This window comes from Sphingopyxis sp. HIX (genome assembly GCF_001468285.1).
Taxonomy (GTDB): Bacteria; Pseudomonadota; Alphaproteobacteria; order Sphingomonadales; family Sphingomonadaceae; genus Sphingopyxis.
On sequence record NZ_LNSB01000006.1, the window covers coordinates 57,672 to 115,342 of the forward strand.

A 57,671-nucleotide genomic window follows, 5' to 3' on the forward strand; every position below is an offset into this window, starting at 1 on the left:
CCGCTGTCGAACCGGCGCGAGGATGCCTATGGCGGCAGCCTCGAAAACCGCATGCGTTTTCCGCTCGAAGTCTTCGACGCGGTGCGGAGCGCCTTTCCCGGCCCGGTCACCGTGCGCGTGTCGGGCACCGACTGGGTCGAGGGCGGCTGGACAATCGAGCAGACGGTCGAATTCGCGCGCGCGCTCGAAGCGCGCGGCTGCGCCGCGATCAACGTGTCGAGCGGCGGGCTGCACCCGGCGCAGGCGATTACGCTGGCGCCGGGCTATCAGGTGCCGCTGGCGCGCGCGGTCAAGACGGCGGTCACGATGCCCGTCATCGCGGTCGGCTTGATCACCGATCCCGAACAGGCCGAGGCGATTATCGAAAAGGGCGATGCCGATGCGATCGCGATCGCCCGCGCCGCGCTCTACGATCCGCGCTGGCCCTGGCACGCCGCGGCGGCGCTCGGCGCGACGATCAAGGCGCCGCCGCAATATGAGCGCAGCGAGCCGCGCGAGCATCGCGGGCTCTTCGCGCGACCCTAGACCCCCATCATGCCTGCGGTGGTCGCGCCATCGATCACATAGTCGGCGCCGGAGATAAAGCCAGCCTCGTCCGAGGCGAGAAAGGCGACGAGGGCGGCGACCTCATCGAGCTGCGCCATGCGCCGCATCGGCGCCATCCCCTCGAACGCCGCACGCGCCGCGGCGGGATCGGGCGCGCGTTCGATGACGCCGCGGATCATGTCGGTCTCGACCACGCCGGGCAGCACCGCATTGACGCGGATCTTATACCCCTTGCCCGCGCAGTGGATCGCCGCCGATTTGACCAGCGCGACCACCGCCGCCTTGGTCACCGAATAGGCCGCATAATTGCCCATCGCGCGATGCGCGTTCATCGACGAATTGACGATCACCGACCCCGCGGCCCCTCCCGGATTCTTCGCCATCGCGCGGATCGCGTGCTGGACGGTGAGCATCGCGCCGGTCTGGTTGACCCCGACGATATGGTTCCAGGCATCGATCCCGATATCCTCGACGCTCGCGTCGCCCGCTTCGGTCCCGGCATTGGCGAAGGCGATGTCGAGCCGGCCATATTCGGCCTCGATCTCCGCCATCAATGCGGGCCATGCCGCGGCATCCTCGACGCGGTGGGCGCGAAAGACCGCGCCGGTGTCACCCTCGACGGTCGCGGCGGCATCGGCGTTGGAACCGGTGAAGACCACTTTCGCGCCTTCGCGCGTCAATCGCGCGACCGCCGCAGCGCCGATCCCGCTGGTCCCGCCGGTGACCAGCGCAACCTTGCCGCCCAGCCTCTGCTGCATCGCGCCTCTCCTCTCGCCGCCCCTCTTGCCAGTTTCATGGTCTTCGGGAACCTATCAATACAGCAAGGTGACGCGCACTTACTCCGCCCGCATGATGCGCCCATAACAGGAGGAGAGGATTGGCGATGAGCGACAGCGAACATCCGCCCCGTATCGACTGCGTGCTGATCTGCGGCGGCGTCTGGCACGACATGGATTTCGCACGGCTCGAGCTGCTCAAGCTGCTCGCCGAGGATCAGCGCGTGCGGACGCGGGTGTTCGAGAATTACGACCATATCGACGCGATCGAGGCCGCCGATATCCTGATCACCTATACCTGCGACGTCACCCCGTCGCTGCCCGCGCAGGAGGCGCTCAAACGCTGGCTCGCGAAGGGCGGGCGCTGGTATGCGCTGCACGGCACCAATTCGATCCTCCGACTGCTCGACACCGGGCTGTGGGACGCGCCGCGCTGGGCGCCGCTGATGATGGACTTGCTGGGGTCGCAGTTCATCAGCCACCCCGCGATCGAGCCCTATACCGTCCGTGTCGTCGATCCCGATCACCAGCTTACCAAGGGCATCGAGCCGTTCGAGACGACCGACGAGCTCTATCACCTCGAAACGCACGGCGACCTGCACGTGCTGATGGACACCGAGTGCAGTGGTCCCGGCACCGGCTTCGTCGAGGCCGCGGATGCGCCCGGTACCTACCCCGTCTTCTATATCAAGCAGCATGGCGCCGGCGCGGTGCTGTACCTCACGCTCGGCCATTGCCGGGGGCATTACGACCTGCAGCCGATGATGGACTGGTGGCCGACGGTCGACCGCTGCGCCTGGGATCTGCCGGTCTTCTACGACCTGCTGCGCCGGGGAATCGGCTGGCTGAAGGAGCGCGAGGCCGCCTAGGCAACCGCGCGCAGCTTGCGCCGGTCCTCGCGGATCAGCCCCGCCGCACGCAGCGCCAGCGCCATCGCCGGCGCATTGGTGTTGCCGGTGACCGGCGCGGGCATGACCGAACAATCGACGACCCGCAGCCCGCCGACGCCGTTGACGCGGAGCCGCGCGTCGGTGACCGCGCGATTGTCGCTGCCCATCCGGCACGTCCCCACGCCGTGCAGCCCGCACGTCGCGAGGCGGCGGAAGGCGGCGAGGATTTCGGCGTCGCTCTGGACCGCCGCGCCGGGCAAAAGTTCGCGTTCGACCAGCCCGACCAGCGCCGGCTGCGCCATATAGCGGCGCATCGCGTGCACGGCGGCGATCGCGCTGCGCTCGTCCTCGCGCGTCGAGAGCCAGTTGGGCTTGATGTCGGCGGCTGCATCGCTGCCGGGGCCGGTGATCGCGATGCTTCCCTCGCTCGTCAGGCGCAGGAGCTGGCCGTAGATGGTCATCCCCGGCTTGCGGTCGATGCTGTTCAGCGGCACCGGATGCTTGTCGTCGCCGAGCGCGAAGGTGTAGCCGCCAAGGTAAAGCTGGAGGTCGGGCCGCAGGTCGCGGCTCGTCAGGTTGAGGAAGGCGCCGACCTCGAACGGCCCGGTCGCCATGATCCCGCCGCGCGTCAGCATATATTGCGCCATCGCGCGCATGAGGCCGATGCCGAAGAAGCTGCGATTGCTGCCAACATCGCGCGACAGGCGGTGCGGCATCGAAAAGCCCAGATGCTCGCGCAGCCGCCCGCCGACGTCGGGCGCGTCGATCAGCGGTGCGACTCCCGCGGCGCGCAGCCTATCGGCGGGGCCGATGCCCGATCGCTGGAGCAGCAGCGGGCTCTCCAGCGTCCCGCCCGACACGACCACCTCGCCGTGGCAGTCGAAGCGCCGCGGCTGGCCCGCGACCTTCGCCGCGACCCCGGTGACGCGGCCGTTCTCGACGACGAGCCGCTCGGCCATCGCATGCGTCACGACATGCAGGTTCGGGCGCCTTTTCGCCCGCGCGAGGAAGGTCGTCGCCGCGCTCTCGCGCCGGCCGCGGCGGACATTGTGCGCATAGAAGCCGACGCGGTCGAGCGTCGTGCCGTTGAGGTCGTCGACGGGCTTCAGCCCCATCTCGACCCCCGCCTGCACCATCGTCTCGGCCAGCGGATAGCTGTGAATCTTGGGCGCGACGCCGACCGGCCCGCCCGCGCCGCGCATCGCGCTGGCGCCGAGGCCATGGTCCTCGAGGCTGCGGAACGCCTCGGTCATGGCATCACCGTTCCAGCCGGTGCCGCCGCGCTTTTCCCATTCGTCGTAATCGGCGGGCTCGCCGCGGCTCCAGATCATGCCGTTGACCGCCGACGACCCGCCGAGCCCCTTGCCGCGGATCCACACCTCGCCCGGCGCGCCGCCGTCGCCGCGCGGCTGCGACACGCCATAGGCCCAGATATGGTCGGGATTGGTGACGAGCTTGGCGACCCCCTTGGGGATCGCGACCCAGCGGCTGGCGTTGTCGCCGCCCGCTTCGAGCAGCAGCACGCGGATCTGCGGGTCGGCGCTCAGCTGCTCGGCGACGACGCATCCCGCCGATCCCGCCCCGACGACGATATAGTCCCAGCTCCCGGCCATGGCGCTCTCCTGTCCCGGCCACGATGTGGAACCGACCGGCCGCCCGCCGCACCTAGCGCAATAAATAGTCCCCTCGCCCCGTTCGCAGCATGATAGTGCCGGGACAGAAGAGGGAGGACAGGATGGCAGGGCAAGGCCGCATCGCGGGCAAGATCGCGTTCGTGACCGGCGGCGCGTCGGGGCTCGGGCTCGACATCGTCCGCCGCTTCGTCGCCGAGGGGGCGAGTGTCGTCATCGCCGACATCGATGTCGCCGCGGGCGAGGCGCTCGCCGCCGAACTCGGCCAGCGTTTCGTCAAGCTCGACGTGTCGCAGGAAGCCGACTGGCTCGCGGCGCTCGGCAGCTGCGAGCGGATCGACGTCCTCGTCAACAATGCCGGGATCACCACCATGGGTTCGATCGAGGACCTGACGCTCGCGGCCTTTCGCCACGAATTCGCGATCGACGTCGACGGGGTGTTCCTCGGCTGCAAGCATATCATCCCGAAGATGAAGGAGCATGGCGGTTCGGTAATCAACATGTCGTCGATGTGCGGCGTGCGGGCGCAAGCCGATCTCGCCGGCTATAATGCGGCCAAGGCGGCGGTCACCCACCTCACCAAGTCGGTCGCGCTCCATTACGCTGCCAAAGGCTATGGCATCCGCTGCAATTCGGTGCATCCGGGTGCGATCCACACCGCGATGATCGACAAGGTGATGGCGCAGGTCGACGACCCCGAAGCGCTCTACGCCGGCTTCGTCGCCACGCACCCCGTTGGCAGGCTCGGTAAGCCCGAGGAGGTTTCGTCGATCGTCCTCTATCTCGCATCGGACGAGTCCTCATTCGCGACCGGCGCGGAGTTTCGCGTCGACGGCGGCAGCTCGCTCTGATGGCGGGGCGCCTCGACGGCCGCGCCGCGCTCGTCACCGGGGCGGGATCGGGGATCGGGCTTGCGACGGCGCGGCGGCTGGCCGCCGACGGCGCGCGCGTGCTGACCACCGACCGCGCGGGCGACGTCGATATCGTCGCCGACGTGACCGAAGCGGGCATCAACGCGACGCTGGTCGACGAGGCCGCGCGCCGGCTGGGCCGGCTCGACATCGTGGTGGCCTGCGCGGGCATCACCGGCATGCAGATGCTCGATGGGCATGACGACGAATTTTTCGACCGGATGATGGCGGTCAACGTCACCGCGGTCTTCCGGCTGATGCGCGACGCGCTGCCGTTGCTCAAAAGCTCGCCGCACGGCCGGATCATCCTGATCGGATCGGTGATGTCGAGCTTCGGCGAGGCCGGCATGGCGGCCTATGGCGCGTCGAAACATGCGGTGCTCGGCATGGCCAAATCGGTCGCGGCGGAGGTCGGCGCCTATGGCATCACGGTCAATTGCATCCAGCCCGGTGCGATCGACACGCCGATGACCGCCCCCGCCTTTTCGGCGATGCCCGAGTTCAAGCAGAGGTGGATCGACAAGGCCGCGCTCGGGCGTCTCGGCCGGCCCGAGGACATCGCCGACGTCGCCGCCTTCCTCGCCTCCGACGATGCGCGTTTCATGTCCGGCCACGGCCTGTTCGTCGACGGCGGCGCGACCCAGCGTCAATAGAATCCCGCGGATTCAGCCGCTTTTCCGCCGCTACGGCATGCCTGATATTTTTGATGATTGTTCAAAATCATCATTGAGCAGACCTTCCCCCCAACGTGACCGGCGAAGCTATGCGTCGGCGCGAGAGGGAGGAACGACGATGACCACGCATGCCCGAATGCTGCCTGCCGTCCATACCACTGTGTCGCTGATTGCGCTGGCCATCGCCACTCCGGCTTTCGCGCAGGCGGCGCCGGTCGAGGAAGAAAGCAGCGGCGCGATCCGCGAAATCGTCGTCACCGCGCAGAAGCGCGCGGAAAGCGCGCAGTCGGTTCCGGTGGCGATTACCGCGCTGGACGCCGAGGCGCTGGACACCGGCATGGTCCAGGACATTCGCGACGTCGCGGGGCGCGTTCCCAGCCTGGTCATCGACAGCGTTTCGGCGGGTCCGAGCGCCGCCGCGATCTCCATCCGCGGCATTTCGTTCGAAGACATCGAGAAAAGTTTCGACCCCACCGTCGGCGTCGTCGTCGACGGCGTCTTCATCGGCACCAACACCGGCCAGCTGCTCGACAGCTTCGACCTCGAAAGCCTGCAGGTTCTTCGCGGTCCGCAGGGGACGCTGTTCGGCCGCAACACGATCGGCGGCGTGATCGAGGTGAAGCGCAGCAAGCCGACCGACGACTTCGGCGCGAAAGGGCGGTTTTCCTACGCACGATTCGATACCAAAAGCGCGCGCCTCGTCGTGAACAGCGGCAAGCTCGCCGACTTCATCGCGATCAAGGCGTTCGGCTATTACGACAAGACCGACGGCTTTATCCGCAACATCAGCACCGGCGGTCGCGACGGCAAATATGAAACGTTGAGCGGCGGGGTGACCGCCCTGATCGAGCCGAGCAGCGCCTTTTCGGCCGAGATCACTTACGAACACAGCCGTGAACGCGGCGAGACGGTTTCGATCCCGACATCGACGAGCCTCGACCTGATCTGCCTGGCCGCAGGCGTTCCCGGATTTTCGCCTGTCGCCGAATGCAACCGGTTCAGCCTTCCCGATCGCGGCATGAATGCAACCTATCAATTGGCGCCGCATGACGTCTCCAACGACACCGACGCGCTGACCGGCAACATCACCTGGTCGCTGGGCGACAATCTGACGCTCTACTCGGTCACCGGCTATCGCACCAACGACGAGAATGTGGCGCAGGATTTCGATGGCAGTTCGGCGGACTTCTTCGCCACCCGGCGTATCCAGCAATTCGAACAGTTCAGCCAGGAACTGCGCGTCGTCGCCGAACTGAGCGATGCCGTCAACCTGCTGATCGGCGGATATTATTATAACAGCAATTACCAGCTCGACCAATTCACGCGGTTGGGACCCGTGCCCTCGCAGAGCCCCACGGGGGCGACGCTGCGCGCCTACACCGACAACAAGGCGACATCCTATGCCGGGTTTGCCGATGCGCAGTTCAAGCTGGGCGACAAGTTCAAATTCTCGGTCGGCGGCCGCTATACCCGCGACAAAAAGGAAGCCTTCAACAATTATGGACAGGTCGTCGGGCTCGTCGAATTGAGCCAGCCGGCATTCGACGGACGGTCGTGCGTTCGCGTGACGGGGGTTTTCGGGCCGGGGCCGCTGGCCGGGCTTCCGACCTTCGGCCCGGCGAACAATTGTTCGGGCGAGGCGTCGTTCGGAAAATTCACCTGGCGCGCCAACGCCACCTATGAAATCGGCGATAACAAGATCGTCTATGGATCCTATTCGACCGGTTTCCGGTCGGGCGGCTTCAACGGACGCGCGGCTTCGCCGACATCGCTTGGCCCCTATTTCCCGGAAACCGTCGATGCGTTCGAGGTCGGTTTGAAAGCCGACTGGCTGGATCGCACCTTGCGCACGAACATCGCCCTGTTCCACACCAAATATGACAACAAGCAGGAAGAGGTCGTCCAGCCTTCGCCGCCGGGTTCGGCCCAGCCGCAGGAAACGGTGGTCGGAAACGCGGCATCGGCCACGATCTCGGGCGCCGAACTGGAGCTGGTGATCCAGCCTTCGGACGCGCTGAACTTCACCGCGTCGGCGAGCTATATCGATGCCGAATATGGTACCTTCCTGAAAGATCTCAACGGCGACAATATCGGGGACGACGTGTCGACGCTCACGTTGCGCCGCGCGCCGAAGTATCAGATTTCGACCGGGGTCAATTATTCGAAGGAAATCGGCTCGGGCCGCTTCGACGCCAATGTGCTGCTCCGTTTCCAGAGCAAGACCGCCACCTGCATCACGGCCAACCGGCCGATCGTGCTCGGTGCCATCACCAATGATTTCCGCTGCTTCACCAAGGATCGCGAAAATCTGTCGGGGCAAGTGTCCTACACCTTCCTCACGGGTAGCGGCGAAGTCAGCGTGGCCGTTTTCGGCCGCAACCTGACCAATGTGCGGGACATCGGCAGCACCTTGCCGGTCGCCGGCCTCTTCACCTTCTCCGGCGCGATCGAGCCGCGAACCTATGGTGTCGAACTCGGCTTCCGTTTCTGAACGCCGGGAGGGTCCCGCCACGGGCACGGCGGGACCGAAAAGGGGGCCCGGAGAACAAGGGGCGGCGCCTGGCACCGCCCCTTGTTTGATAGATGATCGACGAGCGGAGCGACCAGAATGACGCAGGCCTTTTTCGACCACCCCTTTCTGTCGGGCCATCACCAGCCGGTGCGCTTCGAGGGCACCGCGCCCGACCTGATCGTCGAGGGCGAGATCCCCGCCGACCTCGTCGGGGTCTTCTATCGCAACGGCCCCGAACCGCTCTATCCGACGCGCGAGGGCGAGTATCACTGGTTCGACGGCGACGGCATGGTCTATGCCTTTCATATCGCGGGCGGCCGTGCGTCGATGCTCAACCGCTGGGTGCGGACCGAAAAGTTCGAGCTGGAGAAGGCGGCGGGCAAGCGCCTGTTCGGGCTGTTCGGCAACCCGATGACCGCCGACCCGTCGGTGCAGGGCAAGCGCTACAACACCGCGAACACCAATATCATCGTCCATGGCGGGAAATTGCTCGCGCTGATGGAGGGGGCGCCGGCGGTCACCCTCGACCCGCGCACGCTCGAGACTTTGGGCGAGGAACATTATGGCGGGACGATCACCACGACCTTCTCGGCGCACCCCAAGATCGACCATGTTACGGGCGAGCTCATCAACATCGGTATGGCGATCAACGGCCCGATGGGCGCGCCGCAATTGCGCTACGACGTGATCGCCGCCGACGGCAGCGTGCGCAAGGCCGAGATCGTCGACATGCCGCACAACGCGCTGATGCACACTTTCTTCGTCACCGAAAACTGGGTCGTCTTCCCGGTGATCCCGATCGATGCCGACCTCGGCCGCTTCATGAAGGGCGGCCCGATGACCGCCTGGGTCAACGGCCGTCCGACCAAATTCGGGGTGATGCCGCGCGAGGGATCGGCGAGCGATGTCCGCTGGTTCGATTATGAGCCGCGCCACATGTTCCACGAACTCAATGTGTGGGAGCAGGATGGCAAGATCGTCGCCGACGTCGCCGCCGCCAACGGCACCGCGCTCTTCCCCGACGAGACGGGGGTGAAAAAGACGCATGGCGACACGCAGCAGAGCCTGCGCCGCTGGACGATCGACCCCGGCGTGGGCGGCAACGGGACGTGGATCAGGGAAGAGACGCTCAACGATCGCGACATCCAGTTCCCGCGCCCCGACGACCGCTTCATGACGCGCGCCTCGCGCCACGGCTTCGCCAACATCAACTTGAGCAGCCGCGACGGCCGTGCAGAGGGCATGGACGGCGTGCTGCGCTTCGACACGATCAGCGGCAAGGAGGATGTTTACCACTTCGGCAACGGCGCCGCGTGCGGCGAACTGATCTTCGCGCCGAAGATGGGCGCCGCGGGCGAAGGCGACGGCTATGCCATGACGCTCGTCCACCGCGCGGGCGCCGCGACGAGCGAGCTCGCGATCTTCGACGCGCTCGACATCGCGGCGGGCCCGGTCGCGCGCGTGCATGTCCCGTTCCGCGTCCCGTCGGGTTTCCATTGCAATTTCTATGCGGCGGACTCCATGCTCTATCGGCAGGCGCTCGGCGCAGCATAGGGAGAGAAGGTCCGTGAAGGTCGCAGCATTTGAACGCGTGGCGGACGTTGCGCGCCGCAACGCGAAAGAGCGCCCCGACAAGATCCTCTTTCATTTCGAGGGCCGCACGACGCGCTACGCAGACTTCGACGCGAACAGCAATCGCGCCGCGAACGGGCTGATCGCACTCGGCCTCAAACCCGACGACCGCGTCGCCTATCTCGGCAAGAACAGCGACCTCTATTTCGAACTGGTGATGGCGACCGCCAAGGCCGGCGGCGTGATGACCCCGGTCAACTGGCGGCTCGCGGTGCCCGAAATCGCGTGGATCATCGACAATTGCGGCGCGCGCATTTTGTGCGTCGGCCCCGAATTCGTCGATCTCGTCGCAGCCAACCGCGCCGCCTTTCCGGGCGTCGAGCATGTGATCGCGAGCGAGGGCGATTATAGCGCCTGGCGCGACAGCTTCCCCGCCACCGATCCCGCCATCGCACGCGGCGAGGGTGACGCGGTGATCCAGATGTACACCTCGGGCACCACCGGCAAGCCCAAGGGCGCGGTGCTCACCAACGGCTCGGTGCTGCGCTCGAAGCTCGATCGCGACCCCGCGCTGCAGGCCGACTGGGAACGCTGGGACGAGGATGATGTCGGGCTGGTGGCCATGCCCTGCTTCCACATCGGCGGCACCGGATACGGCATCACCGTGATGACCAATGGCGCGACCGGCGTGATCACGCGCGAGTTCGACCCCGGCGGCGTGCTCGACCTGATCGAGGCCCATGGCATCTCGAAAATCTTCATGGTCCCGGCGGCGATGCAGATCATCGTGGGTCAGCCGCGGGCGCGCGAGGTCGATTTCTCGCGGCTGCGCCACATCGCCTATGGCGCCTCGCCGATCCCGCTCGACCTGCTGCGCCAGTGCATCGACATCTTCCAGTGCGGCTTCGTCCAGATGTACGGGATGACCGAGACCTCGGGCACCATCGCGGCGCTGCCGCCCGAAGATCACGACCCCGCCGGCAACGAGCGAATGCGTTCGGTCGGCAAGCCCTTGCGCGGGGTCGAGATGCGCGTGATCGACGGCAGCGGCAACGCCCTGCCCCCGCGCGCGATCGGCGAGATCGCGATCCGCGCGCAGGCGAATATGCGCGAATATTGGGGACGGCCCGAGGCGACCGCCGAGACGATCGACGCGGGCGGCTGGCTGCGCACCGGCGACGCCGGCTACACCGACGAGGACGGCTATTTCTACCTCCACGACCGGGTGAAGGATATGATCATCTCGGGCGGCGAGAATGTCTATCCGGCCGAGGTCGAGAATGCGATCTATGGCCACCCCGCCGTCGCCGATGTCGCGGTGGTCGGCGTGCCCGACGCGAAATGGGGCGAGGCCGTCAAGGCGTGCGTCGTGCTGCGCGAAGGCCAGAGCGCCGAGGCGAGCGAGATCATCGGCTGGGCGCGCGAACGCATCGCCGGCTATAAATGCCCGAAGTCGGTCGACTTCATCCCCGCGCTGCCGCGCAACCCGTCGGGCAAGATCCTGCGCCGCGAGCTCCGCGCGCCCTATTGGGAAGGACGCGAGCGGCAGATCGGCTGACGCGCGACCCTCTCTACCGTTCGTGCTGAGCTTGTCGAAGCACCGTTCTTCTCTTCGACGTTGAAAGGAAAGAACGGCCCTTCGACAAGCTCAGGGCGAACGAGGTTGGGTTACGAGGCGTTGCTCTGCAATTTCGCCATCGCCGCGCCCACCGCCGCAGCAATATCATGCTCCTGCGGATTCCCCCGCAGCGCCAGCCCGCCATTGGGCTGCAAATTCTCGCCGGTCACGAACGCCTCGTCGCTCGCCAGCCACAGGCACGCGTTGGCGACATCCAGCGCCGTGTTGAGCCGCCCGAGCGGATAGCGCGGCAGGAAGGCATCGACGAGCCCCGGCGTCGCGAACGCCCCCTCGGTCATCGGCGATTCGGTGAACGCCGGCGACACGATGTTCGCGCGGATGCCCGCCGCGCCGAAATCATTGGCGACGCAGCGGATCAGCGCCTCCGACCCGGTCTTGGTGCCGATATAGGCGGCGTGATTGCCGATCGGCGCGCGCGTCGTCGCCGACGAAATCTGGATGATCGACCCGCCGGTCGGATCGTTCGCCAGCATCGCACCGACGAACGCCTGGAGGAAATGATGCACCCCGGTGAATTGCAGCGCGACGATAGCCGCGAGTTCCTCCTCGGTCACCTCGAGCAAGGGCTTGAGCAGCCCCCAGCCGCTCGCGTTCAGCGCGACATCGACCCCGCCCATCTTCGCCTTCGCCGCGTCGGCGAGCGCGAAGACCGACGCCTTGTCGGTGATGTCGCAGAGCGCGGCGTGCCCACCGATCTCGGCCGCGATCGCATCGAGCGGTTCCTGCTTGCGCCCCGCGACCATCACCGTCGCGCCCTCGCCCGCGAAGCGCCGCGCGGTCACCTGCGCCATATTTCCCGTCGATGCCGCGCCGATGATGACGGCGCGCTTGCCGGCCAGCCTGCCCATGTCGACCTCCTTTTAGAGCTTCAAGAGTTGCTTGCCGCGGTTCTGGCCGCTGAACAGGCGCTTCAGCGTATCGGGCGCATTTTCGAACCCGTGCTGCACATCTTCGCGGTAGTTCAGCCGGCCATCGAGGACGAAGCCCTCCAGCCGCTTGCGGATTTCGGGAAACTCGCTCGCCCAGTCGAGGACGATGAACCCCGCCATCGAACCGCGGCGGAAGATCAGGTTGAAATAATTCTGCGGCCCCGCGGGCAGCGTGCCCATCTCGTAGCGGCTGATCCCGCCGCACACCGCGACCCGCGCGCCGGTCGCGATCTCGCCGAGCATGTCGTTCAGGATCGAACCGCCGACATTGTCGAAGATGACGTTGACGCCGCCGGGGCAATGCTCCTTGATCTGGCCCCGGACATTGCCGGACTTGTAGTCGATTGCGGCGTCATAGCCTGCCTCCTCGACGAGCCAGCGGCACTTGTCCTCACCCCCCGCGATGCCGACGGCGCGGCACCCGGCGATCTTCGCAAGCTGGCCGACGACCGATCCCGTCGCCCCCGCCGCGCCCGACACCAGCACCGTGTCGCCCGCGACCGGGCGCCCGACCTTGAACAGCCCGCAATAGGCGGTGATGCCCGTGGTGCCGAGCACCGACAGCATCGCCGTTGCCGGCAGTGCGGTGTCGATCTTCACCAACCCTTCGCCGCTCGACACATGCCATTCGGTCCAGCCGGTCGATCCCATGACGAGATCGCCCGCCGCGAACCCCGGATGGTTGCTCTCGATCACTTCGCTGATCCCGCTGCCGCGCATCACGTCGCCGATCGCCATCGGTGCGACATAGTCGGCGATATTTTCCATCCAGCCCTTCTGCGCCGGATCGAAGCCGAGATAGAGCGTCTTCAAGAGCAGTTCGCCCTCGCCGGGCGCGCCGATCCCGGTTTCGACGAGCCGGAAATCGCCCTCCTCGATCCCGCGCCCGCGCGGATGTCCGTTCAGCAGCCATTGGCGCGATGTCGGCATCGATACTCTCCCTGTTTATGCCGGGGAAACTGCGCCTGCGCCCCGCCGCCAGCCACCGCCAAAAGTGCCAGTCGATTGGAAAGCACCGAGGCGTAGGGTGTCATCAGGGAGAGAGACGATGCCCGAGGTCCGCCGCAGTTTCTGCCGCTTCTGCCATGCCAATTGCGCGATGCTCGTCACGATCGACGAGGGCCGCGTCACCAAGGTCCAGGGGGACGCCAGCGACCCGGTGTTCGGCGGCTATACCTGCATCAAGGGACGCCAGCTCGCCGAGGCGCACAACGGCCCGCAGCGGCTGACGGTGTCGCAAAAGCGCGTCGATGGCGCGTTCGCGGACATCGCGATGGACATAGCGCTCGACGAAATCGGCGCGAAGCTGTCGGCGATCATTGCCGAGCATGGCCCGCACGCGGTCGCCATCTATGGCGGTACCTACGCCTTCCAGAACAGCGCCGGGGTCGGCAGCGCGATGTCCTTCGCGCAGGGGCTCGGCACGCGCAACATCTACACCTCGGTGACGCTCGACCAGCCCGCGAAAGTCTATACGACGATGCGCTACGGCAGCTGGATGGGCGGCATGCACAGCTTCGCCGAAGCCGACGTTGCCTTCTTCATCGGCAACAACCCGATCGTCTCGCACTATGGCCCGCCGGGCGGTCTGCCGCCCTTCTCGCCCTCGCGGCGCCTGCGCGACGCGCTCGAAGGCGGGCTGAAGCTGATCGTCGCCGACCCGCGCCAGAGCGACGTCGCGGCGCTCGCGCATATCCATCTGCCCGTCCGGCCGGGCGAAGACCCCGCGCTGCTTGCCGGGATCATCCACGTCATCCTGAACGAAGGGCTCACCGACAAGGCCTTCGTCCAGCGCTATGTCGACGGCCTCGACGAGCTGCAGCGCGCGGTCGCACCCTTCACCCCCGACGTCGCCGCGGCGCGCGCCGGGGTCGAGGAAAGCCAGCTCGTCGCAGCGGCGCGGATGTTCGCGAACGGCACCAAGGGCGTCGTCTCGACCGGTACCGGTCCCGAGATGGCGGGCAACGGCACGCTCACCCAATATCTCGTCTCGTCGCTCAACATCATCTGCGGGCGCTTCTGCCGCGAGGGCGAGAAAAGCTCGATCCCGCGTGTCTTCACCCCCGTCACCCCGCGCCGCGCGCAGGTCGCGCCGCCAATGGCGCTCTATGGCGAGGGCTTCCCCGCCTCGCGCATCCGCGGCCTCACCCACCTCGGCATGGAAATGCCGTGCAACGTCCTTGCCGACGAGATGCTGACACCCGGCGAAGGCCAGGTGCGCGCGCTGATCGTGATCGGCGGCAACCCCGTGGTCGCCTTCCCCGATCAGGACAAGATGACGCGCGCGATCGACGGGCTCGACCTGCTCGTCTCGATCGACATCAATGCCGACTCAGCCACCGCGAAGCGCGCCGACTATATCCTCGCGCCCAAGATGTGCCTCGAGCGCGAGGACATCAGCAACCTCTCCGAATGGTGGTACGAAATCCCCTACGCCCGCTATACCGAGGCGATGATCGAAGCGCCCGAAGGGCTGCTCGAGGAGTGGGAGATGCTCTGGGAACTCGCGCACCGTATCGGCACCGGCCTGCCGCTCGCGGGCGGCGCCTGCCCGATGGACGAACGGCCCACGAAAGAGACCTTCCTCGACCTGATGGTCGCGGGCTGCTCGGTCGCGCCGAGCAAGGTACGCAGCGACACGGTCGACGGCAAGGCGGTGATCTACGCCGACCTCCATCCGGTCGTAGAGGCGGGCGATCCCGACGCGCCGGGACGCTTCGACCTGACCGCGGGCGCGATGCCCGACCAGCTCATCGCCTATGCCGACGCCGCCCAGCCCACGCCCGACTTTCCATGGCGCATGGTCTCGCGCCGCAGCCGCCACCGCTTCAACTCGACCGGACAGAATCTGCCCGCGCTGCGTGCGAAGCGCACGACCAACCCCGCCTTCCTGCACCCCGACGATCTTGCGCTGATCCCCTGCGCCGACGGCGACACGGTGCGGATCCGCTCGGCGGTCGGCGAAGTCGTCGCGGTCGCGCGCGCGGCGGAGAATATGCGCCCCGGCGTCGTGTCGATGGCGCACGCCTTCGGCGGCCCCGACATCGGCCCCGACGGCGTCCATGAGCATGGCGCCTCGACCAACCGCCTCGTCAGCGAGAGCGTCGCCTACGACCCCATCACCGGCCAGTCGCTGCAGAGCGCAATCCCGGTCTCCATCGTCCCCGCGTAAGGAAACCCCATGCCCGACAACCGCCGCTTCCTGCTCGTCCGCCGCCCCGATGGCGAGCCCGTGCGGGCGGACTTTTCGCTCGTGACCGAAGCGACCCCCGAGCTCGCCGACGGCGAGTTTCTGATCCGCAATCATTATGCGTCGCTCGACCCCGCGATCCGCGGCTGGATGGACGATGCGCCGAGCTATATGCCGCCGATCCCGCTCGGCGATCCGGTGCGCGCGTCGACCGTCGGCATCGTCGAGGCGAGCAAGGCAGAGGGCTTCGCGCCCGGCCAGTGGGTGATGGGACTCAACGCGATCGAGGATTATTCGGTCGGCACCGTCGGCGGCTTCACCCAGCCGATCGACGCATCGCTCGTGCCGTCGGTCACCAACTATCTCTCGGTGCTCGGCGCGGTCGGGATGACCGCTTACTTCGGCTATCTCGACGTCTGCGAGCCCAAGCCCGGCGACGTCGTGCTGGTCACCGGCGCGGCGGGCGCGGTCGGCTCGCTGGTTGGGCAGATCGCGAAGATCAAGGGCGCCAGCAAGGTCATCGGCATCGCGGGCGGACCCGAGAAATGCGCGAAGCTGACGGGTCGCTACGGCTTCGACGCGGCGATCGATTATCGCGGCAAGGACCTCGCCGCGCTGACCGATGCGATCCGCGCCGAAGCGCCCGACGGCGTCGACATCATCTTCGAGAATGTCGGCGGCGACATCCTCGACGCCGGCCTCAACAATCTGCGGCACGGCGCGCGCATCGGGCTTTGCGGGCTGATCAGCGAATATAATTCGGTCGAAAAGATCGGCGCGCGCAACATCTGGCAGCTCATCGTCCACCGCGCCTCGATCCGCGGGCTGCTCGTCGCCGACTATATCGCGCGCTTCGCCGAGGGCGGTGCCGCGATGGCGGGCTGGCTGCAACAGGGCAGACTGATCGCCGACGAGCATGTCGACGAAGGGATCGAAAACAGCTTCGATGCCTTCATGCGCCTCTTCGCGGGGAGCAATCAGGGCAAGATGATCCTCAAGATCGCATGACGGCGACGCGCCGCCTCCTCGTCCTGTCGGGCGGTCATCCCTATGATGCCGAACCCTTCGCGGCGCTGCTCAGCAGCTTCACCGGCTGGACGGTCACCCATCTGATCCATCCCGAAGCCGAAACCGCCGTCGCCGAGGGGGCGGCGACGGAGGCCGATGCGATTCTGTTCTACGATATGCCCGGCTATCGTTTCGCGGACGGCAAGGCCGCGACCCGGCCGCCCTCCTTCACCTACCGCCGCGCGATCACCGACTATTTCGCGCGCGGCGGCGGCGCGGTCGCGATGCATCATGCGATCGCCGGCTGGGCCGAATGGCCCGAATGGGCGGCGATGCTCGGCGGGCGTTTCCTCTACGATCCCGGCGAAGCCAACGGCGAACCCCATCTCGACTCGGGCTATCGGCACGACGTCCGGTACGACGCCGTGGTGCTCGACCCCGATCACCCGGTGACCGCGGGCCTGCCGCCGCGCTTCCCGCTCTGCGACGAGCTCTATCTGGCGCCGGTCTGGGGCGCCGCAAAGCCGCTGCTCCGTGCCGATCATGCCTTCGTCCGCGACCATTTCTATTCGGCGGCACAGGCGGTGGCGGGATGCATGTTCAGCAATGATGGCTGGGACCATGGCCCCGAAAGCGACCTGATCGCGTGGGAAAAGCCCGTCGGCGCGGGCCGCCTCGTCTACCTCCAGCCCGGCGATGGGCCCACGGCTTACGCCGACCCGAACCTCCGCCACTTCCTCGCCAATGCGCTTTCCCATGTCGCCGCCGCCTAACGAAAATGTGCATCGCGCGCGTGCAGCGGCTGCATATAGTTGCGCGTATAAAGAGAAGATCGAGGGAAGAGGCGCGTGAACGACATCGCCGCAAGCAGTTTTTTCGAGCCGCAGGTCATCGCCGACCCGTTCGACTATTATCGGACGTGGATGCCGAAGAGCCCCGTCGTCCAATTGTCGCCCGGCATGTTTCTCGTCCTCTCCTATGATCTCTGTTCGCAGGCGACGGGCGAGGTCGATATCTTCTCGAACAATTTCCAGGGCACGTTGTCGGGCGCGATGGCCGAGGATGGCGACGTCTCGGCGATCCTTGCCGAAGGCTGGCCGCAGGTCGACACCCTGCTGACCGCCGACCCGCCGGTCCACACGCGCTTCCGCAAGCTCGTCAACCTTGCCTTCTCGATGAAGCGCGTCGCCGCGATCGAAGAGGATATGCGCGGCGTCGTCGCCGGGCTGATCGACCGCATGGCCGAAAAGGGCGAAGCCGATTTCGTCCGCGATTTCGGCATCCCGCTGCCCGTCGCGATGATCGCCGGCCAGATCGGCATGACCAAGGACGATCTGGACAAGGTCAAGCGCTGGTCCGATGCCTTCGTCGACCGGCTCGGACGGATGATCCCCAAGGAACGCGAGCTCGAATGCGCGCGCGAGGTCGTCGAATTCCAGCATTTCGTGAAGGCCAAGATCGACGAACGCCGCGCCCACCGCACCGAAGACCTGCTCTCCGACCTCGTCCATGCCGAGGTCGACGGCGAGCGCCCGCTCGAGGATGCCGAAATCCTGTCGATCATGCAGCAGCTGATGGTCGCGGGGAACGAGACGACGACTTCGGCGCTCGCCGGCGGGCTGCTCCAGCTCATCGAGAACCCCGACCAGATGGCGAAAGCCGTTGCCGCCGCCGACGAAGGAAATGAGCGCGCGATCATCAACCTGGTCGAGGAAGTGCTGCGCATCGAAAGCCCGACCGCGGGCATGTGGCGCATGGTGCTGAAGGACGCCGAGCTCGGCGGCGTGAAGATCCCCAAGGGCGCGATGGTCCAGCTTCGCTATGCCGCCGCGAACCGCGATCCCGCCAAATATCCCGACCCCGACCGCTTCGATATGGAACGCGCCAACGCACGCAGTCACCTCGCCTTCGGCAAGGGCATCCATATGTGCGTCGGCAATATGCTGAGCCGCAAGGAAATGGCGGTCGCCTATTCCGAACTGCTCAAGCGCCTGACGACCTTCCGCGTGGCCGAAGGCCATGTCCCGAGCTGGCCGCCGAATATGCTGCTGCGCGGGCTCACGACGCTGCCCATCACCTTCGAGCGCCGCGCATGAATTTCGACCTCGACGAAGACCAGCAGCTCACGCGCGACACGATCGGCCGCTTTCTGGGGCCGGTCGACATCGCGGCGCGGCATGCGATGCGCCAGTCCGGCGGCGGCTATGCGCGCGCGCGCTGGCAGGAGATTGCCGATCTCGGCCTTCTCGCGCTCGCCGCACCCGAAGCCATGGGCGGCATCGGCGGGACGATGGTCGATCTCGCGCTCGCCGCCGAAGCGCTCGGCAAGGGCGTCGCGATCGATCCCTGGCTCGAAAATGGCGTGCTGCCGATCCGGCTGGCGGCGGCCGCGGGCGATCATGCGCTGGTCGCCGACCTGACCATCGGCGCGCAGTTCGCCGCGGTCGCTTTCGCCGAACCGGGTCGCCGGTACGAAACCGAAGCCGTCGGCACCAAGGCCGAAGGCGACCGGATCACCGGCGCGAAGACCTTCGTCCTCGGCGCCCCGCTCGCCGATACGCTGCTGGTGACGGTTGCGGGAAACAAGCTCGCGAAAGCCGAACGGGGTGCCGAAGGCGTCGTACGGCAAGACTATCCCGTGATCGACGGATCGAACGCCGCGACGATCGACCTGCATCGCACACCCGCCGACCTGTTCGATTTGCCCGCGGCCAAATTCCGGCGCGTGATCGGCGACGTCCGCATGCTCGCCGCCGCCGAGATGGTCGGCCTCGCGCAGACGATGTTCGACGACACGCTCGCCTATGTCGGCGAACGCCAGCAGTTCGGCGCCGCGATCGGCAGCTTCCAGGCGCTCCAGCACCGGCTCGTCGAATGCTATGCCGCGCTCGAACAGGCGCGCTCGATGATGCTGCGCACCGCGATGCTCGATCCCACGACCGACGATGCGAACTGGCCGCGGATCGCCGCGGGCGCCAAGGCCTTCGTCGGCGAGGCCGCAACGCGCATCGGGCTCGAAGCGGTGCAGATGCACGGCGGCATGGGACAGACCGACGAGCTCGCGATCGGCCATGCGCTGAAGCGGGTGATGCTGCTCGACAAATTGTTCGGTGATCGGGACCATTGCCTGCGCAGCTATGCGAGGGCCGCATGAGCGCGCGCGCGCCCATCGCGCCGGGCCTGTGGACCGACGAGGCCGAACCGCGCCTGATCGGCGCGCGCCGCGCCGACGGGGAAATCGTCTTTCCGGTTCCGGGCGGCGACGCCGCCGCGCTGGTCGAACCCGTCGCGCTGTCGCGCAAGGGCACGCTCTGGTCGTGGACCACGCAGGGCTTCGAACCCAAGGAGCCGTACAGCGGCCCGCAGCCCTTCCAGCCCTTCCTCATCGGCTATGTCGAACTGCCCGGCGAAGTGATCGTCGAGACGCGTATCGTCGACGCCACCGCGGCCGACCTCGTCATCGGCATGCCGATGGAGTTCGCCGTCGTCCCCTTCGACGATGCGCGCGCGACCTATGCCTTCCGTCCGGAGCGCCAGCCATGAGTGACGACGTCTATATCATCGGCGCCGGCATCCACCCCTTCGGCCGCACCGACGGCCGTTCGGGGCGCGATCAGGGCGTCTATGCGGTACGCGAAGCGCTCGGCGACGCCGGGATCGAATGGCGCGATGTCGAATTTGCCTATGGCGGATCGGCGGCGGCGGGGTCGGCCGACATCATGGTCAACGAACTCGGACTGACCGGCGTCCCCTTCATCAACGTCGCGAACGGCTGCGCCACCGGCGGCAGCGCGCTGACCGCCGCGCGCAATGCGATCGCCGCGGGCGCGTGCGATATCGCGCTCGCGGTCGGTTTCGACAAGCATCCGCGCGGCGCCTTCAACGCCAAGCCCTCGGATTACGGCCTGCCTTCATGGTATGGCGAAACCGGCATGATGCTGACGACGCAATTCTTCGCATTGAAGATCCAGCGCTATATGGCGCTCCACGGCATCAGCCGGCGGACGCTGGGCCTCGTCGCCGAAAAGGCCTTCCGCAACGGCACGCTGTGCGACCATGCCTGGCGCCGGTCGCCGGTCGACCTCGACACGATCCTGAACGCACCGATGGTCAACGATCCGCTGACCAAATATATGTTCTGCTCGCCCGCCGAGGGCGCGGTCGCGCTCGTGCTCGCCAGCGGCAGGAAGGTTCGCGAACTCGGCGCCGACGCCGTCCGCATCGCCAGCGTCGCCTTCCGCACCCGCCCCGAGGGCTCGTTCGAGGTGTTCGCGCCGTCGATCAGCGTCCATGGCGGCGGCAAGCCCACGCAAATCGCCAGCAAGGCCGCCTTCGAAATGGCGGGCATCGGTCCCGAGGATGTCTCGGTCGCGCAATTGCAGGACACCGAAAGCGGCGCCGAAATCATGCATATGGCCGAAAACGGCTTCTGCGCCGACGGCGAGCAGGAACAATGGCTGGCCGAAGGCTGGAGCGAGATCGGCGGCAGGCTGCCGGTCAACACCGACGGCGGCTGCCTCGCGTGCGGCGAGCCGATCGGCGCCTCGGGCCTGCGGCAGGTCTACGAAAACACGGTGCAACTGCGCGGTCGCGGCGGCGAGCGGCAGGTACCGAACGACCCCAAGGTCGGTTACTCTCATGTCTATGGAGCGCCCGGCCTGTCGGCGGTGGCGATCCTCGAACGCTAGAAATACTATGGATCTCGATCTTACCAAGGACGAACTGGAATTTCGCGAGGAGGTCCGCGACTTCCTGCGCACGTCGCTGCCGGACTATGTGCGCGACGGCGCGCGGCGCACCCCCGGCGTCTTCGTCGAGCCCGACATCGGCCTCGTCTGGCACCGCATCCTCAATGACAAGGGCTGGGTCGCCTATCATTGGTCCGAGGATTGCGGCGGCACCGGCTGGACGCCGATGCAGCGCTATCTCTTCGAAAAGGAATGCGCGATCGCCGGCGCCCCGGCATTGTCGGTGCTCGGCCTCCGCCTCGTCGGCCCCGTCATCTGCGCCTTCGGCACCCAGGAGCAGAAGGACCGCTTCCTGCCCGCCATCCGCGCCGGCACCGACTATTGGTGCCAGGGCTATTCCGAACCGCAGAGCGGCTCCGACCTCGCCTCGCTCCGCACGCGCGCACGCCGCGACGGCGACGAATATGTCGTCGACGGGTCGAAGATCTGGACCACCCATGCGCACCACGCGAACTGGATCTTCTGCCTCGTCCGCACCGACGGCGAAGTGAAGAAACAGGCGGGGATCAGCTTCCTGCTGATCCCGATGGACCAGCCCGGCGTCACCGTCACCCCGATCATCACCATGGCGGGCGATCACGAGGTCAATCAGGTCTTCCTCGACGGCGCACGCACGTCGGTCGACAACCGCATCGGCGAAGAAGGCCAGGGGTGGACGATCGCCAAATTCCTGCTCGAGAATGAGCGCGGCGGATCGTTCCACGCCCCGCGCCTGATCCGCGCGATCGACCATCTCGAACAGCTCGCGGGCATAGCCCCCAGCGGCCATAACGGATCGCTCGGCGGCGATATCCGGATCGCGACGCGCATCGCAAGGCTGCGGCTCGAAGCCGAGGCGCTGGAGACGACCGAGCTGCGCATTCTCGCCGACATGGCAAAAGGCCGCCCGGCCGGGCCGCAAACCTCGCTCGTCAAGCTTCTGTCGTCGGAAATCCACCAGCGGATCGACGGACTCGCGATGGATCTTCACGGCTATGACGGCCTGCAACTGCCGACAGGGCGCCCGCTCTACGGCAACGAAGCGCCGCCGCCGATCGGCGACGAAGATGCGCAGGTCGCCGCCGCCCGCTATCTCAACAGTCGTGCCTGGACCGTCTTCGGCGGTTCGAGCGAGGTCCAGAAAAACATCATAGCAAAGACGGTGCTACGCCTATGACACATGCATTGCGACTTGCCGATCAGTGTGAAATAGTCCCGGCTGTGGGAGAGAGAGCAGCCAGGCTGCCGGACGACGGGTTCGCACCGCCGATGAATACGAGGGCGCTCGTCGAAGCGGTCACGGTCCGCTGCGTGGAGGATATCCACGACGCGGCGGTTGCGCTGCGCGATTTCGCCGCCGCCCATGGCCTCCGCGCCGCGCTCTGCGACGATATTGCGTCCAAGGAAACGATGGTCGATGCCGACGGCGCGGTGCTCGCCGCCGACCTCTTCGGCTGGCTCGGAGACGGCGAGCGCTGGTGGGAAGACCACCGGCTCGCGCTCCACTCGCCGCTGCCGCGCTCGTGCCGCTACGAGAGCGAGGCCTTCTGGTGCAACGGCGAGGGCTTCCGCACCGCGGTGCCCAACCCCTATCTCGACGACATCGACCTCTCGCGCTATTTCGCCGCGAACCAGCGCTACCAGGCGGCGATCGTCGTGCCGGTCCACCTGCCCTTCGGCCAGATTTCGGCGAACAGCTATCACCCGATGGACCATGAGATCACCGACCTCGCCGACCAGTTCGCGGCGATCGGGCATATCCTGGGCGCGGCGACACGGCGCTTCATCGCGGGCTATGCCTCGGCGATGCGGACGAAGCGGCGCATTCCGTCGGACTGCGAATTGTCGAAGCGCGAGGTCGAATGCCTGCGCTGGGCGGCGATCGGCAAGACCGACCGCGAGATCGGCATGATCATCTCGCTGAGCCATGCGACCGTGCGCTATCACGTCCACCGTGCGGGCGAGAAACTGAACTCGGTCAACCGCGCGCAGACGATCTTCAAGGCCGGGCAGCTCGGGTATCTGGGGGCGAACAGCTGACATTTTAATCCTCCCTGTCGCGCAGCGATGGGGAGGTGGCAGCGCGAAGCGCTGACGGAGGGGCACTGGCGCAAAGGTCGCTGGCCCCTCCACCGCCCTGCGGGCGGTCCCCCTCCCCACCGCTTCGCGGCAGGGAGGATTTTTCACCCCAACGACCGCAGCGGCTCGCTCCCGTCCCACCCCATCGCCGCATCGCGCATCATCGCGAACAACTCGCGCGTGCCCGCCTGCGGTTCGAGCAACTCGACCAGCGTCCCCGGTCCCGTGCCGGGATCGGCGTAGATCACCCCGCCGGTGTCGCCCACCGGCGCCTCGAAGATGATCTCCGCGCCGACCTCGACGCAGCGCGCCCGCGCCTCGGCGATCGACTCCACCAGCACGCACACATGGTGCAGCCCTTCGCCCACCGCATATTCGCCGCGATAGAGCGACTTTGCGTCATTCTCGGGCCGGATCAGCTCGATCTGCATGTCGCCCCAATAGCCCAGTGCCATGGTGAACACCGGATTGCTCGCCTCGCCGCGATAGCGCCCGCCGGGGAGCGATACGTTCGGCAGCAGGAAGAAAGGCCCCGCGCCCATCACCTCGGTCCAATGCTTCACCGCGGCGTCGAAGTCCGACGGCACGAAAGCGAGCTGCATGATGTCGCCGAGCGATGCGAGCGTTGCGGGCATGTCTCTCCCCTCAAAAGCGATAGCGCACAAGCGCCGGGCTTTGTGCGATAAGCCCTTCGCGACCCGGAGTCATACTGGGCAAAATGTGAGGGAATGCCATGGCCGAGTCCGATCCGAAGATCGCGCCGCAGGACTGGTTCGCCGTCCGCAAGCGCAATGCGCGCGCGGGCCTGCGCAAACTGGTCGCGATCGTGTCCGAGAACCGCACCGATCGCGCGGAGGCACCGCTGCCGCTGCACAAGTCCGTCTATATGAGCGAGGCGCGCAATGCCGCCGAGATGGAGCATATTTTCCGGAACGAGCCGATCGTCGCCGGCCTGTCGGGCGACATCCCCAATGCAGGCGATACGCTCGTCTTCGACTCGGTCGGCCCGTCGATCCTCGTCACCCGCGGCAAGGACGGCGTCGCGCGCGCCTTCCTCAACATGTGCACCCACCGCGGCGCGAAGCTGGTCGAGGAAAAGGAACCCTGGCAGGGTTCACGCCCGCGTCTCGTCTGCCCCTTCCACGCCTGGACCTTCGATCCCGCCGGCCAGCTCGTCGGCCAGCCGGGCAAGGAAGGTTTCGCCAATTGCGAGATCGGCGCGCGCAACCTCATCGAACTGCCCTGCGCCGAACATCTCGGCCTGATCTTCGTGCGCGCCAATCCCGATGGCGCGCCGATCGACGCCGCCGCGCATCTCGGCGACTTCGGCCCGGTGCTCGCGCAGCTCGAACTCCACCGCGCCGAGCCGGTCAAGAAGGGCATCCTCACCGCCACATCCAACTGGAAATTCGCGCTCGACACCTATGGCGAGGGCTATCATTTCAAGATGCTCCACGCCTCGACGATCGGCGGCACGCACTACAGCGACCGCAACGTCTATGAACCGATCGGACGCCATCACCGCGTCAGTTTCCCCGACCTGTCGATCGGCAATCTCGTCGGCAAGGACGAGAGCGAATGGCCCGAGACCGACTATGGCGGGGTGCATTTCCTGTTCCCCAACACCGTCGTCTTCTTCGGCGCGGTGACGCCGGGGGTCTATTTCACCCAGCTCTTCCGCCTCTTCCCCGACGGCGCGGGCAAGATGTTCTGCCAGTTCGCCGTCTACGCCCCCTTCGGCGTCGAGAATGAGCAGCATCGCGCGATGTGCGAGATGGCCTATGACGCGACCGCGACCGTCGTCCAGACCGAGGATTATCGCGTCGCGAGCAGCGGCTATGCGAACCTCGTCACCGCCCCCGACGACTTCCACGTCGTACTGGGCGCGAACGAGCCGGCGCTGCACGGCGTCCACCGCTCGATCGCCGCGGCGTGCAAGATGCCGCTCGACCAGATCGCCTGACCTTCCGGAGCCAGTGATGAACGACCTCTCCCCGCCCCACGACCAGGACCGCGACGATCGCTGCCCGGGCACCAGCTACACCGACATGCTGAACGCCGACACGCGGCGCGTGCCCGACTATCTCTTCGCCGAATCCAATCAATCACTCGGCGACGAGCCCATCGCGATCGAGCGCTACGTCAGCGAGGATTGGGCGAAGCTCGAACGCGAGAGGATGTGGCCGAACATCTGGCAATTCGCCGCGCGTGAAGAGGATATGCCGAACCCTGGCGACACCGTCGTCTATGACATCAACGAGAAGAGCATATTGCTCGTCCGCCAGAAGGACGGATCGGTCAAGGCCTTCTACAATGTCTGCCTCCACCGCGGCCGCAAGCTGCGCACCGAGAGCGGACCGGCGGTGCACCTGCGCTGCCCCTTCCACGGTTTCTCCTGGCACCACGACGGGCGTTTCAAGGAAGCGCCGTGCGCATGGGACTTCAAGCATCTCGAAACCAAGGACATGAGCCTGCCCGAGCTCAAGGTCGAGAGCTGGCAGGGCTTCATCCTCGTCACCGAGAATCATGACCTGCCGTCGTTCCGCGACTGGGTCGGTCCCGGCGTCGAACATTATGACAATTGGCGGCTCGACGAATGTCACACCGGCGCGTGGGTCGGCCGCGTCATTCCGGCGAACTGGAAGGCGGTCGCCGAGGCCTTCATGGAGGCCTGGCACAGCATCGTGACCCATCCGCAGATCCTGGGCTTCACCGCCGACGCGAACACGCGCTACGACCTTTACGGCGATTTCCTCAACCGCGCGATCACGCCCGCGGGCGCGATGTCGCCGCACATCAAGGGCAAGGATCAATTCTACGTCCTGAAATCGCTCGAGGAATTCATCGGCGGCGGCGATAGCCGCGCGCGGCGCAGCACCGCGTCGGCCGACGACCTCAAGGGTTTCGATGCCGACGATCCGATGCTGGCGCGCAAGGTGCTCGCGGAGGCCAACCGCGCCGCTTTTTCGGCGATGAACGGGCATGATTATTCGGCCGCGACCGACAGCGAGATGCTCGACAATTTCACCTATAACGTCTTTCCCAATTGGGCGCCGTGGGGCGGGCTGACCCCGAACATCGTCTATCGCTGGCGGCCGTGGGGCGATGCCGATCACAGCCTGATGGAGGTCCGCATCCTGATGCGCACACCCAAGGGCGAAAAGCCGCCCAAGGCGGCGCCGATGCACCTGATCCCCGACGACCAGCCCTTTTCCAGCGCCAGCCACCTGATCGGCGCCGCGCTGGCGGGCGTGTTCGACCAGGACATGGAGAACCTCCCTTATGTGCAGGAGGGGATGAAATCCTCGCCCAATGGCGTAATCGAACTCGGCCATTATCAGGAGAGCCGGATCCGCCATTTCCACCGCACGCTGGGCAAATATGTGGGCGGGCAACTGCCCTAGGTCAGGCGGGAACCGTCGCCGGCGACCAGTCCTGCCGCTTCGCCCATTCCGAAAAGGGCGTCGGCGTCACCCCCAGCAGCCGCGCCGCGGGCACCGCGTCGAGCGCGACGGGCGACACCGGCCGGTCGTTGTACCAGCGATAGAATTTCGCCATCCCGTCATAGATGCTCGCGGGCTGGACGTCGCGCGATCCGGTGACGAGCTCGCTCATCCGCGCGGCGAATTCGTCGGGGCTCAGGCTCTGGAAGCGCACCGGACGCCCCGCCGCGACCGACAGCCGCTCGGCAACCTCGGCGCCGACCAGCGCTTCGGGTCCGCCCACCGCGATGCGGTCGGCGATCAGGTCCTCGTGCAGCAGCGCCGAGACCATATAGGCCGCGACATCGTCGAGGCAGATCCAGCTGATCTTCAGCGTCTCGGCCGCCGGATAGGCGAAGACCCCGCTGTTCACGATCGCCGGGCGCGACCAGATGCGGGTGATATTGTCCATGAATACCATCGGCTCGATGATGACATAAGGCACGCCGCTCTCATGGATCGCGCGCTCGATGTCGCGCCGTCCGTCGTGCGCCGACAGGTCCAAATCGCGGTCGGCGACGAAGCAGCTGGTGTTGAAGACGATCTTCCGCAGCCCCGCCGCGCTCGCCGCCGCGGCGATGTTGCGCCCCATCGTCGCGGCGCGCTCGCGGTCGAATTCGAACGGCAGGTGCATGGCGAGCGCATCCTGCCCTTCGAAAGCCGCGATCAGGCTGGAAACGTCGTAAAGATCGGCAGCGACCTCGGGCACATCGCGATGAGGCGTCGCCGCCATCGCGCCCGGCCGCCGCACCCCGGCGGTCGGTTCGAGGCCGCGCGCCTTCAGCGCCGTGAGCAGCGGGATACCCTGATCGGCGGGCGCGCCGAGGACGATGACCTTCTTCATGCCGCACCCTCCATCTGCTTTGCCGAAACGCGCGCGGCGTGGCGCCCCGCGAGGAAACCGAACACCATTCCCGGCGCGATCGTCCCGCCAGGGCCGCCGTAGGTCATGCCCATCGCCGAGGCCATGACATTGCCCGCGGCATAAAGCCCCGCGATCGGGCCGCCGTCGACGCTCAGCACCCGTGCATCGGCATCGGTCTGCGGCCCGCCCTTGGTCCCGAGCGCCCCGCTCTTGATCTCGATCGCGAAGAAGGGCCCCTGGCCGATCGGTCCCAGCGTCGCCGCGGTCGAGCCGCGCCCGTCGGGATCGCCCCACCATTGGTCGTGCGCCGCATCGCCGCGCCCGAAGTCGGGGTCGCGCCCGCTCGCGCAATGGGCGTTGAAGCGCGCGACCGTCGCATCGAGCGCCTCGGCATCGATCCCGAGCCGCGCCGCGAGTTCGGGCAGGCTTTCGGCGCGCATCGCCCATTGCGGCGGCGCGACGCCGCGCTCGCCGCTGATCATGCCGAAGCCGAAGCGGTCGATATATTGCTGGTCGAAGATCAGCCAGCACGGCAGGTTCTTGTAGTCGAAGGCGCTGACATCCTGATCGTGGAACGCCGCGCCGATCGCGTTGTAGTTCGCCGCCTCGTTGGTGAAGCGCTGGCCCGCGCGGTTGACCATGATCGAATGCGGCAGGCTGCGCTGGCCCGCGACGAGCGTCTTGCCCGTCGAGCAATCGCTTGTCGGCACCTCGGCGACCGGCATCCACCAGGCTTCGCGCATATTGCCGAGCATCGCGCCGACGCGCATCGCCATCTTGAGCCCGTCGCCGGTGTTGGTCTTGGGACTCAGCGGATGCGTCATCGGCCCGCGGATGAAGGCGCGGAGCAGGTCGGCGTCCCACTCGAAGCCGCCGGTGGCGAGCACCACCGCATCGGCCGCGACCTCGATCTCGCCGTCGACGGTCTCGAACGCGACACCCGCCACCCGATCACCATCCATCAGCAGCCGCACCGCGCGGTGCCCGGTATGTGGTTCGATCCCGCGATCGAGGCATGCGCGGAGCAGCCGCCCGACCAGCGCCTGCCCGCTGCCGCGCAAATCGCCGTCGATCCGGCGCTGCAACTCCTCGGGCGCCAGCGGCTGCGGCTTTGCCTGCCCCAGCGGCGTGTCGTAGATCGAAAAATGCGGTGAGGGATAATAGGGCGACTGCGTCACCTTGTCGGCCCATTCGCCAAGCTCGTGGAACGAATAGAGCGGGCAATCGAGCGAGCGTCCGCCGTTCGGCATCCCGCCCGGGAATTCGGCATGATAGTCGGGGAATTCGGGGATCGGCCGGAACTGCACCGGCGTGTTCGCCTCGAGAAACGCGACCATCTCGGGTCCATGATCGAGGAAGGCCTCGACCAGAGGCTGCTGCATCAGCCCGTGCGACATCGACATGAGGTAGGTCAGCGCCTTGGCGCGGCTGTCCTCGACGCCGAGCGCCCCTTCATGACGATTGTTCGGGATCCAGATCATCCCGCCCGACCAGGCGGTCGTCCCGCCGACCCGATCGCCCTTCTCGAACAGCGAGACGCGCGCGCCGGCCTCATGCGCCGACAGCGCCGCGGTGAAACCCGCACCGCCGGTGCCAAGGACGATGACGTGCGGCGCTTTGCTCATCTCTATGCCTTCAATTGCTCGACCATATGCGCGGTGTCGAAATAATGGATGCGCATCGACGCCATCTTGCCGGCGTCGTCGAACTCGGTGACCTCCGCGATATGCGTCTCGAAGCGCTTGCCGCTCGACTTCGCGGTCACGGTGAAGTGGAGCAAGGCGACGGCATATGTCTCGCCGCCGACCAGTTCCATCCATTTGACCACCGGCTCTTCCCAATAGCCCATGACATGCGCGTAGAGCCGCTGCAGCGCATCGCGCCCGCGCCATTCGCCGCCGTAGGGCAGCGAGGTCGGCTCGTGGATGACGAGATCGTCGGCCATGAAGCCGGCGACCGCATCCCACTCGCCGCGCGCGACCGCAGCATACATCGCCTTGCTGGCTTCGAGCGGGGTCATTCGATCGTGCCGACGAGCGCGCCGACCGGATAGACCTCGCCCTCGACGCCCGTCGGACGGATCGTACCCGCGACCTGCGCCTCGATCTCGACCGTCGTCTTGTCGGTCTCGACCGTGTAGATGATGTCGCCGACCTCGACGCGCTCGCCGTCGCCGAACATCCATTCGTTGAGCGTCATTTCGGTCGCCGACATGCCGATCTTCGGGATGCGCAGTTCCTCCGCCATCGCCTCAACCCTCCCAGTTGACCGCGGTGCGCACCGCATCGGCGATCTTATCCTTGTTCGGGATCCACGCCTGCTCGAGGGCGTTCGCCATCGGCACCGCCGAGAAGGCGCCGCCGATGCGCGTCACCGGGGCCTTGAGCTTGCCGAACAATTTTTCGCCCAGCCGCGACGCGATTTCGGCGCCGGTGCCATATTGTTTCACCGCCTCGTGCAGCACCACCGCGCGGCCGGTCTTCTCGACCGACGCGGTGACGGTCGCCTCGTCATAGGGCGCGATGGTGCGCAGATCGATCACCTCGACCGAAATCCCCTCGCCCGCCAGCCGCTCGGCGATTTCGAGCGCGTCGAGCACGGTGCGGCCATAGGTGATGATCGTGCAGTCGCTGCCCTCGCGCGCCACTGCCGCCTTGCCCAGCGGAACGACATGACCCGGCCCCGGATCGTCGGATTTCAGGCCGTAGCAGAGGATATTCTCGATGAAGATCACCGGGTCGTTGCACGCGATCGCCGCGCGCATCAGCCCCTGCGCGTCGGCGGCGTTCGACGGGGTGACGATCTTCAGCCCCGCGACATGCGCGAACCACGCTTCGAGCATGTCCGAATGCTGGCCGCCGAAGCCGACCCCGACGCCGGTCGTCGTACGGATCACCAGCGGGACGTTGGTCTGCCCGCCCGACATGAAGCGCAGCTTCGCGGCATGGTTGACGATCTGGTCCATCGCGACGGTCACGAAGTTCATCAGCATGATCTCGGCGATCGGACGGAAGCCCGCGAGCGCCGCGCCGACGCACGCGCCGACGATCGCCTGCTCCGAAATCGGCGTCGCGCGGATGCGATGCTCGCCATATTTCTCGGTCAGCCCCGACGAGATCTTGAACACGCCCCCGCCCTGCTTCGCGGCGACATCCTCGCCGAGCAGGATCACGCCTTCGTCCTCGGCCATTGCCTCGTCGATCGCGCGGTTGATCGCCTGCGTCATCGTGATCTGGGTCATGCCGCAATCTCCTCTTCGAAGACGTCCTTGCGGATTTCCTCGGGCCCCGGCAGCGGGCTGTTCGCGGCGAATTCGGCGGCGGCGTCCATCTGCGCGTCGAGGTCGGCGACGATGGCATCGAGCTCGGCCTCGCTGAACTGATGGTCGAGCATCAGCTGGCGCAGCCGCGGCAACGGGTCCTCCGCCGCCATCTCGGCGAGATGCTCCTTCGGCATGTAGGAGAAGTCCGAGCCGAAGAAATGGCCCATCATGCGGTAGCACATCGCCTCGATCAGCGTCGGCCCCTCGCCCGCCCGCGCGCGATCGACCGCGGCCTTGGTGGTCTTGTACATCGCGATGGCGTCGTTGCCGTCGACGTGCGCCCCGGCCATTCCATAGGCCTTGGCACGGGTGACGATCGAATCGACCTTGGTGTGGTCGGCAAAGGCGGTATGCTCGCCGTAACGGTTGTTCTGGCAGAGGAAGATCACGGGCAGCTTCCAGAGCTGCGCCATGTTCATCGCCTCGTGGAAGGCGCCGATATTGGTCGCGCCGTCGCCGAAGCAGACCATCGTCACCTTGCCGTCGCCGCGGTTCTGCGAGGCGAGCGCGAGGCCGTTGGCGATCGGCAGCCCCGATCCGACCACCCCCGTCGTCACCATCACGCCCGTTTCGGGATGCGTGATGTGCATCGACCCGCCCTTGCCGCGGCAGGTGCCGCCGACCTTGCCCGCAATCTCGGCGAACAACGGGTTCAGCGGCACGCCCTTGGCGATCTGGTCGTGCTGGCCGCGATAGGTGGTGACGAGATAGTCATCCTGTTCGAGCGCCGCCATCGCCGCCGCCGACACCAGTTCCTGCCCGCGCACCGTATAATAGATCACCGCGAGCTTGCCGGTCATCAGCAGCGAGCGGAATTTCTCGTCGGCGCGCGCGACGCGCATCGTGCGGGTATAGATATCGCGCAGCGTGTCGCGATCGATCGTCGTCTCGGTCATGCAGGCTCTCCGATGCCCAGTTGGGGGTTGGCGCTGGCGACGGCGCCGGGTCGCGCCGCGACGCGGTCACGCCAGGCGGCCAGGTTGGCGAGCGCGGGATCGAGCGGCTGCCCGACCATCGCGCCGAATTCGACGAAGCTGTAGAGCAGGATGTCGGCGAGGCTGAAGCGCTCGCCCGCGAGCCACGGCCCCGCCCCGACGATCCGGTCGACCTGCACCAGCCCGTCGGCGGCGAGCCGCTTCAGGTCGCCGGCGGCATCGGGCAGGCAGAGCAGCCGGCTCTGGAACATCGGCAGCCCCTCGGCGCCGCGAAAGCCCGCGGTCATCGGCACGACGACGAGCTGGTCGACGATGCGCACCAGCATCCGGGTCCGCCCGCGCTCTTCGGCGGTCGCGCCGAGCAGGGCGTGCCCGCCCAGCGTCTCGCCCAGATATTCGCAGATCGCGACGCTCTCGGCGATGCAATTCCCGTCATCGAGTTCGAGCAAGGGTGTGTGGCCGAGCGGGCTTTTCGCGCAGAAATCGGGCTGGCGGTTCTCCGCCGCCATGATGTCGACGAACCGGCGATCGACCTGCACCCCGCTTTCGGCGAGATACATCAGGACCACGCGCGGATTGGGACCGAGCGATTGATAGAGTTTCATCGCCTGGCCCTAGAACTGGACGCGCTTGGTGAAGCCGCCGTCGATCACGAGGTGCGCGCCGGTCATATAGGGGCACGCCGGCGACGCCATGAACACGATGCCCTTGGCCACTTCCTCGGGCTCGCCGAAGCGCCCCATCGGCATTTGCGCGAGCGTGCCTTCATAGAGCGCCGGCACCGCCGACTTGATCACCTCCCAATTGCCGCCGGGATAATAGATCGCGCCGGGCGAGACGATGTTGACGCGGATATTCTGCGCCGCGAGCGCCTGGCTCAGCTGCGAGCCATAGGTGATCAGCGCGGCCTTCAGCGCGTTGAACGCCTGCGGCACGATGAAGGTCTCGACCGCCGCGGTCGACGACATGAAGATGATCGAGCCCGACCCCGACGCCGCGAGCGCCTCGGTCAGCACCTCGACGCCGTGCACCGCGCCCATCACGTCCATGTCGAGCCCGCGCTGCCAGTCGCCGGTCGCCCCCTGCCCCGACGAACTCGCCGTGTGGATGAAGATGTCGCAGCCGCCGAGCGTGTCGCGCGCCTTTTCGAGCCAGGCGCGATAGCCGTCGGGATTGCCGGTCATGTCGAACTGTTCGCCGAACACCTTGCCCGGCCCCGCGGCATCGATCGCCGCCACGGCCGCTGCGACCTTCCCGGCATCGCGCGAGAAAAAGGCGACATCGGCGCCCTCGGCGGCAAAAATCTTGAGCGACGCGAGCCCAAGCCCGTGCGCGCCGCCGTTCATGATGACTTTCTTGCCCTTGAGACCCAGATCCATCGCATCCTCCTCGCGTCATTTTGGGAAGAGCGTATCGTGCCGGCCCGCAACCGGACATCAGCAAAAATGGGAGCGTTTTGGATTGCGCGAGTATCTCGAACCCGGGATGAGGCGACATATCCTCGAGGAAGGCAGGCCGGCGGTTGAACTTTGCCTTCCAAAAACGGGGCAATCTGCAGGAACTGCACGCCCAGCGGCGGGTTGCCGAACAGTATCAGCGTCGAGCGGCGCAACGGCAGGCGCGCGCCGCGCGCCAGTTCGGCCTGGTCGATCGTCGCGAAATGCCGGATGCCCTTGGCGGCGACGTCGGCGGTCAGCCGGCTCACCGTCGCGTCGAAGCCGTGCGCGCTCGGCAGCTTCCAGCCATTTCGGATCGACAATGACCTGATTTATGCCGATCTTCCGGAAGCAGCGGCATAATAGCGGGCAATTCTGGAATAAGCCCCTGCCAAAACGGCAATGATCTTCTTGAAAATACGTCACATCGTCAAATGATTATCCGATATGGATTTATCTCTACGCTAATATCGAGCGATCCGGATTGACCATTTCATCTCGCCAGAACAGTAATCTCCAAATATAACCATCGCCCGACCGGCGCGGTGGCATCAGGGGAGATTCTTCGGATGGACCGAGTTTTGCCGCGCGGGATCGTCGCCGCGCTGGCGGCACTGATCGCATTCCTTGCCGTTCCAGCGCTGGCCCAGAGCCTTCCAGGAAGCGAACCGCCGCCGCCGCCCGCCGCCTTGTGGTATACCGCCGGCGACACGCAGGGCTTCTCCAGTCCCGACAACGCCTGCCGCCGTCAGCACAAGATTTTCAACGAGAATGCCACCTATCAATCGCCGGACTATGTCTCGCCCGTCAAATATGGCTGCAACTGGATTCCCAGACAGTTCGGCGGCCCGCCCAATTCGGGCACCCAGATCGCGGCATGGGTCGATCTCCGCTGCCCCAGCGGATGGGAGCCGACGCGTTTCTGGTGGGAATATCATTGCACGCGCGCCCGCGACGACGACGGCGAAAATGGCTGCCGCGAGCCGGCACAGCCGGTTTCCAAGTGCACGCAACCGAGCGCGGGCAACCCGATCTCGATCACCAGCGGCGCCAAATTCCAGTCGGAAAGCGACTATGCCACCGCCGACGGGTTGCTGCGCGTCGATCGCCACTACAGCAGCCGCCAGCACCGCGGCGGCGGGACATGGGCGACCACCCCGCTCCAGGGATTCGGCCCGAACTGGCACGGCATCCTGCCCGGCCGCCTGACCGTCTATAACAACAGCAGCGTCACCAACGACGTCGCGCGCTTCGAATATCTGACCGCCACCGGCGGCATCGATTATTTCACCGCGGCCGATACCGACGATCCGAACAATTGGACCTTCGTCACTTCGGGCAAGGGGCGCCGCAAGCTCGAGGTCATCGGCACGCCGACGACGACGCGGCAGGTCTATCTGCGCAATAGCGCAGCAGTCCCCAACGGCCCCGCCGAGTTCCGCATGACCGAACCCGACGGCACCTATATCCTCTTCCGCCGTGCGGACGACTGGATCGACAGCGACCGCGTCCGCCACCTGGTCCCCATCGAGCAGGGCGAGCCCGGGGGTTATGTCCGCTATTTCGACTATCCTGGAACGAGCGAATATCCGGACAAGGTCCGCGACAATCTGGGCCGCGAGATGACGCTCAGCTGGGAGGAGACCAAGACCAAGGGCTTCGCCTCGTTGACCAGCAGCGGCGGCTCGACAGCGGTGAGCTTCACCTACGACACACCGCACAAGCTGAAGGTCATCGACGAAATCGGGCTGCCCGACACCACCAAGCTCGTCTACACCTATGACGATACGTCGAACCTCGATCGCGTCGGCCGCGAAGACCGGCTGACGCGCGTCAGCCGCCAGACCGCGGGCGGGACCGAGCTCTGGGCGCGCGAATATCTCTACGAAAACAATGTCTACCCCTATGCCCTGACCGGCACGAAGGACCAGAACGGCAACCGGCTGTCGACCTATGGCTACCACCCCTATGGCCTCGCTTCGAGCAGCGAGCGCGCGGGCGGGGTCGGCCGCGTCGAGGTCAGCTACACCTTCACCGACAATGCCAATGAAAAATGGCTCTATCGCCGGGTGACCAACCCGCTGGGGCGGCAGGAGGACTACAGCTTCTACCGCTTCTATTACAACACGCCGATCAGCCGGCCGCCGGTGCTCACGAAGGTCGAGGGCCTCGCCACCGCCACCGTTCCCGCCGACAGCGAAACCATCGCCTATCAGTCGGTTCCCGGCGTCAGCGGCGGGCGCATCCCGCAGACGATCACCGACCGTCGCGGCGCGGTGACCAGAATCACCAACGATACCAACAACCTGCGACCGACCGCGATCACCGAAGCCTTCGGCACCGCTTTCGCGCAGACCAGCAACATCGTCTGGCACGCGGCGCTCGACCTGCCCGAGCAGGTCGACGTGCCGGGGCTGCGCACCAACTACAGCTACGACGCCGCCGGTCAGCTGCTGACGCGAACGCTGACCGACACGACGACGCATACGCTGCCCTATGCCACCGCGGGCCAGACGCGGACCGAGACCTACAGCTGGGCGGCGGGCGGACGCCTGGCGTCGGTCGACGGCCCGCGCCCTGCCGCGGGCGGCCAGGACGATGTGACCAGCTTCGCCCACGACAGTGCCGGCAATCTGCAGACGATGACCAACGCGCTCGGCCATGTCACGACCTTCGCGGGTTACGACGCCAATGGCCGCCCCGGATCGATGACCGACCCCAATGGCGCGGTGACGCTCTTCGCCTATGACGCGCTCGGGCGGCTGCTCTCGACCAATCGCAAGGATCCCGCGTTGCCCGCGCTCGATGCGATCACGGCCTATGAATATGATATCGAGGGCCGCGTAAAGGGCATCACCCTGCCCGGCACCCAGAAGATGATCTTCACCTACGACCTCGCGGGCCAGTTGATGCAGGTCGCGAGCGCCGACGGCGAGCGCTGGCGCGTCCAGCGCGACGCGATGGGCAATATCGTCCAGGAGAAGATCAAGACCGCGGCCGGCACCGACCGCAGCACGATCGCGCGCAGCTTCGACAGCCTCGGCCGCATGCTGACCGAGACCCTCGGGCCCGGCCGGACGACGGCATGGGAGTATGACAAGAACGGCAATCCCACGCGCACGACGTCGCCGCGCAGCCACGCGACCGACATGGCCTTCGACCCGCTCAACCGCCTCATCTCGACGCTCGCCCCCGACAGCGGGACCACCGCCACCGGCTACGACGCCAGGGACGATATCGCCGCCTTCACCGATGCCGCTTCGGTGCAGACGAGCTTCGTGCGCAACGGCTTCGGCGAGGTGATCCGCGAGACCAGCCCCGACCGCGGCACCAGCGTCTACGAATATGACAGCGCGGGCAACCTGACCAGGGCGACCGACGGCCGCGGCCAGGTGATCGAATATAGCTACGACATCCTCAATCGCCTGACGCAGAAGATCCCTGTCGGGCGCCCCGCGGCGGAGATCGTCAGCTACACCTACGACGGCAACACGCTGACCGCCTGCTGGTGCGTCGGCCGCCTCGCGACGATGACCGACGCCGGCGGCACCACGCGCTTCGGCTACGACCACCGCGGCAATTTCCTCGGCAAGAATATCGTCGGGACGACGCTCGGCACGCTGACGCTCAAATATGACCTCGCCGACCGCATCGTCCAGACCCGCCTGCCGAGCGCACGCTTCGTCGCCTACACCCGCGACGACAAGGGCCGCGTCATCCGCGTCGAAACGCGCCCGAACAGCAGCGGCGCCTGGACGCTCCTCGCCGACAATATCGCCTACGAGCCGCTCGGCCCGATGAAGTCGGCCGACCTCGGCAACGGGCTCAAGCTGGCGCTCGACTGGGGCAGCGATCGCCGCCTCGCCTCGAAGCGGCTGTACACCGCGGCGGGGACCGACGTCTGGCATGTGAGCTACGGCTATGACGCCGACGACAATATCGTCGCGATCACCGACCTGGTGAACCCGGCGAACAGCCTCGCCTTCGGCTACGATGCCGTCGACCGGCTGACCCGCATGGACGGCAACGCGGGCACCTTCGCGCGGCAGGATTTCCTGCACGACGCGAACGGCAACCGCACCGCGGTCGAGCGCCGCACCAACATAAGCGACCTCACCCCGGCGGAGAGCGACACCTATACCAGGGCGAGCGGCACCAACCGGCTGGCGTCGGTGGCGATGCCCGCGGGCACGCGCAGTTTCACCCACGACGCGCGCGGCAACCTCTCCGGCGAGACCTTGCCCGGCGGCGGCACGGTGACGCTCGCCTATGACGGCCACGCCCGCCTCACCAGCTACGCCGCGACCGGCGCGCCGGGCCAGGCGATGACCTACAATGGCTTCGACGAGCGCATCCGGATGGTCACCACGCCCGCGGGCGGCGGCGCAGCCGACACGCGCCACTTCGCCTATGACCAGCACCACCGCCTGATCGGCGAATATGGCGCGACCACCGCCGACTTGCGCGCCGAACATATCTGGCTGCTCCCCGAACTCGGCGGCGCCGCCCCCTTCGGCGGCGACGACGGCCTCGGCGGCTATATGCCGCTCGCGGTCGTGGTCCCCGCCGGCGGTTCGACCGCGATCCACTGGGTCCAGGGCAACCACCTCGGCACCCCGGTAGCGGTCACCGATGCGAGCGGCGCGATAGTGACGCCGGGCGGCTACAGCATGCCGGGCTTCCCGGGTCAGGCAAGGCAGCACGCCGAGCTCTATTACAACTACTACCGCGATTATGACGTGAGCTTGGGGCGCTATGTGCAGGCCGATCCGATTGGGTTGGAGGGGGATGTTAACCTATATTCTTATGCGCTTGCCAATCCTCTGCGCTATACGGATCCCACGGGCGAAGTAGTGCCGATAATACTTGGTTTTGCCATCGGCGCTGGAATAGAATATTTTACCAACGATTGCGCGTCGGCGAGCGACATTATCTTGGCTGGCGCGTTGGGAGGCATCGGAGGAGGTTTCAGCAAGCTCGCGCTACTACGGCATGGACCGCGGTCGCTGACGAGAGTGACGGGGAAGGAGTGGTCACACGCGATCTCACGTAAGAGGGTCAATAGCCTATTCCCCAAGGAAACCTGGCCGCGGATGAACCGAATGCTCAACAAACGCGGTGGATTAAATGGCAGCTGGGTCGATCCCAAACGGCACTATAAGCACGACGCGGACCGATATCCGATCGGTCATGGTCAGATGGGAAATCGGCTACCGAAACCGCTTCGTGGTTTGGATCGGATACCAGATTGGATGAAAGCAACATCGGCATCGATCTTTGCTGGCACGACTGTCGTAGGAGAGGATTGCGAATGTGAACGCCGCTAATCTAATCATTCACATTCCGATCAAGCTGTTGGGCGATATCCTGCGGTGGCTTTCATTCGAAGGATCTTGGAGCCTCGCTTATCCAACCGATAAAATAGCGAATCACCTAGCCTTATCTCTTCCGGAAATTGATAGGAGCAGGCTGTGCCGGCAGCTTTCCCAATTTTTCTTCCAGAGCAGATATAACAAGGGCCGCATCAATCCCATCTTTCACTATGCGCTTGATCCAAAAGACTTGCTGGATCGTGAACTGTATCACGATGCACTTTTCCAGATAGAGATGCTGGTTGACGGCAAAAAACAACGGGCGAATGCGACATTTTATTCTGGACGCCTTCACTCCATCGAACTGCCCAAGCCGATCGCATTTTATAGCCACAAGGCCGTGCAACTCGGATCCGTGACGCGAGGGGACCCACGAAGCACCATGACGCGAGCTATCGATCGGTTGGAACACGGTCGCGAGCAGAAATGAGGCTGATTTCAGGAAAAGTGCCCGATGCCCCAAGACACATCGCACCCCATCCTCCGCAAAACTCTGAAGCATCTATTGCTTCCCGCGCTCATCCAGCGCAATTTCTTTCAGGCCAGTTTTCCGCGCGAGTACCGCGACTTTCAAACAACACTTCACGAGCCACTGAAACTGCTCCATCGCATCGAGGATGACATATTGCACATTCTGAGCGTGCAAATGTTTACGCTCGACAGGGCAACACTCGCCTTGCGCTTCGTCGCCGTTCCACCGACGGGGATATTGGACACGAGCGGCGACATTTTACCCCAAGATGGCCCGATAATTCCGGACTTCGCAAACGGCGGTTATGAGTTGCTGCGCAATCCGCGCCGGGTGAAATATTTCTCGGCTGATCGCTGGTGGCGCAAGACGCGCGAGGAGCATATCGAGGCAATGGTTCGAGAAGTCATCGATTGCCTCGACGAAGTGGACGCCGCGCTTCGACGCGGGGAGATCGGACCGCACATCCAGCGACACCGCGACTATATCATCCGGCGGATCGAAGGCACTGACAAGCATGAAGTCGTCACGATCTGATGAGTTCAGGCATTTGGGGTGAATCATGGTTAGTTAGAAACGGGTACTGAATATGGATGGAGACACCAACCTTCGGGTCATCAAAAGATCTAGGCATGAGCCTGCCGAAGGAGAATTATTTATGATGCAAATTCCGTGTGGAAAGTATTTACTTGGTCAAGCTATCATAGCAAATCCACCTCGAGAATTTGCACCCATGCCCGTTTCAAAGTTAATATATATATATTTTCCAATCAATATGACAACGTTGTAGACATAGATATTGATCTGAAAGATGACACTCTTCTCATCCCACCAATTTGGACAAATTCTCTTGGATGGAAAAGAGGCGTATTTCGTAATATTGATGCAACCAGAATAAATCTATATCCTAAAATAAAACGGCATTGCTTCAAAGACATCAGAGGATTCTATGTCGATGAAAAAGGTAAAAAGATTAGATGGAGATCTGATCCCTGCGGAAGCTGGAGCATGGCAAGTTATCGCAGGATAGACGACAAGATAAGTGATGCTATAGGCATTCCACGTGCACCATTATCGCGGGATGATTTGACGTCGCGGCGACGGCCGATGGTTCGCTGACTGTTCTCAACTAGATTGGAGCCTTAGACAACCGCTCCGACATTGGATAACAGCCGCCGCCGCACCTCAAGCCCCATCCATCAGATCCGCCGTCACCCCATTGGTCCAGCCGAAGCCGATCTGCGGCGCATATTCGCCGCCCTGGCCTACACCATGGCCTTTGGCGGGGGTTTCGATGTCGTATTTTTCGAACAAGAGCCCGGTGCGCGTATAGGCGGCTTCGACGGCGGCGATCCAGCGGGTGGCGATGTCCTGCGCCAGCGCGTCATGGCCATAGCGGCGGAGGCCCGCGACCGCGATCCATTGCAGCGGCGCCCAGCCGTTGGGGCTGTCCCATTGCTCGCCGCTCGCGACCAGCGTGGTGCGCAGGCCGCCGGGGGCGAGCAATTCGGCCGCGGTCGCGCGCGCGGTAGCCTCCGCCTGCTCGGGCGTCGCCACCCCCGCGAGCAAGGGCGCGAGCGCGGCGGCGGTGAACTGGCCGCACAGCGCACCCGCCTCGAGATCATAATCCTCGAACCGTCCCGCCGCCGCGTTCCACAAATGCCGCTGCATCGCCGCGCGCCGAAGCGCCGCGCGTTCGGCATAGGGTGCCGCGTCGGCATCGCCCCCCGCGGCGATCGCGCTTTCCAGCCCGTAGAGAAAGGCATTGAGGTCGACCGGCGCGATCGCGGTGGTGCGGATCGACGCCAGGCCCGCGCCGCCCAGCCAGCGCGACGAGAAGTCCCAGCCGCTCTCGGCGCCGGCGCGCAGGTCGCGATAGACGTCGGCGACGGGGCGCCCGCTCGCCGCGGCGGTCTCGACATCCTCGCGCCAGCTCTCGTCGCGCGGCGTCCCGCGCGGGTCCCAATAGCGGTTGAGCAGGCTGCCGTCGGCGAGCCGCACGACGCGGTTCGCGCGCGCACCGGGCGCCAGATCCGCCTCGCCTTCCATCCACCAGCCATGCTCGCGCTTCATCGCCGCCAGCCGCCGCGCCGCGACCGCGGGCGCGGCCTCGCCGAGCAGCGCGACCATCATATGGAAAAGCGGCGGCTGCGACCGCCCGAGATAATAGGTCCTTGTGCCGTTCGGGATATGGCCGTGATCCTCGATCAGGTCGGTCAGCGTATCGACGATCCCCGTCGCGAGCGCCGTCTCGCCGTCGCGGATCAGGCCGAGCATCGTGAAGAAGCTGTCCCAATAATAAATCTCGCGAAAGCGCCCGCCGGGAACGACGTGGCGGTGCCCGACGGGCAGCGCCGAACTGTCGGGCGCCCCCGGCTGCGGACCGCGCGCGAGCGTCGGCCACATCGCGCGGATATGCTCGCGCAGCGGCCGCGTCGGCAGCGCGGGCTCGAGCGGCGCGACGCGCGCGGGCAGTCGGAAATTGGCCTCGACGAAGCGCATCAGTTCGGCATCCCCCGCCGGCAGCGCCGCGAAGTCGGCCATGATGTCGCCGATCGGCCGCCGCGGCACCGCGTCGACGAATATCTTGCCGTCCGACAAAATCCCGCGCTCCTGCACCCGCGCGAACAGCGGGCCGTAGAGCTCGGCCGGGGTTGGTTCAATCCGCGGCTTCGGCATCGCGCATCGCAAATTTCTGGACCTTGCCGGTCACCGTCATCGGGAATTCGTCGACGATGCGGACCAGCGCGGGGATCTTGTGGTGCGCGATCTTGCCGCGGCACCATTCGACGATCGCCTCGGGCGCGAGCGGCCTGTGCACACGAACCCAGGCGCAGACGCGCTCGCCCAGCCGCGCGTCGGCGATGCCGAACACCGCGGCGTCGGCGATGTCGGGGTGGCCGAGCAGGAACGCCTCGACTTCGGCGGGATAGATATTCTCGCCGCCGCGGATGATCATGTCCTTGATCCGCCCGACGATGCGCACGCGCCCCTGGTCGTCGATCGTCGCGAGGTCGCCGCTGTGCATCCAGCCGCCCTGGATCGCGGCGGCGGTCGCCTCGGGCTGGTTCCAGTAACCGAGCATCACCCCCGGCCCGCGCGAGCAATATTCGCCGGGCTGCCCCAGCGGCACGAGCGCGCCGTCGCCATCGATCACGCGCCCCTCATAATGCGGCAGCATCTGCCCGACGGTGTCGGTGCGCGTCTCGATGTCGGCGCCCGGGCGCGTCTGCGTGCTGAGCGGGCTCGTCTCGGTCATGCCGTAACCGATGGTGATGTCGGTCAGGTTCATCGCGTCGATCATCCGCCGCATCATCGCGGGCGGGCACGGCGCCCCCGCGGCGATCCCGGTGCGCAGCGACGAAAGGTCGAACGACGCGAAATCCTCATGGTCGAGCATCGAGAGGAACATCGTCGGCACGCCGTGGAGCGCCGTGCAGCGCTCGTCGGCGACGGTCTTCAGCACCACGGCGGGGTCGAACGCCTGCCCCGGAAACACCATCGCCGCGCCGCTGGTCAGGCAGACGAGCACCCCGAGCACCATGCCGAAGCAATGATAGAGCGGCACCGGGATGCACAAAAGGTCGCCCGGCCCGAGCCGCATACCCGCCGCCGCCGACACCGCATTGTGCAGCAGGTTGCGATGGCTGAGCGTCGCGCCCTTGGGGGCGCCGGTGGTGCCGCTGGTGAACTGGATGTTGATCGGCTGGTTCTCGCCCAGCGCCACCCGCGGCATCACGCGCTCGCCCGGCAGCAGCAGCGCGTCGAAACCGATCCGCGCCCCCTCGCCCGCGCCGCCGATCTCGATCACATGGCGGAGGTCGGGCAGGCCCGGATCAAAGATCGGCCAAGAAGCCCCCGCCGTCGCGGGCGCCAGCTCGGCGAGCATGGCGAGATAGTCCGACGTCTTGAAGCGCCCCGCGGTGACCAGCGCGCGCACCCCCGACAGCCGCAGCGCATGGCCGAGCTCGTGGGTGCGATAGGCGGGATTGATCGAGACGAGGATGATGCCGAGCCGTGCGGTCGCGAGCTGGGTCAGCACCCATTCGGCGCAATTGGGCGCGCAGATGCCGACGCGGTCGCCCGCCGCGAGCCCCAGACTGTCGAGCCCGCGCGCGAGCGCATCGACCCGCTCGCCGAGCTCGGCCCAGCTCCACCGCACCCCCTGCCAAGGCAGGATCAGCGCCGGCCGATCGCCGTAAAGCTCGACCGCGCGATCGAGCCAGTCGCCGATCGTCCCCGCGGGCACCGGCGGTTCGGCCGGGCCGACCACATAGGAAAGCCCCGCGCTCATGCGCCAAGGTGCTTCATGAAAAACTCGGCCTGCGCCGCGAGCGCGACCTCGCTCTCGGGGCATTCGATCCACGCCCAGAAAGCGTGCGCCATGCCCTCGTAGACGCGCAGGTCGACGTCGACCCCCGCCTGGCGCAACGCGAGGTCGGCGAGTATGGTGTGGCTCAGCAACTGGTCGCGGGTGCTGGTCATCAGCAGCATCGGCGGCAGCCCCGACAGATCGCCGAAGGTCGGCGAGAAGAGCGGATCGCGCCGGTCCGCGCCGCCGCAATATTCGTCCATCGTCTCGGCGGCGCTACGCGTCCCCATGATCGGCGGCAGATAAGCCTCGCAATCGCCGACGATGGTGAAGTCGCCCGCGCCCGAGAAGAAACCCGCCGCCGCGGGCATATCGAGCCCCTCGGCCTTGATCCGCGCGAGCAGTTGCAAGGTCAGGCACGCCCCCGCCGACGTCCCGTAGATCCCGATCGCCGACGCCGGCCGATACGCCAGCGCATCCCGATACACCGCGAGCGCGTCGTCGACCGCCGCGGGATAAGGATGCTCGGGCGCCATGCGGTACAGCACGGTGGTCACCGCGATCCCGGTCAGCCCAGCGATCGGGATCGACTCGGTCAGCGATCCCGCATCGACCATGAAGCCGCCGCCATGGAAATTGATCAGCAGCCGCCGGTCCGCAGCATCCGTACCCTGGCGCCGCACATACTTCACCGGCACCCCCGCGACCTTGCCCTTCTCCACCTCGACCCCGAAGCGCTTCGCGCGCCCCTTGTTCAGCGGCTTCAGATGATTGGCCGCCGCGGCGCGCACCGCGGCGCGGGTGATCGGATTGCGCAGCAGAGTCGCGGTGACTTCGGGCGCGCCCTCGCCCTTCAGCATCGGTTCCATGACCGCGCGCGCTTCCGCGCTGACGGTCATCGCGAAAGGCGGCTGAGCCGGACCGGCACCCATGTCATCCTCCGAACTTGTATCCGATCCGCACACCATACATCCGCGGCTCGGTATAGGTCAGCCCGACCATGCCCGACGACTGCGCATATTGGTCGAGCACCCCGACCGGCTTCGCCTCGTCGGTGATATTGTTCGCGAACAGCGACAGGTCGATCGGCCGCCCGCCGATATCCTTCAATCCGACGCTCGCGTTGAGCAGGCCGTACGCCGGCAGGAAATTATAGAAGGAAGCGTTGGTCTGCGCGGTCGAAACCTTCGACTGGCGCGCATAATTGACCGCCAGCACCAGCTCGCCCGCATCGCCGAGCGGCGCCTCATACGACCCGCCGATCGAGAATTTATGCTTGGGCGTATAGGGGAAAGGCGCGCCGTTCAGGATCGCCCCCGCGCTCGCATCGGCGACCTCGGTGTAGCGCGCGTCGATGTAGGAATAGCTGCCGTTGAGCGTCAGCCCTTCGACCGGCATCACCGCGAGGTTGAGCTCGACGCCCTGGATCTTGCCCTTCGCCGCGCTGCGCGTGACGTTGAGCAGCACCGTGCCCGCGGGGGTCTGCACCGCCTCCGCCGTCGTGCGCTGGATATTGTCGTAGATGCCGCGATAGGCCGCGACATTGGCGCGCACGTCCATGTCGCCGATCGAGAATTGCGACTTCAGCCCGACCTCGACGTCCGACAGGCGCTCGGGCGCATAGGTGCGGAACTGCGACCCGACGGGCACCGGCCCGTTGACCCCGCCCGACTTGTAGGCGTCGCGCGCGGTGACATAGACATGCACCCCCGGCGTCACGTCATAGTCGAGCGTCGCGGTATAGCTCGGATAATCGCTGTCGACCGACCCCGACACCGCGGGCGGACCACCGATCGTCTGCGAGGTGAAGCTATGCTCCCAGGTGTAGCGCAGGCCGCCGGTCACGCTGAGCCCGGTCAGCGACGGCGACAGCTTGCCGAGGTCGACCGTCGCCTGGCCGAACACCGCCTCGCTCTTGTTCGTCTGGGTGAAGAAGCCCGAGATCGTCGGGAGCAGGGTGCCGATCGGGAAGAAAATATATTGCTCGATCCCCGCGGGATCGCTCCAGCTCTGCCGGTCGAGATAGCCGCCGACCGAGAAGTCGACCGCGTCGTCGAACAAGGTGCCCTGCAGCTGCAATTCCTCGGTGAAGAAATTGGGCGCGATCGTCGGGATGCGCCCGGTCTGCCCGGCGATCGGGAAGGGCATCGCGTCATAATCATAGCCGTAGATGGTGCGCAGCTCGGAATAGCTGATGATGTTGCGCAGCTTGATAGTGTCGCTCAGCTGGACCGACGCCTGGTTGATCACCTGCCAATATTTCGTCTCCGAGAATTGGTCGAGGTCGTAGGAGACGCGCCGCGGCCCACGCGCCGCCTGCTCGGCGACCGCGGTGAGCACGCCCGGATAGAAGGCCGCGACCGGCAGGAAACCCAGCCCCAGCGGCGTCGCGTCGAAACCCGCCGCCGGGTTGTACGCGCCGAGTACCGTGCCGCCGCCATTATTGTCCGAATGATAATAGCGCAGCATCGTATAGAGTTCGATGTCGTCGGTCGGCGCCAGCGTCAGCCCGAAGCGGAAACTTTCATACGACAGATTGTCGTAATCCTTTCCCGCGAAGAAGGGCCCGACATCCTTGGTATAGCCGTCGCGGCGCCCGACCTCGCCCGCGATGCGCAGCATCACGCGGCCGGGGACGATCGGGGTGTTGAGCGCGCCCTCGATGCGGCGGTCGTCGTAATTGCCGAGCTGGACGCGGACATAGCCCTCGAAGCGGTCCTGCGGCTTGACGGGCTCGAACAGGATGTTGCCGCCGGTGGCGTTCTTGCCGAAGAGCGTGCCCTGCGGCCCCGCGAGCACCTGGATGTTGGCCATGTCGAAATAGGTGCCGACGCGGCCGTCGACGTTCACGGCATTGGGCACTTCGGCGAAATAATTGACCACGCCGGGGGTCGAGCCGAAGGCCGGGCCCTGCCCGCGCAGCGCGAAATAGGCGAACTCGCGCGGATAACCGCCGCTGATCGTGAACAGCGAGGGCGTGTTGTCGGCGAGCGAGGTGCGGTCGGTGATGCCCTTCTGGTCGAGCGCCTCGTCGGTGAAGGCGGTGACCGCGATCGGCACGTCCTGCAATCGCTCCTCGCGGCGCCGCGCGGTGACCACGATGTCATTGAGGCCGCCGCCCGCGTCGGCCGACGTCTCGTCGGCGGGGGCTGCGGCGGGCGCGGCCTGCGCCAAGGCCGCGGCGGGCAGCAGGCTGCCGCCGAGGAGCAGCGCGAGGATCAGCGGCGAGCGCGTGGATTTCATGATTCCCTCCCAAAATATGCGGGGCTTGGGCCCTGTCGACGCTGCTGCTACGCAAAAATGCTATCGATGTCAATATGACTTGCAGGCCGATGATTTTCCCCTATTATCGCTGCCAACCACGACATTGCTATCGGTAGCAAGGATGAGGATGTTATGACGGGTTTCCAGCCATTTGCGCCCTGGGTGAGCGCCGAGGCCGCCGAAGCGGCCGCGCGCGAGGCCGAACGCGCCGCCGCCGCGACGCTGCCGACCGACATCGCCGGACTACGCCTCCATTATGACGCTTTCAACCGGCGCCACTTGGCCGTCGCGCAGGATCATTATGCCGTCGATATCGAACGCAGCGAGCTCGGCGGGGTCGCGGTCGACATCGTCACGCCCAAGGGCGCCGAGGTTGGCCCGCGCACCCTGCTCTGCCTCCACGGCGGTGCCTTCATGTGGGGGCGCGGCGCCGGCGCGCTGCTCGAGGCGGTGCCCGTCGCCGCGACCGCCGGCCTCCGCGTCATCGCGGTCGAATATGCGCTCGCGCCCGAGCAGGTCTTCCCCGCCGCGGTGAACGACGTCGTCGCGGTGTTCCGCGCGCTCGCCGCGAACCAGCCCGCCGCGAGCATCGGCGTCTATGGCTGCTCGGCGGGCGGCGCGCTCACCGCGCAGGCGACCGCACGGCTGATCGCCGAGGGCGACGCGCTGCCCGGCGCGATCGCGATGCTGCACGGCACCGGGCTCGACATGCTCGGCGATTCGCGCGCCGCGTCGGCCTTCCTGACGGGCGGCGACGCCGCGCCCGAGGGCCCGACGCTCGCGACCATGCCCTATCTGATGGGCGCGCGCGCCGACGACCCGCTCGTCTTCCCCGGCGAGCATCGCGACATGCTCGCACAATTCCCGCCGAGCCTGCTCGTCACCGGCACACGCGATTTTGCCGCGAGCTCGGTGAGTATGATGCACCGCCGCCTCCACGCCGCGGGCGCCGATGCGTCGCTGCTCCATTTCGACGGGATGGGACACGCGCATCATATGGCGACCATGCTGCCCGAATCGCGCGAGACCTTCGCCGCGCTCGCGGCGCATTTCGGCCGGCATCTCGCATGACGCGAGCGCTTGCCGTCAGCCGCCGCTGCTCTCGCGTATGACCAGCGCGACGGGCAGGGGCGTCGCGACCGGCAGCGCGTCGGCGCCGTCGACGAGCGCGAGGATCGCCTCGCCCAGCGCGCGCCCCGCGGCGGTCGCGTCCTGCCGCACCGAGCTGATCGACGGGCGGTGCGTGCCCGCGATCGGCGTGTCGTCGAAGCCGACGATCGCGACCTTTTCCGGCACGGCGATGCCGCGCGTCGCGAGCGCATCGCACGCCCCCGCGGCGATGAAGTCGCTCACCGCGATGATCGCGTCGAACCCCGTCCCCGCATCGAGCGCGCCCTCGATCGCCTCGGCGCCGCTCTCGATCGAGAAAGCGCAAGGGATGATCCCCGCCAGCGCCGCCTCGCTCGCCGCGAGCACCTCGCGCACGCCTTCGAGCCGGCCCGCGACCTCGGGATGCTGCGCATCGCCCAGGAACAGCAGCCGGCGGCGCCCCGTGGCCACCAGATGCTCGGCGGCGAGCCGCCCGCCCTGGCGGTTGTCGCTGCCGATCACGGGGATGGTGAGCCCCGGCACCGGCTCGCCCCACGCGACCGCGGGCAATCCGACGCTCTGGACATCGGCCAGGCAGCGCCCGCCCTCGCCCTGCCCCAGCACCACGACGCCGTCGGCGCCGATCGCGCTCGAGCCCAGGAAATGATCGTGGGTGGTCAGCAGCATCGCATGGTCGGCGGGGGTCAGTATCTCAAGCAGCCCGCCGATCATCGCCAGCAGCAGCGGGTCGGTGATCGGCCGGTCGCCGCGCGCGAGCTGTTCGATCACCACCGCGATCGTCTGGGTGCGCCGCGTGCGCAGGCTGCGCGCCGCGACATTCATCCGGTAGCCGACCTCGCCCGCGATCTTGACGATCCGCTCGCGCACTTCGGGGCGCACCAGATCGCTGCCGCGCAAGGCGCGCGAGACGGTGATCTTGGAGACGCCCGCGAGCGCCGCGACCATCTCCATGGTCGGCCGCTCGCCGGGCTTGCCCGGCTTGATCATGATCCTCGGTCCCGCATGCGCCCCTCAATCCACCGCCAGATAGCGGCGGACGAGCCGCGCGATCAAGTCAAAGGACCGCGACACCGCAGGGATGGTGACGGGCAGGAACAGGAAGCCGTGCGGCAGCCCCGGCAGGCGGCACACCAATGTCTCGACCCCGGCGCGCGCCAGCAGCCCGGCATAGGCCTCGCCGTCGTCGCGCAGCGGATCCTCGGATGCGGTGAGCACGATCGCGGGGGCCAGCCCGTCGTGGCGCGCGGCATACATCGGCGAAATCAGCGGATGCTCGAAGGACGTGTCGCCGCAATACATCGACCGGCAGGCCTCGAGGTAATCGCGCGTCAGCCCCGGCACCTCGATTTCGCTCATCGAGGGCAGCGCCATGTCGAGGTCGGTCGCGGGATGGACGAGCAGCTGGAACAAGGGCTGTGCCTCGCCGCCGTCGCGCAGCCGCAAGGTCAGCGCCGCGGTGAGGTTCGCCCCCGCGCTCTCGCCGCCGAGTCCGATGCGCGCCGGATCGCAGCCGAGCGCCGCGGCCTCGCGCCGTGCCCAGGCAAAAGCCGTCGTCACATCGTCGAGCCCCGCGGGAAAGGGATGTTCGGGCGCCAGCCGATAGCCGACTCCGAGCACCGCGCAGCCCGCGCGGTCGGCGATATGGCGGTGCATCGCGTCGTGCGTGTCGAGATCGCCGAGCATCCAGCCGCCGCCGTGCAGGAACAGCAGCAAGGGCAGCGGCCCCTCGCCCGCCGGGACGTACAGCCGCACCGGCACCCCGTCGGCGTCGAGGTCGCGCACGTCGGCCAGCTCCACGCCCGGCATCGCGCCCGCGCTCATCGCCATATGCGCGCGGATCATCGGGACGAGCTCGGGGGTCAGCGGCGGCAGCGGCACGGGTTCGCCGACGAATGCCGCAATCTCTTTATCAAGCATCGCATTCCTCTCCTCTGGAATGACATCGATATCAATCAAAATGACTTACAAGACAAGAGCAGGATCGCAAAATGGCCATGACGCAGTGTGACACCCCCGCGGCGACGCCGATACCGGCCGGCGCCGACCCCGCGCGGCGCGGGCTGACCATCGGCGTGTCGGGGCTCTATCTCGCGCTCTACCTCCACTACGGCTTCTTCACCTTCATCCCGCTCTACCTCAAGAAGACCGGCGCCACCGCGGCCGAGATCGGCGTACTGCTCGCGATCCCGCTGGTGCTGCGCGTGCTCACCGTCGCGCCGGTCTCGGCCTGGGCGGGGCGCCACGGCCGCGTGCGCGACGGGGTCACCGTCACCGCGCTCGCCTCGGCGGCGATCATCCTGCTGCTGCTCGGCGAGCCCGAGCACGCCGGGCGCGTCGCGGTCGTCATCGCCTTCTCGATGATGTGGGACCAGATCCCCGTGCTGACCGACGCCTATGCGGTGATGGCCGTGCGCAGCCACGGCATCGACTTCGGCCGCGTGCGCGTCTGGGGCTCGATCGGCGTCGTCGCGTCGAGCGCCGCGGCGGGCTGGGTCTTCGGCCTGACCGGGATCGAAGCCCTGCCCTGGCTCGTCGCGCTGATCCTGGTCCTCCCCGCGCTCACCGCGCCGCTGCTTCCCCCCGACCGCAAGATGGCCCCGCCGGAGCCCGGCCCCGCGGGCAAATGGCGCGACGTGCTCGTCGACCGCAAGCTGATGCTCGCGATGGGCGCGACCGCGCTGGTGATGGGCAGCCACGGCGTGCTCACCAGCTTCGGCGCGATCCAGTGGGACGCGCAGGGCATTTCGACGGGCACCATCGGCATGCTCCAGGCGCTGGCGGTCAGCGCCGAGATCCTCGCCTTCTGGTTCGGCACCAAGCTGCTCGGCCAGCGCGACCCGAGCCTGCTGATCTGCATCGCCGCCGCCGCCGCGGTGCTGCGCTGGGCGGTGATGGCGACCAATCCGGGAATTGAGATCCTCTTCGCGGTGCAATTGCTCCACGGCGTCACCTCGACCGGCGCGATCCTCGGCATGATGCTCGTGATCGCCACGCGCGTGCCGATGCAGTCGAGCGCCGCGGCGCAGGGGCTCAACGCCGTGCTGCTCGGCGTCGCGCTCGCCGCCGCGACCGCGGGGTCGGGGCTGCTCTGGTCCTACGGCATCTCGGTCGCCTATCTCGCCATGGCCGGCCTCGCCGCGATCGCCGTCCTGCTCGCCTGGCCCCGCCGCAGCCCCGCCGAAACGCGCGACGACCCCTTCGAAACCCTGTCCGTATCGGGAGATAAAGCATGAAGCCTGCCCTGACCCTCGCCCTAGCCGCGCTGATCGCCGCCCCGGCTGCGGCGCAGACCGCGCCCGCGCCCGAGCGCAATATCCTCACCTGGCCGATGCCCGAGACCGTCAGCCCCGAGGGCCGCGCGATGGCCGCGGCGATGCTCGCGCAGCCGATGCCGAACCCGATGCCCTCGGTCGAAGTCCAGCGCCAGCTGATCGGCGGCATGCAGGAAGCGATGGGGGCGCAGCTGCAACAGCGCCACGGCGTCCGCGTCGAGGCCTCGACCATCGCCGGCGTGCCCGTGCGCATTATCTACCCCAAGGGTGTGACCACCCTCGGCAAGGGGCCCGTGCTGCTCAACCTCCACGGCGGCGGCTTCCGCGTCGATTCGGGCTCGCTGACCGAGACGATCCCGATCGCCGCGCTGACCGGTGTGCCCGTCGTCGCGGTGCTCTATCGCCTCGCCCCCGAACATCCCTATCCGGCCGCGCTCGACGACGCGCTCGCCGTCTACCAGGCGCTGGAGAAGGATCGCCCCGCCTCGCAGATCGCGGTCTACGGCACCTCGGCCGGCGCGGTGCTCAGCGGCGAACTCGTCGCCAAGCTCACGAGCCTCGAGAAACCCATGCCCGCCGCGCTCGGCTTCTTCTCGGGCAGCGCCGATTTGAGCCAAAGCGGCGATTCCGAATCCTGGATGCCCTCGCCCACCGGCGAAAAGACCCTCGCCGAAACCGTCGCGCCCTATGTCGGCAAGACCGCCCCCACCGACCCGATCCTCTCGCCGCTCCACGGCAATCTCGCGAACTTCCCGCCGACCCTGCTCGTCAGCAGCACGCGCGACGCCTTGCTCAGCGGCACGTCGATCTTCGGCCGCGCGCTCGTCGAACAGGGCGTCGATGCGCGGCTCGTCGTCTTCGACGGCCTGCCGCACGCCTTCTGGGCCTATATGGACATCCCCGAGAGCGGCGAGGCCAACATGCTGATGGCGAAGTTCCTCAAGGACCGGCTCGACACCGGCGATTGATCCCGCCCGCTCTTGGCAGCGTCGCCAAATGCTGCTTTGGCGGCGGCAACGAAACGGCACGGGAGCAGGCGATGAGTGCATGGGACGCATGGATCGGGCGCAGCATCGAACAGCGCGACCTGCTCACCCCCGCGGCGCTCGCACGCTTCCGCGCGACGATCGACAGCGACGCGGCGGGCGACGCCGCGGCACAGGCGATCCACTGGTGCCTCTGCCTCCCCGACGCGCCGACAAGGGCGCTCGGCCCCGACGGCCATCCGCTGCGCCAGGACGACCCCGGCAGCTTCATGCCGCCGATCCCGCTGCCGCGCCGCATGTGGGCCGCGAGCGACATCCGCTTCCTCGCGCCGATCGCGGCGGGCGCCGCCATCGCACGCACTTCGACCGTCGCCGCGATCAAGGAAAAGACCGGCGGCACCGGCCAGCTCGTCTTCGTCGAGGTCGAGCATCAGACGCGCGCCGACGACGTCGTCGCGGTGCAGGAACGCCAGACCATCGTCTTCCGTGCGCCCGCCGAGAGCCCCGCGCCCCAGCCCAACCCGGCGCCGACCGGCGAGCCCGACCTCTCGGACTGGACCTGGCGCCGCGACGTGCTGCCGACCGAGGCGATGCTGCTGCGCTATTCGGCGCTGACCTTCAACAGCCACCGCATCCATTACGACCTGCCCTATGCGCGGGACGAGGAGGGCTACCCTGGCCTCGTCGTCCACGGCCCGCTGACCGCGACCCTGCTGCTCGACCTCGCGCAGCGCGAACTCGGCGCGAACGCGCTCACCGCCTTCACGATGCGCGCGTTGGCCCCCGCCTTCGTCGGCGAGCCGATCCACCTCGTCGGGCGCCGAAAGGACGACGGCTGGGAGATGGCCGCCATCGGCCCCGACGGGCGAACCATCATGGCAGCGGAGGCAAAGGCATGAACGAACTGGTCCTGCGTGCGGACGAAGGTGGCATCGCGACGCTGACGCTCAACCGCCCCGACAAGCGCAACGCGCTCAACCTCGCGCTCTGGGCCGAGCTCGACGCGCACGCCGACGCCATCGCCGCGGCGGGCGAGGCGATCGGCGTCGTCGTGCTGCGCGCGGGCGGCCCCGCCTTCTGCGCGGGCAACGACCTCAAGGAACGCGGGCTCGAAGCCCCGCGCAAACATTATCAGGGCTCGATCGTCACCAAGCTCGCCGAGCTGCCGCAGCCTTTGATCGTCGCGGTGCAGGGCGGCTGCTTCACCGGCGGGCTCGAACTCGCGCTCGCGGGCGACATCATCGTCGCGGGCGAAAGCGCGCATTTCGCCGACACCCACGGCCAGTTCGGGCTGGTGCCGATCTGGGGTATGAGCCAGCGCCTGCCCCGCCGCGTCGGCGAAGCGAAAGCCCGCGAGATGAGCTTCACCGGGCTGCCGGTGAGCGGCGCCGAAGCGGCGCGGATCGGCCTCGCCAATCATTGCGTGGCGGATAGCGAGCTGGAGGCGGCGGTGCGGAAGCTGGCCGAAGCCATCGCCGCGCAATCGCGGCACAGCGTGTTCGCGTACAAACGGCTCTACCGCGAACAGGCCGACCTGCCGCTCGCCGCCGGGCTGGCGCACGAGGTATTCGCCAGCGCCGGCGTGGCGCCGGACTTTGCCGAGCGGGTGGCGCGGGGGTTTTAGGAATAATCCTCCCTGCGGCGAAGCCGTGGGGAGGGGGACCGCCGAAGGCGGTGGAGGGGTCGAGGCCACAAGCGTCGGCCCAAAAGGCCACCGCCCCTCCACCACCCTTCGGGTGGTCCCCCTCCCCATCGCTTCGCGACAGGGAGGATTAATTACCCGATCGCCTTCCCCTCCGCGACGCTCGCCCACTGCTTCCCGTCATGCCCGAACAAAATCTGCACCCCAGCCGCGCGCTGGCGCTGCAAAAATTCCATCGTCCTGAGCCCCGCCTCGCGGTCCACCACCGCCTTCTGCAGCACCATCAGCTCGAGATTGCGCTCGGTATAACAGCAGTCCGCCGCCAGCAGCATTTCGCGCCCGCTCGGCAGCTTGACGATCACGCTCTGGTGCCCAGGCGTATGCCCATAGGTCGGCACGATCCGAACGCTGCCGTCGCCGAACAGGTCGAGCTCGCCGTCGATCGCCTTCACCGGCTGGCCGGTCGCATAGTCGACCGCCTCATAGAGCCCGGCCTCCTCGCTCGCCTGCGCCGCCGCCAGCTCGCGCGACTGCACGATCACGCAAGCATTGGGCAGGCTCGCATTCCCCCCGCAATGGTCGATATGGAGGTGCGAATTGATCACCCAGTCGATGCTGGCGGGATCGACGTCGATGCTCTTCAGCCGCGCCGCGATCTCCTGTCCCTCGAAAAATTGCAGCCCGAACTTGTTCGGCGGCAGCGCGGTTTCGAGCGTGCGGCGATAGCGCACCCCCATGCCCGTATCGAACAAAGCGCGGCCCTTCGGATGGTCGATCAGATAGGAAGGCACCGGGCCCTTCAGATAATCGCCCTCCTCGCCCTCGATGAAATAGCCCGGGCGGCACTGGAACCAGCCCGTGTTGAAGGCATAGAGGCGCAGCATATCGGTCACCTTTCGCGATATTCCGGCGCGCGCTTGCCGAGGAAAGCGGCGAGCGCTTCCTGATGATCCTCGGTCGCCGAGAGGATCACCTGCTGCCGGTCCTCGATCGCCATCGCCGCGTCGAGGCTCTGCGCGTCGATGTTGAGGTTCAGCGCCTGCTTCGACAGCCGCAGCCCCCAGGGCGCGGTCGCCAGCATCTCGTCGGCGAGCGCCAAGCCGCGATCCAGCAACGCCTCCTCCGCGACGATCTCGCTGATCAGCCCTGCGCTGAGGGCCCGCTCGGCGTCGATGAAACGCCCGGTCAGGATCATCTCCGACGCGAGGCTCGCGCCGACCAGCCGCGGCAGGAAATAGCTCGACGCCATGTCGCAGCCGCCGAGCCCGATGCGGATATAGGCGGCGTTGCAGCGAAAGCCCGGCGTCCCGTAGCGCACGTCGGAGGCGAGCAGCAGCGACAGTCCGCCGCCCGCCGCGGCGCCATGGCCCAGCGCGATGATCGGCTGCGGACAGGCGCGCATCTTGCGATAGATATTGCCGATGCTCGTCTGGGTGCGCAGCGTCCGCAGCACCGCGGTCTCGTCGCTCGACCGGTCCTCCTGGATGTCGAGCCCGGCGCAGAAACCCCGCCCCGCGCCGCGCAGGATCACGACGCGCACATCCTTGCGATCGGCCAGCCCGCCGAAATAGGCGTTGAGTTCGTCGACCAGCCCCTCGCTCAGCGCATTCAGCCGCTCGGGCCGGTTGAGCGTCGCGATCTCGACCGCACCCCGCGTCTCGACCAGCAGCTCGCCGCTCACAGCGTCTGCCCGTCGTCGATCGTGAACACGCTGCCGGTGATCCCCTGCGCGGCGTCCGAGCAGAGCAAAAGCAGCGGCGCGTGCAGATCGCTCGGCGGGCGCATCCGCTGGCGCGGGAAGCTCTTGACCATCGCGCCGCCGACGTCGCTTTCGAACAGCACCGCGGTCATCTCCGATTCGAAATAGCCCGGCTGGATCACATTGACGCTGATCCCGCGCCGCGCCCATTCGCGCGCCAGCGCCTTGCCCAGGTGGCGCACCGCCGCCTTGGTCGCGCCATAGACCGAGGTCGCGGGGAAGACCTTGTCGGCGGTGATCGACCCGATCAGCACGATGCGCCCATGCTGCTTCTCGCGCGCGCCATCCTTGTCGAGCCGCTTGGCGCCCTCGGTCGCGGTCAGGAAGACGCCGCGGACATTGGCCGCGTGGAGGAAATCGACCTCGTCGACGCTGAGCCCTAGCGCCATCTTCTCGGTCGCGACCCCGGCGTTGGCGACGATCGTGTCGACGGTGCCGAAGGCGGCCTCGGCGGCGTCATACGCCGCTTTCGTGGAGGCCTCGTCGGTGACGTCCATGCTCACCGCGATCGCCTGCCCGCCCGCGGCCTCGATCTCCGCCACTTGCTCGGCCAGCTTGTCGGCGCGGCGCGCCGCGAGCACGACCTTCGCCCCCGCCGCCGCGAGCGCCTTGGCGAAGCCTGCGCCGAGCCCCGACGAGGCCCCGGTGACGAGCGCGACGCGCCCCGTCAGATCGAACCTGGGTTGCTCCGCCATCGTCTCTCCCTTTCCTGTACGTCGCGCCTGCCTTGGCGGCGATTGACGTTTACGTCAACCTGTCAAGCCGCGCACGGGGGCCAGATCGTCGAAGGAGAACAAAAGGGGGTTGACGCTGCGATTTTGTTCTTCTAATGTTCCACTCGTGCACACACAACCTCATCCCCCGTCGCGGCTGCCGAGCGCGGCGGACGGGGGATAAAGGGTTGGCTCCCGATATTCTTGCAGACGAGCCTGTCCGGTTTCGGGCGGTTGCTGCCGCTAAGATCCTCCCCACGCGCAGCGATGGGGAGGTGGCAGCCCGCAGGGCTGACGGAGGGGTTGGCAACGTCAAAGGTCAGCGCTGCGCCGCAACCCCTCCACCACCGCTTCGCGGCGGTCCCCCTCCCCATCGCTTCGCGTGGGGAGGATCTTTGGGGCAGCTCCCCACCCCAAAGCCGCCGCCGCATGCCTCGGGTTTGCAAAATGGGCCGCCCCCTCCCCGAACATTGATCGTCAGCCGAAACGACGCCAAGATGCCGGCGGCTTTGGCAGCAAGGGGGTGCATCATGACGGCATCGCACGGGCTTTCGCAGGACCGGACCTGAACCATGCACGCGGTCGAAGCCTTCGAACTCGTCCTCGCGCTGCTCGCGCTCGTCATCGCGCTCCACTGGCTCGCGATGAAGCTGCGCTGGCCGCCCGCGACCGCGCTGCTCGTCGGCGGCGGCGGGCTCGCCTTCATCCCCGGCCTCCCCTCGATCACGCTCGACCCCGAGCTCGCATTGGTGCTCTTCCTGCCGCCGCTGCTGATGGACGGCGCCTATTATACCGCACTCGGGCGCTTCCGCCGCCACCTGCCCGGCATCCTCTCGCTCGCGGTCGGCGCGGTCGTGTTCACCACGCTCGTCGTCGGCGTGGTCGCGCATATGATCCTGCCCTCCTTGCCCTGGGCCGCGTGCTTCGCGCTCGGCGCGATCGTCTCGCCCCCCGACGCGGTGTCGGCGCGCGCGGTGCTGAAGGGCGTGCACCTCCCCCGCCGGCTCGAGGCGCTGCTCGAGGGCGAGAGCCTGCTCAACGACGCCACCGGCCTCATCCTCTTCCGCTTCGCCGTCGCCGCGACCCTCAGCGGCGTGTTCCACACCGGCGAGGCGGTGCAGAGCTTCGCCTTCGTCGCGATCGGCGGCGTCGTCGTCGGCGCGGTGGTCGCCAAGGCGTGGATCTTCGCCGCCAAGCGGCTGAACGACCGCATGCTCGTCATGCTCGTCACCATCCTGCTGTGCTGGGCCGCCTATATCGCGGGCGAGGCGGTGCATGTGTCGGGCGTCATCGCCACCGTCACCGCGGGGCTCGCGATGGGCTGGTACCAGCACGAGATCCTGCCCGCCGAGGTGCGCCTGCGCGCCAATTCGGCGTGGTTCATCCTCGTCTTCGTGCTCGAGGCCTTGGTCTTCATCCTCATCGGCTTTTCGCTCCGCGACGCGATCGAGCGGATCGGCGGGATCGCGGCGATCCCGACATCGTGGGTCGTGATGATGGCCGCGGTCGTGCTCACCGTCACCGTCGCGCGCTTCGTCTGGGTCTTCGCGTCGGAGGCGGTGCTCGAAATCGCGGGCAAGCTCGGCCTCGAACGCGCCCGCCCGCTCGGCTGGCGGCAGGCGACCGTCCTGAGCTGGGCGGGCATGCG

Annotated in this window: 50 protein-coding genes (2 of these 50 cut by a window edge); 27 read left to right on the forward strand and 23 right to left on the reverse strand. The window is 66.9% G+C overall.

Annotated features, from left to right (window positions below):
* On the forward strand, positions 1-525 hold the end of the coding sequence (locus ATE62_RS04455) for an NADH:flavin oxidoreductase/NADH oxidase (protein WP_058807116.1). 570 nt of this gene lie to the left of the window's left edge; only the last 525 of its 1,095 coding nucleotides appear in the window; its start codon lies off the left edge, out of view; the stop codon is at positions 523-525.
* Here ATE62_RS04455 and ATE62_RS04460 read toward each other — a convergent pair.
* Positions 522-1,304, reverse strand: coding sequence for an SDR family NAD(P)-dependent oxidoreductase (locus ATE62_RS04460; RefSeq protein ID WP_058807115.1), 783 nt, complete (start codon positions 1,302-1,304; stop codon positions 522-524). The two genes, ATE62_RS04455 and ATE62_RS04460, sit on opposite strands and share 4 nt — an antisense overlap.
* Before the next feature lie 125 nt (positions 1,305-1,429).
* Here ATE62_RS04460 and ATE62_RS04465 point away from each other — a divergent pair, with 125 nt between their 5' ends.
* The gene (locus ATE62_RS04465; RefSeq protein WP_058807114.1) at positions 1,430-2,191 is read left to right on the forward strand and encodes a ThuA domain-containing protein; all 762 of its coding nucleotides are present in this window, start codon (positions 1,430-1,432) and stop codon (positions 2,189-2,191) included.
* On the opposite strand, the gene ATE62_RS04470 is transcribed toward ATE62_RS04465, so the two are convergent.
* Positions 2,188-3,825: a GMC family oxidoreductase gene (locus ATE62_RS04470; protein WP_058807113.1), complete on the reverse strand. Its 1,638-nt coding sequence runs from the start codon at positions 3,823-3,825 to the stop codon at positions 2,188-2,190. The genes ATE62_RS04465 and ATE62_RS04470 overlap by 4 nt on opposite strands.
* Before the next feature lie 122 nt (positions 3,826-3,947).
* Here ATE62_RS04470 and ATE62_RS04475 point away from each other — a divergent pair, with 122 nt between their 5' ends.
* The 5 genes from ATE62_RS04475 (at position 3,948) to ATE62_RS04495 (ending at position 11,070) form a co-directional block, all read left to right on the forward strand.
* Positions 3,948-4,694: a glucose 1-dehydrogenase gene (locus ATE62_RS04475; RefSeq protein ID WP_058807112.1), complete on the forward strand. Its 747-nt coding sequence runs from the start codon at positions 3,948-3,950 to the stop codon at positions 4,692-4,694.
* Positions 4,694-5,407 (forward strand): SDR family NAD(P)-dependent oxidoreductase, encoded by a 714-nt coding sequence (locus ATE62_RS04480; protein ID WP_197411616.1) that lies wholly within the window; start codon positions 4,694-4,696, stop codon positions 5,405-5,407. Before ATE62_RS04475 ends, ATE62_RS04480 begins: the two co-directional genes overlap by 1 nt.
* 139 nt (positions 5,408-5,546) lie before the next feature.
* The gene (locus tag ATE62_RS04485) at positions 5,547-7,919 is read left to right on the forward strand and encodes a TonB-dependent receptor (protein WP_197411615.1); all 2,373 of its coding nucleotides are present in this window, start codon (positions 5,547-5,549) and stop codon (positions 7,917-7,919) included.
* Between the two features lie 117 nt (positions 7,920-8,036).
* Positions 8,037-9,494, forward strand: coding sequence for a carotenoid oxygenase family protein (locus ATE62_RS04490; RefSeq protein WP_058807109.1), 1,458 nt, complete (start codon positions 8,037-8,039; stop codon positions 9,492-9,494).
* Positions 9,495-9,507: 13 nt separating this feature from the next.
* Positions 9,508-11,070: a fatty acid--CoA ligase gene (locus ATE62_RS04495; RefSeq protein ID WP_058807108.1), complete on the forward strand. Its 1,563-nt coding sequence runs from the start codon at positions 9,508-9,510 to the stop codon at positions 11,068-11,070.
* 110 nt (positions 11,071-11,180) lie between these two features.
* On the opposite strand, the gene ATE62_RS04500 is transcribed toward ATE62_RS04495, so the two are convergent.
* Together ATE62_RS04500 and ATE62_RS04505 are read right to left on the reverse strand one after the other, a co-directional pair.
* Entirely contained in the window at positions 11,181-11,999 is an 819-nt protein-coding gene (locus ATE62_RS04500) for an SDR family NAD(P)-dependent oxidoreductase (protein WP_058807107.1), read from the reverse strand.
* Between the two features lie 12 nt (positions 12,000-12,011).
* Positions 12,012-13,010 carry an NADP-dependent oxidoreductase gene (locus ATE62_RS04505; RefSeq protein ID WP_058807106.1) on the reverse strand — a complete coding sequence of 333 codons (999 nt, stop codon included), beginning with the start codon at positions 13,008-13,010 and terminating at the stop codon, positions 12,012-12,014.
* A gap of 118 nt (positions 13,011-13,128) precedes the next feature.
* Between ATE62_RS04505 and ATE62_RS04510 the strand changes: the two genes are divergently transcribed.
* The 9 genes from ATE62_RS04510 to ATE62_RS04550 all read left to right on the forward strand — a co-directional run bounded on the left by ATE62_RS04510 (position 13,129) and on the right by ATE62_RS04550 (position 23,045).
* A complete protein-coding gene (locus tag ATE62_RS04510) occupies positions 13,129-15,252 on the forward strand; it encodes a molybdopterin-containing oxidoreductase family protein (RefSeq protein ID WP_058807105.1) in 2,124 nt (707 codons plus the stop codon).
* 9 nt (positions 15,253-15,261) lie between these two features.
* Positions 15,262-16,278 carry an NADP-dependent oxidoreductase gene (locus ATE62_RS04515; RefSeq protein WP_058807104.1) on the forward strand — a complete coding sequence of 339 codons (1,017 nt, stop codon included), beginning with the start codon at positions 15,262-15,264 and terminating at the stop codon, positions 16,276-16,278.
* A complete protein-coding gene (locus tag ATE62_RS04520) occupies positions 16,275-17,051 on the forward strand; it encodes a ThuA domain-containing protein (RefSeq protein ID WP_058807103.1) in 777 nt (258 codons plus the stop codon). The genes ATE62_RS04515 and ATE62_RS04520 overlap by 4 nt, the downstream gene beginning before the upstream one ends.
* A gap of 75 nt (positions 17,052-17,126) precedes the next feature.
* Positions 17,127-18,374: a cytochrome P450 gene (locus ATE62_RS04525; protein ID WP_231736105.1), complete on the forward strand. Its 1,248-nt coding sequence runs from the start codon at positions 17,127-17,129 to the stop codon at positions 18,372-18,374.
* Entirely contained in the window at positions 18,371-19,432 is a 1,062-nt protein-coding gene (locus ATE62_RS04530; RefSeq protein WP_058807102.1) for an acyl-CoA dehydrogenase family protein, read from the forward strand. Before ATE62_RS04525 ends, ATE62_RS04530 begins: the two co-directional genes overlap by 4 nt.
* The gene (locus ATE62_RS04535; protein WP_058807101.1) at positions 19,429-19,821 is read left to right on the forward strand and encodes a Zn-ribbon domain-containing OB-fold protein; all 393 of its coding nucleotides are present in this window, start codon (positions 19,429-19,431) and stop codon (positions 19,819-19,821) included. Before ATE62_RS04530 ends, ATE62_RS04535 begins: the two co-directional genes overlap by 4 nt.
* On the forward strand, positions 19,818-20,966 hold the full coding sequence (locus tag ATE62_RS04540) for a thiolase family protein (RefSeq protein WP_058807100.1): 1,149 nt from the start codon (positions 19,818-19,820) through the stop codon (positions 20,964-20,966). Before ATE62_RS04535 ends, ATE62_RS04540 begins: the two co-directional genes overlap by 4 nt.
* Before the next feature lie 7 nt (positions 20,967-20,973).
* Positions 20,974-22,182: an acyl-CoA dehydrogenase family protein gene (locus ATE62_RS04545; RefSeq protein WP_058807099.1), complete on the forward strand. Its 1,209-nt coding sequence runs from the start codon at positions 20,974-20,976 to the stop codon at positions 22,180-22,182.
* Between the two features lie 92 nt (positions 22,183-22,274).
* Positions 22,275-23,045: a helix-turn-helix transcriptional regulator gene (locus tag ATE62_RS04550; protein WP_058807098.1), complete on the forward strand. Its 771-nt coding sequence runs from the start codon at positions 22,275-22,277 to the stop codon at positions 23,043-23,045.
* Positions 23,046-23,188: 143 nt separating this feature from the next.
* Here ATE62_RS04550 and ATE62_RS04555 read toward each other — a convergent pair whose 3' ends face one another.
* Complete coding sequence (locus ATE62_RS04555) at positions 23,189-23,719, reverse strand: VOC family protein (protein ID WP_058807097.1); 531 nt, start codon at positions 23,717-23,719, stop codon at positions 23,189-23,191.
* A gap of 98 nt (positions 23,720-23,817) precedes the next feature.
* On the opposite strand from ATE62_RS04555, the gene ATE62_RS04560 reads away from it, so the two are divergent.
* Both ATE62_RS04560 and ATE62_RS04565 read left to right on the forward strand, forming a co-directional pair.
* Positions 23,818-25,047: an aromatic ring-hydroxylating oxygenase subunit alpha gene (locus ATE62_RS04560; protein ID WP_058807096.1), complete on the forward strand. Its 1,230-nt coding sequence runs from the start codon at positions 23,818-23,820 to the stop codon at positions 25,045-25,047.
* A 16-nt stretch (positions 25,048-25,063) separates the two neighbouring features.
* Entirely contained in the window at positions 25,064-26,488 is a 1,425-nt protein-coding gene (locus ATE62_RS04565) for an aromatic ring-hydroxylating oxygenase subunit alpha (protein ID WP_058807095.1), read from the forward strand.
* Between the two features lies 1 nt (position 26,489).
* On the opposite strand, the gene ATE62_RS04570 is transcribed toward ATE62_RS04565, so the two are convergent.
* Genes ATE62_RS04570 through ATE62_RS23165 form a run of 9 tightly spaced genes read right to left on the reverse strand, consistent with a single transcriptional unit; the run spans position 26,490 to position 33,393 of the window.
* Positions 26,490-27,410 (reverse strand): SDR family oxidoreductase, encoded by a 921-nt coding sequence (locus ATE62_RS04570; RefSeq protein WP_058807094.1) that lies wholly within the window; start codon positions 27,408-27,410, stop codon positions 26,490-26,492.
* Complete coding sequence (locus ATE62_RS04575) at positions 27,407-29,056, reverse strand: FAD-dependent oxidoreductase (protein WP_058807093.1); 1,650 nt, start codon at positions 29,054-29,056, stop codon at positions 27,407-27,409. Before ATE62_RS04575 ends, ATE62_RS04570 begins: the two co-directional genes overlap by 4 nt.
* Before the next feature lie 2 nt (positions 29,057-29,058).
* On the reverse strand, positions 29,059-29,451 hold the full coding sequence (locus tag ATE62_RS04580) for a nuclear transport factor 2 family protein (protein ID WP_058807092.1): 393 nt from the start codon (positions 29,449-29,451) through the stop codon (positions 29,059-29,061).
* Positions 29,448-29,678, reverse strand: a complete 231-nt coding sequence (locus tag ATE62_RS04585; RefSeq protein ID WP_056372846.1) for a biotin/lipoyl-containing protein — start codon at positions 29,676-29,678, stop codon at positions 29,448-29,450. Before ATE62_RS04585 ends, ATE62_RS04580 begins: the two co-directional genes overlap by 4 nt.
* A gap of 4 nt (positions 29,679-29,682) precedes the next feature.
* Positions 29,683-30,672: an alpha-ketoacid dehydrogenase subunit beta gene (locus ATE62_RS04590; protein WP_058807091.1), complete on the reverse strand. Its 990-nt coding sequence runs from the start codon at positions 30,670-30,672 to the stop codon at positions 29,683-29,685.
* Positions 30,669-31,649, reverse strand: a complete 981-nt coding sequence (locus ATE62_RS04595; RefSeq protein ID WP_058807090.1) for a thiamine pyrophosphate-dependent dehydrogenase E1 component subunit alpha — start codon at positions 31,647-31,649, stop codon at positions 30,669-30,671. Before ATE62_RS04595 ends, ATE62_RS04590 begins: the two co-directional genes overlap by 4 nt.
* Entirely contained in the window at positions 31,646-32,293 is a 648-nt protein-coding gene (locus ATE62_RS04600; RefSeq protein WP_058807089.1) for a glutathione S-transferase family protein, read from the reverse strand. Before ATE62_RS04600 ends, ATE62_RS04595 begins: the two co-directional genes overlap by 4 nt.
* 9 nt (positions 32,294-32,302) lie before the next feature.
* A complete protein-coding gene (locus tag ATE62_RS04605; protein WP_058807088.1) occupies positions 32,303-33,067 on the reverse strand; it encodes an SDR family NAD(P)-dependent oxidoreductase in 765 nt (254 codons plus the stop codon).
* The gene (locus ATE62_RS23165) at positions 33,031-33,393 is read right to left on the reverse strand and encodes a hypothetical protein (RefSeq protein WP_156420447.1); all 363 of its coding nucleotides are present in this window, start codon (positions 33,391-33,393) and stop codon (positions 33,031-33,033) included. Before ATE62_RS23165 ends, ATE62_RS04605 begins: the two co-directional genes overlap by 37 nt.
* Before the next feature lie 300 nt (positions 33,394-33,693).
* On the opposite strand from ATE62_RS23165, the gene ATE62_RS04615 reads away from it, so the two are divergent.
* Genes ATE62_RS04615 through ATE62_RS04620 form a run of 3 tightly spaced genes read left to right on the forward strand, consistent with a single transcriptional unit; the run spans position 33,694 to position 39,502 of the window.
* Entirely contained in the window at positions 33,694-38,451 is a 4,758-nt protein-coding gene (locus ATE62_RS04615; RefSeq protein ID WP_082662603.1) for an RHS repeat-associated core domain-containing protein, read from the forward strand.
* Entirely contained in the window at positions 38,438-38,926 is a 489-nt protein-coding gene (locus tag ATE62_RS23170) for a hypothetical protein (RefSeq protein WP_156420446.1), read from the forward strand. Before ATE62_RS04615 ends, ATE62_RS23170 begins: the two co-directional genes overlap by 14 nt.
* 24 nt (positions 38,927-38,950) lie before the next feature.
* The gene (locus ATE62_RS04620) at positions 38,951-39,502 is read left to right on the forward strand and encodes a hypothetical protein (protein ID WP_058807084.1); all 552 of its coding nucleotides are present in this window, start codon (positions 38,951-38,953) and stop codon (positions 39,500-39,502) included.
* Positions 39,503-40,150: 648 nt separating this feature from the next.
* On the opposite strand, the gene treF is transcribed toward ATE62_RS04620, so the two are convergent.
* From treF to ATE62_RS04640, 4 genes are all read right to left on the reverse strand, one after another.
* Positions 40,151-41,644 (reverse strand): alpha,alpha-trehalase TreF, encoded by a 1,494-nt coding sequence (gene treF, locus ATE62_RS04625; protein ID WP_058818437.1) that lies wholly within the window; start codon positions 41,642-41,644, stop codon positions 40,151-40,153.
* On the reverse strand, positions 41,625-43,259 hold the full coding sequence (locus ATE62_RS04630; protein WP_058807083.1) for an AMP-binding protein: 1,635 nt from the start codon (positions 43,257-43,259) through the stop codon (positions 41,625-41,627). Before ATE62_RS04630 ends, treF begins: the two co-directional genes overlap by 20 nt.
* A complete protein-coding gene (locus tag ATE62_RS04635; RefSeq protein WP_197411614.1) occupies positions 43,256-44,146 on the reverse strand; it encodes an alpha/beta hydrolase fold domain-containing protein in 891 nt (296 codons plus the stop codon). Before ATE62_RS04635 ends, ATE62_RS04630 begins: the two co-directional genes overlap by 4 nt.
* 64 nt (positions 44,147-44,210) lie before the next feature.
* Positions 44,211-46,520, reverse strand: coding sequence for a TonB-dependent receptor (locus ATE62_RS04640; RefSeq protein WP_058807081.1), 2,310 nt, complete (start codon positions 46,518-46,520; stop codon positions 44,211-44,213).
* 153 nt (positions 46,521-46,673) lie between these two features.
* Here ATE62_RS04640 and ATE62_RS04645 point away from each other — a divergent pair, with 153 nt between their 5' ends.
* Positions 46,674-47,612, forward strand: coding sequence for an alpha/beta hydrolase (locus tag ATE62_RS04645; RefSeq protein ID WP_058807080.1), 939 nt, complete (start codon positions 46,674-46,676; stop codon positions 47,610-47,612).
* A 15-nt stretch (positions 47,613-47,627) separates the two neighbouring features.
* Here the strand turns inward: ATE62_RS04645 and ATE62_RS04650 are convergent, their stop codons facing one another.
* Both ATE62_RS04650 and ATE62_RS04655 read right to left on the reverse strand, forming a co-directional pair.
* Positions 47,628-48,638, reverse strand: coding sequence for a substrate-binding domain-containing protein (locus ATE62_RS04650; protein WP_058807079.1), 1,011 nt, complete (start codon positions 48,636-48,638; stop codon positions 47,628-47,630).
* Between the two features lie 24 nt (positions 48,639-48,662).
* Entirely contained in the window at positions 48,663-49,568 is a 906-nt protein-coding gene (locus ATE62_RS04655) for an alpha/beta hydrolase (RefSeq protein WP_058807078.1), read from the reverse strand.
* 77 nt (positions 49,569-49,645) lie between these two features.
* Between ATE62_RS04655 and ATE62_RS04660 the strand changes: the two genes are divergently transcribed.
* The 4 genes from ATE62_RS04660 (at position 49,646) to ATE62_RS04675 (ending at position 53,533) form a co-directional block, all read left to right on the forward strand.
* Complete coding sequence (locus ATE62_RS04660) at positions 49,646-50,884, forward strand: MFS transporter (RefSeq protein ID WP_058818439.1); 1,239 nt, start codon at positions 49,646-49,648, stop codon at positions 50,882-50,884.
* Positions 50,881-51,891, forward strand: coding sequence for an alpha/beta hydrolase (locus ATE62_RS04665; RefSeq protein WP_058807076.1), 1,011 nt, complete (start codon positions 50,881-50,883; stop codon positions 51,889-51,891). Before ATE62_RS04660 ends, ATE62_RS04665 begins: the two co-directional genes overlap by 4 nt.
* Before the next feature lie 71 nt (positions 51,892-51,962).
* The gene (locus ATE62_RS04670; protein ID WP_058807075.1) at positions 51,963-52,808 is read left to right on the forward strand and encodes an FAS1-like dehydratase domain-containing protein; all 846 of its coding nucleotides are present in this window, start codon (positions 51,963-51,965) and stop codon (positions 52,806-52,808) included.
* A complete protein-coding gene (locus ATE62_RS04675) occupies positions 52,805-53,533 on the forward strand; it encodes an enoyl-CoA hydratase/isomerase family protein (RefSeq protein ID WP_058807074.1) in 729 nt (242 codons plus the stop codon). The genes ATE62_RS04670 and ATE62_RS04675 overlap by 4 nt, the downstream gene beginning before the upstream one ends.
* A 152-nt stretch (positions 53,534-53,685) precedes the next feature.
* On the opposite strand, the gene ATE62_RS04680 is transcribed toward ATE62_RS04675, so the two are convergent.
* From ATE62_RS04680 to ATE62_RS04690, 3 genes are read right to left on the reverse strand one after another with little or no spacing between them, the layout of a single operon-like run.
* On the reverse strand, positions 53,686-54,435 hold the full coding sequence (locus ATE62_RS04680) for an N-acyl homoserine lactonase family protein (protein WP_156422269.1): 750 nt from the start codon (positions 54,433-54,435) through the stop codon (positions 53,686-53,688).
* A gap of 5 nt (positions 54,436-54,440) precedes the next feature.
* On the reverse strand, positions 54,441-55,232 hold the full coding sequence (locus tag ATE62_RS04685; RefSeq protein WP_058807072.1) for an enoyl-CoA hydratase/isomerase family protein: 792 nt from the start codon (positions 55,230-55,232) through the stop codon (positions 54,441-54,443).
* Positions 55,229-56,005, reverse strand: coding sequence for an SDR family NAD(P)-dependent oxidoreductase (locus ATE62_RS04690; RefSeq protein ID WP_058807071.1), 777 nt, complete (start codon positions 56,003-56,005; stop codon positions 55,229-55,231). The genes ATE62_RS04685 and ATE62_RS04690 overlap by 4 nt, the downstream gene beginning before the upstream one ends.
* 590 nt (positions 56,006-56,595) lie before the next feature.
* On the opposite strand from ATE62_RS04690, the gene ATE62_RS04695 reads away from it, so the two are divergent.
* Positions 56,596-57,671: the 5' portion of a Na+/H+ antiporter gene (locus tag ATE62_RS04695; RefSeq protein ID WP_058807070.1), read on the forward strand. Its footprint extends 511 nt past the window's final position; the window shows 1,076 of its 1,587 coding nt (coding positions 1-1,076); the start codon lies at positions 56,596-56,598; its stop codon lies beyond the right edge, outside the window.

Bases quoted from the DNA above. Each gene is read 5' to 3' on its own strand.
- ATE62_RS04460 (WP_058807115.1), bottom strand. From the start codon at position 1,304: ATGCAGCAGAGGCTGGGCGGCAAGGTTGCGCTGGTCACCGGCGGGACC.
- ATE62_RS04465 (WP_058807114.1), top strand. From the start codon at position 1,430: ATGAGCGACAGCGAACATCCGCCCCGTATCGACTGCGTGCTGATCTGC.
- ATE62_RS04470 (WP_058807113.1), bottom strand. From the start codon at position 3,825: ATGGCCGGGAGCTGGGACTATATCGTCGTCGGGGCGGGATCGGCGGGA.
- ATE62_RS04475 (WP_058807112.1), top strand. From the start codon at position 3,948: ATGGCAGGGCAAGGCCGCATCGCGGGCAAGATCGCGTTCGTGACCGGC.
- ATE62_RS04480 (WP_197411616.1), top strand. From the start codon at position 4,694: ATGGCGGGGCGCCTCGACGGCCGCGCCGCGCTCGTCACCGGGGCGGGA.
- ATE62_RS04485 (WP_197411615.1), top strand. From the start codon at position 5,547: ATGACCACGCATGCCCGAATGCTGCCTGCCGTCCATACCACTGTGTCG.
- ATE62_RS04490 (WP_058807109.1), top strand. From the start codon at position 8,037: ATGACGCAGGCCTTTTTCGACCACCCCTTTCTGTCGGGCCATCACCAG.
- ATE62_RS04500 (WP_058807107.1), bottom strand. From the start codon at position 11,999: ATGGGCAGGCTGGCCGGCAAGCGCGCCGTCATCATCGGCGCGGCATCG.
- ATE62_RS04505 (WP_058807106.1), bottom strand. From the start codon at position 13,010: ATGCCGACATCGCGCCAATGGCTGCTGAACGGACATCCGCGCGGGCGC.
- ATE62_RS04510 (WP_058807105.1), top strand. From the start codon at position 13,129: ATGCCCGAGGTCCGCCGCAGTTTCTGCCGCTTCTGCCATGCCAATTGC.
- ATE62_RS04515 (WP_058807104.1), top strand. From the start codon at position 15,262: ATGCCCGACAACCGCCGCTTCCTGCTCGTCCGCCGCCCCGATGGCGAG.
- ATE62_RS04520 (WP_058807103.1), top strand. From the start codon at position 16,275: ATGACGGCGACGCGCCGCCTCCTCGTCCTGTCGGGCGGTCATCCCTAT.
- ATE62_RS04530 (WP_058807102.1), top strand. From the start codon at position 18,371: ATGAATTTCGACCTCGACGAAGACCAGCAGCTCACGCGCGACACGATC.
- ATE62_RS04535 (WP_058807101.1), top strand. From the start codon at position 19,429: ATGAGCGCGCGCGCGCCCATCGCGCCGGGCCTGTGGACCGACGAGGCC.
- ATE62_RS04540 (WP_058807100.1), top strand. From the start codon at position 19,818: ATGAGTGACGACGTCTATATCATCGGCGCCGGCATCCACCCCTTCGGC.
- ATE62_RS04545 (WP_058807099.1), top strand. From the start codon at position 20,974: ATGGATCTCGATCTTACCAAGGACGAACTGGAATTTCGCGAGGAGGTC.
- ATE62_RS04550 (WP_058807098.1), top strand. From the start codon at position 22,275: ATGAATACGAGGGCGCTCGTCGAAGCGGTCACGGTCCGCTGCGTGGAG.
- ATE62_RS04555 (WP_058807097.1), bottom strand. From the start codon at position 23,719: ATGCCCGCAACGCTCGCATCGCTCGGCGACATCATGCAGCTCGCTTTC.
- ATE62_RS04560 (WP_058807096.1), top strand. From the start codon at position 23,818: ATGGCCGAGTCCGATCCGAAGATCGCGCCGCAGGACTGGTTCGCCGTC.
- ATE62_RS04565 (WP_058807095.1), top strand. From the start codon at position 25,064: ATGAACGACCTCTCCCCGCCCCACGACCAGGACCGCGACGATCGCTGC.
- ATE62_RS04570 (WP_058807094.1), bottom strand. From the start codon at position 27,410: ATGAAGAAGGTCATCGTCCTCGGCGCGCCCGCCGATCAGGGTATCCCG.
- ATE62_RS04575 (WP_058807093.1), bottom strand. From the start codon at position 29,056: ATGAGCAAAGCGCCGCACGTCATCGTCCTTGGCACCGGCGGTGCGGGT.
- ATE62_RS04580 (WP_058807092.1), bottom strand. From the start codon at position 29,451: ATGACCCCGCTCGAAGCCAGCAAGGCGATGTATGCTGCGGTCGCGCGC.
- ATE62_RS04585 (WP_056372846.1), bottom strand. From the start codon at position 29,678: ATGGCGGAGGAACTGCGCATCCCGAAGATCGGCATGTCGGCGACCGAA.
- ATE62_RS04590 (WP_058807091.1), bottom strand. From the start codon at position 30,672: ATGACCCAGATCACGATGACGCAGGCGATCAACCGCGCGATCGACGAG.
- ATE62_RS04595 (WP_058807090.1), bottom strand. From the start codon at position 31,649: ATGACCGAGACGACGATCGATCGCGACACGCTGCGCGATATCTATACC.
- ATE62_RS04600 (WP_058807089.1), bottom strand. From the start codon at position 32,293: ATGAAACTCTATCAATCGCTCGGTCCCAATCCGCGCGTGGTCCTGATG.
- ATE62_RS04605 (WP_058807088.1), bottom strand. From the start codon at position 33,067: ATGGATCTGGGTCTCAAGGGCAAGAAAGTCATCATGAACGGCGGCGCG.
- ATE62_RS04615 (WP_082662603.1), top strand. From the start codon at position 33,694: ATGGACCGAGTTTTGCCGCGCGGGATCGTCGCCGCGCTGGCGGCACTG.
- ATE62_RS04620 (WP_058807084.1), top strand. From the start codon at position 38,951: ATGCCCCAAGACACATCGCACCCCATCCTCCGCAAAACTCTGAAGCAT.
- treF (WP_058818437.1), bottom strand. From the start codon at position 41,644: ATGCCGAAGCCGCGGATTGAACCAACCCCGGCCGAGCTCTACGGCCCG.
- ATE62_RS04630 (WP_058807083.1), bottom strand. From the start codon at position 43,259: ATGAGCGCGGGGCTTTCCTATGTGGTCGGCCCGGCCGAACCGCCGGTG.
- ATE62_RS04635 (WP_197411614.1), bottom strand. From the start codon at position 44,146: ATGGAACCGATGCTGAAGGGCGAGGGCGCGCCCGAAGTCACCGCGACT.
- ATE62_RS04640 (WP_058807081.1), bottom strand. From the start codon at position 46,520: ATGAAATCCACGCGCTCGCCGCTGATCCTCGCGCTGCTCCTCGGCGGC.
- ATE62_RS04645 (WP_058807080.1), top strand. From the start codon at position 46,674: ATGACGGGTTTCCAGCCATTTGCGCCCTGGGTGAGCGCCGAGGCCGCC.
- ATE62_RS04650 (WP_058807079.1), bottom strand. From the start codon at position 48,638: ATGATCAAGCCGGGCAAGCCCGGCGAGCGGCCGACCATGGAGATGGTC.
- ATE62_RS04655 (WP_058807078.1), bottom strand. From the start codon at position 49,568: ATGCTTGATAAAGAGATTGCGGCATTCGTCGGCGAACCCGTGCCGCTG.
- ATE62_RS04660 (WP_058818439.1), top strand. From the start codon at position 49,646: ATGACGCAGTGTGACACCCCCGCGGCGACGCCGATACCGGCCGGCGCC.
- ATE62_RS04665 (WP_058807076.1), top strand. From the start codon at position 50,881: ATGAAGCCTGCCCTGACCCTCGCCCTAGCCGCGCTGATCGCCGCCCCG.
- ATE62_RS04670 (WP_058807075.1), top strand. From the start codon at position 51,963: ATGAGTGCATGGGACGCATGGATCGGGCGCAGCATCGAACAGCGCGAC.
- ATE62_RS04675 (WP_058807074.1), top strand. From the start codon at position 52,805: ATGAACGAACTGGTCCTGCGTGCGGACGAAGGTGGCATCGCGACGCTG.
- ATE62_RS04680 (WP_156422269.1), bottom strand. From the start codon at position 54,435: ATGCTGCGCCTCTATGCCTTCAACACGGGCTGGTTCCAGTGCCGCCCG.
- ATE62_RS04690 (WP_058807071.1), bottom strand. From the start codon at position 56,005: ATGGCGGAGCAACCCAGGTTCGATCTGACGGGGCGCGTCGCGCTCGTC.